The organism is Bradyrhizobium sp. NBAIM01, from assembly GCF_020194115.1.
GTDB classification, from domain to species: Bacteria; Pseudomonadota; Alphaproteobacteria; order Rhizobiales; family Xanthobacteraceae; genus Bradyrhizobium; species Bradyrhizobium yuanmingense.
The window spans coordinates 1-57,671 of the sequence record NZ_JADYVU010000017.1; the positions used below are offsets into that span (position 1 = coordinate 1).

Genomic DNA, 57,671 nt, shown 5'->3' on the forward strand with positions numbered 1-57,671 from the left:
ACGAGCCGCTCCTGCATTTCAGCATAGTCTTCGGGTGCGATGCGCCTCACCACGGTTTCCCATGGTTGCCAGCGCGTTGCCAGATAGTCCGGAAATTCCGCCGCTTCCCGGTTCCGCACCGATGCCTGGCCGCGCTTTTGATCTCGCTGGCTATCTCGTTGCGTATCTGGGCGCCGAGCACCCGCTCGGCATCCGCATCGCCTGTCAAACCATGCTCGGCCAGTCGCCCATCCAAGCGGGTTCGAAACTGTACGCCCATCGCCTCGACGAGCCGCTCCTGCATTTCAGCATAGTCTTCGGGTGCGATGCGCCTCACCACGGTTTCCCATGGTTGCCAGCGCGTTGCCAGATAGTCCGGAAATTCCGCCGCTTCCCGGTTCCGCACCGATGCCTCGGCCCTGGCCACATCGTACTCGGTCACGTGAGAGACGTTCATGAACCGCATGTCGGGAGCGATGTGCCACAGCTCGAGAGGGTCACGCAGCTGGGTCTGGTATGCAAGGTAGACCTCGATCTCATCGACGTCCGGCGTCCGGGTCGGCACGACGAAGCGAGTTGACCCTCTCGCACGCGATTCCGTCCAGCGCTTCCAAGCGAACAATGACACGGCGCGTGCCGGAGCAGTTCGCCCACTCGCCCGTCATAGACGCCGTCCTCGACATCAGCGTTCAGGCGTGCAGTCTGCATGCCGTTCCAGGCCAAGGTAATGCGATCTTCGCAGCTCGCGTTCGCTCCCGAAGCTAACTCGAAATACTGCTCGCGCAAACGTGGCCTGACGGCTGCCTGCCGCAAATCTTCGGCGACCACCTGGCGGAACGCCTCGTTACCGTAGTTCACGGTGCCCCGCAACCTGTCGAGGAAGCTTGCATAGTCCGCGGCCCCCGCTTCGTGGGCAAAGCGCTGCCAAGTGGCCACTGTCGTGGGTTCGCCCTCAAGCCAGTCCGCTGCAACATCTTGCACGGGCCGCGACTGAACTTCCAGCGGCCCATCCACGTTGGAGAGGAAAACCTGAGAGCCGGCATAGTGTCCGGCATGCATCGCTGTTGCCAGGCTGGCCTGCACCCAATCTGGGAGCGGATTATTCTCCAAATTAACGCTCGAGTCACGGCTCAGCTGCGTCAGCAGCGTCTCGGGCACGCTGGTCAGCTGATTGTTGCTGGCGCCGAGCCATAGCAGCTGGGGCGGGACCGTCTCTGGCAGGCTGGTCAGAAGGTTGTAGCTGGCGCTGAGCCATTCGAGCTCAACCGGGAGAGGCTCGGGCAGGTCCGTCAGCTGATTGTACTCGACGTTCAGACGCTGGAGCCCCGGCTGGAAGCCGAGGCAGTTGTGTAAGACGGTTACCGCTGGCGTCCAACTCCTGGAGCGTTTCTGGAAGGCGTTCGGTCAGGCTGACCAGTTGATTGTTGTAGACGGTCAGCCGGCGCAATCCCGGCGGCAGCTCCGCGGGCAGGCGCGTCAGCCCATTGCTGATGGCAGAGAGCCGCCGCAGGCCAGGTGGAAGCTCGGGTAGGCTGTTGAGCTGGTTGCCATCGACATTCAGGCGACGCACACCGGCCAGAATGGACGCAGACAGGTGGTCAAGGACAGAGACGACAGATCTAGCGGCTCATTAAGATCACCTGAGCCCCGCCAAGCCCTCGTTCGACTTACCGCCTCTTGCCGATCCTCCTGTTCCCCCCGCCCGTCTTCGGCAGACCAGTCGGTCAACACCTCCTCCTGCCAGGCAGGGGACGCCCGCAACTCCATCAAGGCCTCTCCCCACCGCGATGCGGCCGGAGAGCCTGGTTCGGAGCTTTCCGAATCGGAAGTTGCGGATGGACTACCAGCGCCGAGCTGCTCTGTATTCATCGATGTCGCCTCTTAGCTAGCAAAATGAAGCGAACGCGCCTCTGGCGGCGCATCTTGGAACGGGTTATCCCAACCATGGATGATGCTCCACCGACCAACTGCAATGAGGTGCGATCACACAGCCGGGCCGTCACGCACGACTGGCGCGAATAGGCTGCCGCAGCGGCACACGATGCAGCGAACGCAGCCAAAGTCTCGTCCTGGATCGGTTGATATTGGAGTTCATCCCGGTCTCGTCCGCAAGATCTGCGCCCATTGAGCCGATCCTGCACGCGACTTGCGAGGTTTATAATACGAGAGCTTGCTGTCCATAAGCTGACGGAGACCTCGGAGCGACGAAATGACGGGTGGGCTCCATCAATTTCTCGACCGTAAGGCTCGGCGCTTCGCAAATGAATTAGTTCGAGCTGGACGGACTGCTGCCGGCACGCCGGAAGCGACGCCCGGAATTTCTCCGATGGCGAGTTCCCAGCCTTTTTGACATGGGCCACGTGAACCGCCCCCTCGGCTCATCGCCGCAGATCTCGACGGGCAAGTGCGCATGAGGCGGCTCTCGACCGTACGCGTTCGACTGAATGATCGGACAGCTGCATCCGCACTGGTTCAACAGAGTTTCTACCTCGAGCTCAGTGCAGTTTAGTCGAGTCGCGCCGCGACCGATGAACTCGAGCATCGACTGCGCTTTGTTGATCTCGCGTGAAACACGTTCCGGAATCCGTATTGCTGTCTCCTGGGACCCAATCAGCCCACTCTCTCGCAGGCTAATCCAAAATGATGTATCACCTGCTTGGTCGGAGGGCGCGATACCATTCTGCAGCAAGCTGGGCGTCAATGACGATCGCACTTGCTCGATGAAGTCATTCTCCGCCTGGCCCAAGACCTCGTCCCTCTGACTTCTTGTGCAGTTCTGGGCATCGCGAGTGTCGCTGCGAAGGATAGTCGTCATGCCCGTCGAACGCTGCTAGCGAGGCATTTATTTACTCGTTTACTGACTGCTCGGCCCGCTTGTCCTCAGCACTTGCGCACGGCTTCAGGTGTGTGAGCTGCACGATTTACTAACTCCACAGGCAGCACTCCGCTCTTTGGAGTGCCGACCGAATGATGCTGCAAATGGCCATGATTCCGACCTTCCCAATCAGAACGTCCTCGAGCTGCTACAGCTCGCATATTCCGCTGCCATCGACCATGGGCACATGCGTTGTGCATTACCAGCTCCCGCTCGAGCTGCCTGCGTGTCGGACATGGATCTAACCGCTCTCCGGTGTTGGCGCACCAATCAATCCTGTGGAGCGCCGGAATTGTGCAAGGCACACGAGCGGGACGCCGTAAAAACGCGAGGATATGCCGCGATTTCTCGTCACACGCGCGGTGTCGGATGATATTGATCGACAAGAGTTGCATGGCAGAAGTGCGGAGCCAAGGAATGACGGTCGCCATGCTTGAGACTCGGGGACCAAGTGAACTGAATCTGTGATGACTTCGATTGACGATACACTGAGTGAGATTAGAGGGCTGCGGAACGAAATCTGGCGCTGCCGCCGATCACTTAAAACTGTCCTACCTGGCGCGGAGCGCAAGGCCGTTGAGAAGCGACTGCTTGAACAGCTTTCTGCCTTTGAACGGCTCTTGTCGACGGCGTTTCCTTTGAGCTTGAGCCCTAAAATGTATTCGGCCAAGAGCACCACGATCGGGCGAACCGACTTCTCTGAAGCGCGGATCGAGAACGCCACAACACCATCAAGCGGTTCCTTCGGGAAGTCGAACAGCGGCTAACAAAAGAGGTTTCCTAGCTCAAGCTCCACCTTGAGCCCGGCAGTCCAGTCGAAGGTAATCCGAAGCTGAGAAATTCAAGGAAGACCGCGATGAAGCAAACCACCACGCTGACATTCCGGCGCTGAAGCTTCGAGCCCGATCGACTTTCGGCCACAAGCCGGCCAAACCCCGGCGCCCGCCCGTCTGTTCGAGTTCTGAAACTACCGCTCGGACGACTCACTCTCGATGAAGGACGACCGGAAGCCTGTTGAGACGTCGTTTCGGTCCGCCATTTTTCTCAGCCGCGATTGGCATTATGCGTCGGCATTCGCCGCGCAAGTTTTTGAAATTGTCCCTAAGACAAAACATGACCACGTCCATATCGCTACGCCCTGCAAAGCGGTCACAGAAGCGGATCACGTCTGGTCCGCACGAGATCAAGGCTTCCTCGGCCCGCCGATCTCGCGCGCGAGCGTGTCCTGTGCACCACGTCGCTGCGATCGCAATCGCAGCAAGGGCGGCCGCACAGCGATGCGCATTGCAAGTCCAGCCCATTTGTCGCTCTTGATTCACCAAACCTCTCTTAAGCCGCATATCCTTCACTATTTTCCTTTGCCCAGCGGCGTGATCTACTTACCGGATTGCGCCACCTCGGCAGCCACTGTCTCGCTGTTGCGGGGCCGGTGCAATAATTGCGCCCCCCCAAGATCGGCCGTTTAGCCTTGTGTGGCCATGTTGGCTCCAAACTGGCGTTCTGCTTCGCAATGCCTACAACCTGACGTTACGGTCGATTCAAGAACTTTGAGAGCCTGGTAAATGCGTGCATACGCACTGAGACGGGCATACCCAGATTGGAAAGGAGAACGAATTCGCGACAACTGCACGGCTGAACAGCTGACTCGCGGGAGTCAAAGAGTTCGTTACGATAAATTTCGGAGAAGCACAGAGGTTTGGACCGATAGGCCGCCTGCCGTCTTCATGGTGGGCAATTGCTTGAAATCAGCTCGGCTTGAGGTTTGTGGAGTCGACGCAGGTGACAGTTGCGACAATCACCATCCAGCCACGGTATCCTGGTCTCCGCCAGCGGGGCTCAAGGTCGAAGCCGCTGAGGCGCGCCGGCTGCTACTAACATTGACCTGCGGAAGGACGCGGATCGTGCGCTACGTTCGCCCTCGCGCACCTGGCGTTGCAGCGGAGGGCGGGGCACGCTGAAATGCGCCCGCGACCGGTGCTGGCGAGCAAGACCCTCCCCCGTAGCTGGCGGGCACTACATATCATCTCACATCAGCCCTTCTCTCCAAGCGCCCCGCTGCCGGCTTTCTCCTCCGCGCAGATCGGAAGATGCGCCAAATCGGATGACATGGACTTGTGCATCATTGACAAGTTTTACGGCCGCATATTCGCCAGAGCACCGTCTCCAATGCCCGAGGTGATGGTATTGTCCTCGGCTGCCATCTCGTAGCTCCTGCATGTGCGCTTGGTGACGCGAGCGTCCGAAGCCCTACAAAAGATGCGGCGATTCAGGACCCGGGGGAGGCCGACACCAGGCTTCGTTGTCCCTAGCCGCGTAGAGATTCCTTGAAACGGCACGCGGATTGCTGGGTAAGGATCAGGCAGTTGCCGCGAAGGAAGCGGTTGCGGCGGAGCCGGAGTTGCAATGAGCTTTATCCGATTCATCCCGATCGATCCGGCTTTGATGCTGCTTGCATCCGAGAATGCAGACGCCACGACTCCAACCGGCGCCAACTTCAAATCGGCTCCCAAAGCACTGGGATCCTTGATGCGAACGTCCAGCGCCGAGCCAGTATTAAGCTCTGGTCTGAGCCGACATCCCTACCGCCAAACCTCCCAAGTCGGGCCATTTGAGCATTCAGCAGAAGCCCTCCCTCGGGCCCGCCAAGCAGGGGGAGAGCCTCACGGTGACGGAAAGGTGCTTTGCCTCTCATTGGCAAGCGCACGGGGCAGCATCTGATTGCCACGATTACCGCGGCGCGGAGATGCTTAACAAGCCTCGGGTCTTAACACCGATCTGCAGTCCGCCGTCGCACCTATGCCCTCACGCGAGCAGAGATGCCGTTCTGGAGCGGAACAGACTGGAGTTGTCTGAGGCATGGCCATCGTCTCCGTTTCCGCGATTGTGCTCGTGACTTGGATGGGAAGATGCAACACAGGCGCAAGTTTATGAGAGAAGCAAAAAAGGGCTATATTGAGGTTGCATTCAACGGCTCTCTCTCAGGCATTCCGCTAGATGCGCAATTTAGGCTGCCAGCCAAAGGCGTCACAGCGATTTTTGGTCCGCCCGGGTGCGGCAAAACCACACTCGCGCGCTGCATCGCTGGCGTGCAGTGTCTGCCGAACGGATTCTGTGCAATCGACGGAGAGATTTGGCAGGATGAGACGACGTTTCGACCACCTCTTCTGCGTCGCGCCGCATATGTATTCCAGCTCCCAATCCTTCCTTCTCATTTGTCTGTACGGCGCACCCTCTTATATAACGCGTCATCGGAGCCGACACTGATCGATTTTGATGGTGTGGTCGAATTGTTCGCCTTGGCGCCACTGCTCGAGCGTTCGCTATCACATCTTTCCGCGGCCGAGCGACAGCGACTTGCTCTTGGCAGCGCGCTGATGGGCCAGCCTCGGCTACTTTTGATGGACGATCCGCTTATTGTGCTCGATCGTTCCGCCAAATGCGAGATCCTGCCATTTCTAGAGCGCATGCGGGAAACGCTCCCATTGCCGATGATCTACATCAGCAATGACATCGCTGATATCGAACGCTTTGCCGATCATCTCGTCATGATGAAAGACGGCGTCGTGATTTCGGCCGGGCCGCTCAATCACGTTCAGAGCGATCCGCTGCTTGCCAGGCGGGGCGAAGCGGCCGTATGTCTCGATGCCGTGGTCGGCGGCTATGATGGACGGTATGGGCTAATCATGCTCCGCCTCAAGACTGCGCGCCTTCTGATACCTGGAGTGCCGCTTAGACCGGGCTCACAGCTGCGGCTGCGCATCGCAGCGGGCGACGTTAGCATTGCGAGCGAGCCCCCGCGCGCAAGCTCTATCCTCAATGTAATTCCGGCACGCATCAAGGCATCACTGCCGTACGACGAGGCTCAGGTCACCTTGGTTCTGGCTCTTGAAACTGGCTGTTCTGGCGTGCCGCTTTTGGCGCGCATCACGCGGCGCTCCTTTGATGCGCTACAGCTCAGCAATGGAGCGGATGTATTCGCGGAGGTCGCGCGCGCCGTTCCGCTCGGGACCGCCGAGCGGTTGCTTGCAAGGTCCCCCACATCAGCATGAGAACGCCCGAGAGCCGTGAAGCGGTTTGCTCTGAGGAACGCAGAACGCGTTTGGACCAGACGCTTGCACCCCGCACCTCAGTGCGGTCGCGCAAAGGTCGAGTGTTCTCAGAAACGGGTTGTATGTGCTCCAGACGATCGTCACGTGAGTGCTGATCGAGGCACCAAGCGCGCCAGTATGCCTGTAGCCAACCCGCTGGGCTGGTCTTGTTCCGACAATTCCAATCCGGAGAACGGATGGCATATAGCTTGCTTCACCAGTGAAGTTAAGATCTACAAGAAAGCAAGATTGTGAGGACAGCATGCTCGGAATTGGGAGTCAGTTGCCGCCGTTTGAAATCACAGGCGTGAAGCCCGGCTTTCAAGCCCAGGAAGAAGAAGGACAGAGTGCATTCGAGACGCTGACTGAAACTAGCTTCCGAAAAAAGTGGAAGATCTTCTTCTTCTATCCCAAGGATTTCACCTTCGTCTGCCCGACAGAGATCGCTGAGTTTGCCCGGCTTTCCAAGGAATTCGCCGACCGCGACGCGGTTGTACTGGGCGGTTCAACTGACAACGAGTTCTGCAAGCTCGCCTGGCGGCGCTCACATGTCGACCTGCACAATCTACCAATCTGGCAGTTTGCCGACACAAAGGGAACGCTCGTCGATGGCCTTGGCGTGCGTTCACCCGAGGGGGTTGCCTATCGTTACACCTATATTGTTGACCCCGAAAACACGATCCAGCACGTCTACGCGACCAACCTCAGTGTCGGGCGCAGTCCGAAGGACACGCTGCGCGTTCTTGACGCGCTGCAAACCGGCGAGCTCTGTCCCTGCAGCCGCGAAATTGGCGGCGAAACCCTGACGGTTTCTTGAGGCAGCATGTCGTCGATCGAACAATTGAGCGACAGAATTCCCGACTTCGCGAAGGATGTCAGGCTTAATTTATCCACGTTGATGGCCGATGAGACGTTCTCGCCGCAACGAAAATACGGACTGCTGCTGGCAAGCGCGATCGCCACCGGCAATGCAGCCCTGATTGATGCAGTGGAATCGGACGCATGCGCGGTGATGACATCTACGGCGATCGTAGCAGCGAAAGCCGGAGCCTCCGTAGTGGCAATGAACAACGTATACTACCGCTTCGCTCACCTCGTTTCCAACCCGCAATATAAGACGATGCCGCCACGGCTGCGTATGAACGTGATCGGCAATACCGGCATGGACAGGTCCGATTTTGAGCTGTGGTCGCTTGCGGTCTCCCCCATAAACGGCTGCGGTGCCTGCATCGATGCCCACGAGAAGACGCTGCGAGTGGAGGGCGTCAGCTCCGAAGCGATCCAGACCGCCGTGCGCTTTGCCGCGAGCGTTCAGTCAGTGGCGATCGCAATTGGGGCCGGCAGGCCCAACCCCTCTCAGGCCCGGGGCTGATCCTTCCTCTGCGAGCGCATTCTGGCGCCACTCAGTGGCGCCAGAACCAGTCCTTCTGGCTCCCGAAATGGCGTGACATCCGCAATGTCATGTTGCGCAGCGTTCCCCATGAAAAGTGTTTTGCTCCAGGTGCCGAGCAAGTGACTCGGATGGGCCACAGATACGGTGAGATCCTGGACATCGGTCGCAGCACGGCCCTTCGTTCCACCATCACCCAAACTTGAATAGCACTCCATATCCGCCGCGCGGATGGCTCCATTGGATGTCGCCGGTGGGCTCGGCGATCACGCGGCAGGTACCGCACTCGATGCAGCCGTCAACTGTTATCTCGACCTGGCCGTCGCCGTTCAGCTCGTAGCATCGCGCGGGGCAGGCTTTCAAAAGTGCAAGTAGCTGCGGCGATGGAGTCGTGTGCGCACGGATCTTGACGTGAGGGTGACCGACGTCGACAACATAGCGGTTGTAATACAGCTTGTCTTCGACGCGCACTGGGGCTTCGACATTCATGCTTTCGCTCTCCATTGTTGGATTTCACACTGCTGCGGTCAACGCCAGGCCCGGGCAAACCGACAAGCATCACCGAACAGACCTGTCCATGATCGCGCCTTGACAAAGGATTGCAGGGTCGCCTTCTCCTTCTCAGCCTTGGGCGTACCATCGATTCGCACAAAGTTTTGCATCGCCTTCGAGATGAGCTGCGGATAGGTGAGAAAGAAGTTTTGTGAGTGGGTATGCATCAGGGGCGGCAAATCCTTGTACTTCTTTAGATCTTTGATGACGAAGGAATCGTCCAACATCTTCTTGTAGATCGACAGATTTGTCGCGCTCATCGGCTCGCCGCGCGATTTCACCAGACTTATCGCTTCGGCGGCGATGCGGCCGGAAGTCATCGCGAGATTGGAGCCCTCACGATGAATGGCATTGTTGAGTTGGGCCGCATCGCCCACCACGACCCAGCCTTCCCCATAAAGCTGCGGGATGGACTTGTAACCGCCTTCAGGAATGAGATGCGCCGAGTACTCCTTGACTTCGGACCCTGCTATCAGGGGCGACACAGAAGGATGTCTCTTGAATTGATCGAGCAGGCCGTAGGGGGTCTGGCCCGTGCGATGGAAGTCGGCGACAAGACAACCGATGCCGAGCGAAATACACTCTTTGTTGGCGTAGATGAAACCCATTCCAGTCATGCCGCGGGAGATGGTACCGGCCGCCTCGATCACGACGCCTTCATCGCCCTTGAGATTGAACCGCGCCTCGATAGTTTCGCGAGGCAAGAAGTGCATTTCCTTCACCGCGAGCGCAACGTTATCGGGTGTCGGGCGGGCGCGCAGGCCCGCGCGCGTCCCGAGCAGGCCATTGACCCCTTCGGCCAGCACGACGACATCGGCATGTATTTCGCCGTCTCGGCGATCTGTACGAACACCGACGACCCGTTCACGGTCGTCCCGTGCGAGTTCTGTGACGTTCGTCTCGCACAGCACGGTCGCGCCAGCCTCCCGCACCTTGGAAGAGAACCATTTGTCAAACTGTGCGCGGATAATCGTGTAGCGGTTTGGCCGCTCCTCGTTGAAGTCCTCCGATCGGTAATGCATGCCGACGTGGGAGCGATCGTCCATCATCCAGAACCGCTGCTCGATAAGGTGACGTTCGAGCGGCGCCTCCTCTCGAAACTCCGGGACCAGCTTTTCCATCATGTCGGCATAAAGGATGGCGCCCTGCACATTCTTCGATCCGGGATATTCGCCCCGCTCGAGTTGCAGCACCTTCATGCCGCGTCTTGCCATGGTCAATGCCGCCGCGTTGCCGGCCATACCGGCTCCGACCACGATCGCATCGAATCTCTCTTCAATCATCATCATCTCCTCTAGACCGCGATCCGGGCGCGCGAATTCGGCAAAAGCCGGGCACGAAATGCGGCCGTCAGCGCCGGTAGCAATTGTATGGCATCACTGACGATCGCGAGATGGGCGAAGTCGAAGATCGGAGCGTTCTTGTCAGTATTAACGGCGACGATCAGATCCGCGCCCTCCACGCCAACCCGGTGCTGAATCGCTCCGGAAATGCCGGCGGCAATATAGAGCTTTGGCCGGATGGTTTTGCCCGTCTGGCCGATTTGCCGGTCAGACGTAACCCAGCCTTTTTGCACCAGAGGACGCGAGCAACCATATTCAGCGCCAAGCAGTGTTGCGAGCTCGCGCACCAATCGAAAGTTCTCAGGCGATCCCAATCCCAGACCGCCCGCAACCACGACATCGGCATAGGCCAGATTGGACGTTTCTGCATCGCGGTCGGGCAGGAACGACAGTATTTTTGTGACAATATCGTCTTCGATAAGGCCGAGCGGATGGACGATCATACGAGCGGCATCGCGTACCACGCGCTCAGGCATCGGCATGACCCGCGGGCGGACGGTTGCCATCTGCGGACGATAATTCAAGGTATAGATCGTGCAGAGCAGCGACCCGCCAAAGGTCGGGCGCGTTGCCGCAAGCGAACCATCGGCATCGACGTCCAGCGCGGTGCAGTCGGCAGTGAGCCCCGTCGACAGGGTGGTCGCCACGGAACCTGCGAGGTCCCGACCGAGCGTCGTCGCCCCCAATAGCAGGATCTCGGGCTTGTAGGTGTTGACGAGTTCAGTTAGCGCTTTGGTATAGGATTCGTTCCGGTAATCCGACAAAACATTGTCGCTCACGAGATAGGCCAGATCGGCGCCATAGCAAAAGGCATCAAGCGCAGCGTTACGTGTATGCTGCCCCTCCGGACCGATAACGACAGCCGCAAGGTTCACCTTTAGCCTGTCGGCAAGCCTGCGCCCCGCACCCATGAGCTCCCAGGAAACCGGATGCACCTTGCCGCGCTCCAGTTCAACGAAGACCCAAACGTGCTTGTACGCCTTAAAGTGCTCCGGCAGGTCTTTTTTCGCTGCTGCGCGGTTGGCCGCCGTCGGCATGGCCGCTCTGGTGACATTGTTCATACTCTAAATTCCCTCAAAGATAGGCGCGCCCGCGCCACAGGTTCGCTTTCTAGCTTCGTTAACTGAAGATCACCTTTGGTCAGCAAGTGGCCGGTTGCTCTGCCCCGTCAGCTTGGTCCGACCGGCTGCACAACAAGACCCATGGTGGCGATAGACGTACCGGTCAGGCCGGAGAGGTCTTCCACTCTGGAGCCTTGCGCGCGGGGTTCGACGAACGCGACCGCCGCCGCCAGGGCACCGCCGTGATTCTGACCGGTCGCTTCCATGCCTGAGTTGGCGAGTCCGTTCGCTGCGCAATACCTGCGCGTCACTTTCGGCCCAGCGGCTCCACATAGAATATGGCGACGAGGGCGATCCCGGCAACGCACCTGTCAGGCATTCCATCTCAAGCCTCCAGCGCCGACAACCCGTATGGGCCGACCTTGGCCCTCTTCCTGAGGTGCTATCCGCCATGAGATCGATACAAATCTGAGCGGAATTGAGGGCCGATCCGATGCGGAAGACGATGTGCATGCCCTCTCCAGCTGTAGCGCGAACCGACGACTTCGCTATTGACCACCATCTCACCGTCAGTTCGCTCGCGTCAAAGACCATCTCGAACGGACCTGCGCGATTGTAGGCCGTGAGATGATGCCGCAGCGCTCGCAGGCAGTGAAAGCAGCATCATGGTCTTCCTTCAATCTCATTTCGGACGATTACCATCTGTCGGCAGCGACGATCTGATCGTCAGGACAACAGCAAGTGTCGTACCAGTTGCAAAAACCATTGAAAGTCAGGCGAAAGTATTGGTTTGGCAGACACTTCAAATGGCCGCTGATACTCTGGACACGACCAGTCCAGACATGGGTCGGGAATACGACAGGCGCCGCTCGGGTCATGGCTGCAGAGAGTTGACCCGGATGAAGACGAAGGCCCCACATCGGGGTGCCACGGCGCCCGTCGGGTAAACCTTGCTTGCAGTGGAGCGCGAGATCACTTCAGCTCGCTCAAGGCGACAAAGGCCACGGCCTTCTTAGGGTCTGCGACGGCATCCTTCAAAACCTTGAACACTCGCTGGTCGATCGGTGTCGATGACACGAAATCGGCATAGGCCTGCTCCAGCATCGCCTTGCATCGAGCTCTGATTTCCGGCTCTTCGGCGCCAGTAAATTGCTCTTCGGCAAAATATTGTCCCATGCGCTTTAGGATGTGAAGGCGCGCGACATTTACGATTTTGGGGTCGTAATCGACGCCAAGCAGCGAGAAAAAATCCTCTGCCGACGAGGCCTTGCTGAGCCGATCCAGGATACCGGCTGGCGTGGATGAGCTGATCATCGAAAATTCTCCTTCGGATTAGCTCTGGACGGTCAATGAGACGGGGTGGCGCCTGTTGACTGCTGCCGTCCTGCCTCTCACAGCTGGAGCGCCATCGCCACAGCCCGACTCCGGAAAGCGGTGCTCTCAACTTCGCTGCCCAGATCGGCAGGTCCGCCGGTGACGAAGCAAGTCCCGATGAAGATCCGGGATCAATGGCCAATCCACGATCTAGGTTGACGCTCGTCAGGACGGTCGTCGGACCGGAAATCAGCCGCGCGAGAAGATGCCGATTGGCAGTCCGGGGACGGCTCGTCATTGGGTTGGAGATCACCGGAACGGGAAGTAAGATCTGGAGGTGAGGTCGCGCCAGGGGATCTGATGTGCGAAAGCTGGACGCCGCTCGCGCCATCAGCGACATCGGACACTGTCCTTGCGGCGCGTCGGTTTGCGAAGGGTCGACGCAAACGTTGCTGGACACGGCTTTTCACGCGGGGTGGGTTGCCAAGCATCCGCACACGTCGCGCCAGATCGCCGCCACGGTTTCGCGCTCGACCGGCAGCTTGTGCTCGATTGCATATTTGCGGACTTGCGACAGGATCTGCCTGGCTTGATCGTCGCTGGCGACGAGCTGCAGTTCATCGAGTAACGCGGTGATCGCCGCAAGTCCGGAATGCTTGCCGAACACAAAGCGGTTGTAGCGGCCAAGCAAAACGGGATCAAGCGATTGATAGGTGCGTTGATCCTTCAAAAGGCCAGCGACATGAATGCCGGATTCGTGCGTAAATACATGCTGTCCGACGATCGCCTTGTTCATAGGAATTGCACGTGCGGCCGCGGCTGCTACCACCGTAGCGACGTTCTCGAGCTCCGGGAGTATGATGCCGGTCTCGCGCCCGTAGAGCTGCTTGAGTGCGACCGCGATTTCCTCGAGCGGTGCATTTCCGGCCCGCTCGCCCAGCCCGATGACGGTCACTGAGGCGTGGCTCGCGCCAGCCCTGATGGCGGAGAGCGTGTTCGCAGTTGCGAGTCCTAGATCATCGTGACCGTGAAATTCGAGTTCGAGATCGGTAGTCGCGCGCAAATTTCCGACCAGCGCGCAGGTTGCGTCGGGATCGAGCACACTGAGCGTATCTGCAATACGAAAGCGACGCGCCCCCGCGGCTTTGGCAGTCGCCATCAGCCTGATGAGAAAATCAATGTCGGCGCGGGAGGAGTCCTCACCACCGACGGCGACCTCAAGTCCGCGCTCACAGGCATAGCCTACCACGCGCTTCACCCGTTCTAGCGCCAAGTCGCGATGACCACCTAGCTTGGCCGCGATCTGGACATCGGAGGTCGGGATCGACACATTGATCATGGACACCTTTGCTTCGATCGACGCGTCGACATCAGATTCCCGCATCCGGCACCAGCCTATGGTGGTCAGCGGAAGATCTGCTTCGACAATGGTGCGGATCGCGGCGATCTCCTCGTTGCCCATCGCCGGCGTTCCTGCCTCGATCTCCGTGACTCCGGCCCGCGCCAGCGCCTGCGCGATCGCCAGCTTTTCCTCTGCGGTGAACGCAACGCCAGGTGCCTGCTCGCCGTCGCGCAATGTCGTGTCGTTGAGCACGGTAGGCTTGGCGCGCACCTGGTCGGACCAAGACGACTTGGCGGCGGTGCTGGCGGCAATCACGCGAGAGCTCCTCATTGTTTGACCTACTTAGGCTTCAGCAACCAGCATGCCAGCCTGCCGTCCCGACCAACCCATTGACGACTCTCCCGCTTCTCTCCTCGACCTTCTTGAGCAAATGAATTGTCGCAAATGCGACAGGTCATGAAGCGGACGCCTTGCGTGTTGCTACGCCGAGTTCGAATGTTAGCAATTGCGGCTCGCCAGGATGTGAGAATTGTCGCGGAGCACTTGGGGGCCGCCGCGGCCTTGAACACATGGTCACTCGCTCGCATGGAAACGGCGTCAGCCGCGCCCTCAACGTCCCGCGCGGCTTACCAAATCCGGCGAGGCTTTCTCGGATGACTGGCCGATAGCGGACCTTTGTGACAGTTCAGATGGCGAGTCGCCGGCAACCACCGGCCGAGCCGCCTGCAACAGAACATCGCGCCGGGGCTCGGTCATCCGGCTCTCACCGCTTTCTTCGCCGAAGCAGAGGTTGAAGTCGTCACATTGCTTGCACACAGGTGTTTTGCACATCACGAGGCCTTCATTCTCGCAAAGCATGCGGTAGAAGAAGCGCTTCCAGCGCATATTGTTGACATTGCGCGTGGCGAGCGGCGCGAAATGGCGGCTCAGCAGCCGAGATAATTCGCCACGATTGCGCAAGCCGAGAGCTCCCCACAGATGGCCTGGCTCAATGGCGCGGCGCGCGATCATCGCAGCCAGCCAGCTGCCGATATCCCCCTCCGTCGAGCGTTGCTCGAGCAAGAGATCGCGCAGCATCACGATCTCGTCATCCTCTTCGCACTTGGGAGCCGAGAGCTGCTCGGCGAGCTTGACCTCAACCGAGGGAAAGTACTCCTCCAGCAGAGCCGCCAGTTCATCGCCGGACAGGCCTGCCTTCTCGGGGAGAGAGCCACCATCCATTGTGGCAGCCGCCAGGATAGACGCCAGGATATGGCGATCGAGATTGCTGTCGGTGGCAGTATCGCCATCTGCAGGAGGCACACCGGTGAGCAGGCGGTAGGTTGCAATTCCCCTGTGCATCTGGCTCTTGGCATCAACGGCAACCATCAACGAGAAGTGCGCTTCGGACATAATTTCGCAGGTTCCACAGTCGTCCGCTCTCCCCCGCCGCATCCTGGTTTTCGTCAGGGTCGATCGCCAGGATGCCGGCCTCCCGGGATGGGCGGTGAGGGAGACCGGCATCCGTTGCGGCCCTTCGCGAGGGCCGCGACTCGCGACCTTTACAAGGCCGCGAGTTCGGCGGCGGTCTTGCCGATGATGGATTCGTCCACCGGCTTGATAATGCCATGCTCCATCAGCATGTCCTCGAGCTCGTCCATGGAGATCGGGGTCGGAATAATGCCTTTGCCGCCATTGTTGTGAACCTTGGTCGCAAGATTGCGATAGTGATCGGCCTGCTTGGAATCAGGTGCATATTCCAGCACCGTCATGCGGCGCAACTCGGCATGCTGCACCACGTTGTCGCGCGGCACGAAGTAGATCAGCTGAGTGCCCAGCTTTTTGGCCAACGCTTCCGCCAACTCCAGCTCCTTATCGGTCTGCCGCTCGTTGCAGATCAGACCACCCAGCCGCACGCCACCAGAGTTCGCGTATTTCAGGATGCCCTTTGAAATGTTGTTTGCGGCATACATCGCCATCATTTCACCGGACATCACGATATAGATTTCCTGCGCCTTGTTCTCTCGTATTGGCATCGCAAAGCCACCGCAAACGACGTCGCCGAGCACGTCGTATGAGACATAGTCAATGTTCTCGTAGGCCCCGTTCTCCTCCAGGAAATTGATCGAGGTGATGACGCCGCGGCCGGCGCAGCCGACACCTGGCTCAGGACCACCGGACTCCACGCAGCGAATATCCTTATAGCCGACCTTCATTACGTCCTCGAGCTCGAGGTCCTCCACGCTGCCGGCGCTCGCTGCAAGACTCAGAATCGTGTCTTGCGCCTTGGCGTGCAGAATCAGGCGGGTCGAGTCCGCTTTCGGATCGCACCCGACAATAAGGATTTTCTGACCCATCTCAGCCAGCGCCGCCAGCGTGTTTTGCGAAGTGGTCGACTTGCCGATGCCGCCCTTCCCGTAGAACGCGATTTGTCTCAGTGAAGACATGTTGCTCTCCATCAACCGATTTACCAAAAGTTGCGCGGGTTCTTGCGCGCGAGCTTGTTTCTCTCTCAGAAACGGGGCACACGGGTTCGAGGGAAGGAGCGCATCGCTCGTCTTACGCGTCGGCGTGCACTCAGCCCTCAGTCAGTGTTGCTGCCGCTTATCAGCAACCGCCGTGCCAACGCTTGACCTCGCTCCTTAAGCTTCTGATTACGTTTATGGAAACCAACCAGCTGGTCAGTGATCCCGGCTTTTCGGGAGCTGACATGATCTGCGCGACTGTCTGAAAGCGAACAACGACCACGGCCATCAACGCGAAATGCCGATCTGACGGGACCTGTTCCGATGGCTCAGGTATGGAACGGCACTTGCTGCGGCGAACCAGGTAATTTGAGGAGAGTGAATATGCACGTCGGAGTCGAGAACTGGCGGACCAGAGGGCAGTGTTGCACATGCGGTACGGCGCTTGTTGCGCTGACACTGGAGATGATCGGCAGTAACTTCGAATGTGCTCTCGGAAGCAGCAGCGCCGTGCCAATCGTTCCGTTCAGCGCGCCCACATAGGTATGTCGTGGCGACAATCACCTTTTATCAAAAGCCCGGCTGCGCCACTAACGCGCGTCAAATTGAAGCGCTGAAGTTCGCCGGCCACCACGTAATCGCCCAGGACATCCGGAAGGAGCCATGGGATGAGGAGGAATTGCGCAGCTTCTTCCGCAATATGCCCGTCGACTCCTGGTTTAACCGAGCGGCGTCGCGTATCAAGTCAGGCGAAGTCAATCCCGGTACTATCGACGCGGCAAGCGCACTCACATTGATGATAGGACGAAGACCGCTGATCGACGTAGATGGGGCACGATGTGCCGGACTTGATCATGAGCTCGCTCTCTCGCTGCTTGGCGGCGAGACCCATATCGATGGATGCTGCACGAAGCAAACCGCACGCGTTATCCGCAGACGTGAAGAAAACGGCGGAACGTAACCCCCAAGGCCGGCATTCGAGCGCGATATGGGCGACGCCGCCACGGCGCAGCTACTCGCGCGGCACGTGTCAGCCAGCACCCGTCGGCCGTACACGTGAAGGAAACGCAAGTGGGAAACGGCGCTGAGGTTAGGGCACGCGCTCGATGAGATTGACTTGTCCGGGTTGATCAAATGGAGACCTCTTTCTGGTCCTATTCTCGCGTCAGAACTCGTAAGTGATGCCCCCGCTGGCGAGCCATGTGTCGATATGAGCCGCCCGCTTACGGCGATCGCATTACGGTCGCGGCGTACTCCGGCCAGCTCAGGCCCCGCGAGAGTAATGGGAGGCGACGTCTCACGAGGGAGTCGGGCGCGGCGACAACCTCCTGCCCCGGGCCGATGCCAAGCGGTCTTCAGCGCAGCCAGGAGCCGATGGGTACCACTCGAGACCGCAACAGCATAGGCGGCCAAGATAGACTGCGCGTACTCAAAGCCTTCAGTGATCTGCCTGTTGGAGATTTGCTGCGAACACGGCAGCGTTTCCACGGCCGGGATCTCCGCGGAGTCGGCATCGGACCGTGGATTGAGAAACGCATTTCTGTGCACTGTGTGCGTGCCGTCAAGCCGATGCTCGGCTAGCTCAGCGCACTCCGCTCAACATTCCTTCTAGCCAATACTATGCCGGTCGCTCGCGTCGGATCGGTCGTAATCTGCACGCAGTGATCCGATCCATCGAGCAGATGAAGGTCGAAACGCGCAAACTGTCGGAACGGCTGATCCGCTATATCCGACGCGTCACAGCACACGCACGCAAGCTGCGGAAAGTGGAGCCGAAGCTCGATCAACGGGCTCATCTCCACACCATCGTGTGAAAGCAGCCGCTCGATTTCGATCAATTCCTCCTCGATGAGCCCCATCGTGGCTCCTCTATGACTCGTTGAAGGTGGTTCGTCATTGCCAGAACAGACACTCCGGATCGGCATTCAATTCGTCGATTGCAGACGTCAAGCGGTGGTAAAGGCTATAAAATTCCCAGTTCCCTTGCGCGTGATTCTTGCGAAACACTTTCCAGATCCCGCTCACGGCATCATAACGAATCAGCGCGACATCGATGAGAGCGCCATCCTTGTCGATGTTGCGCGAGCAACAGGGGCTCTCAATGCGATAGCCGTCCCTCACCGGCGTCACGTGGGGCGTGACATAGAGATAGCGCTTGCGCGAGCTCAAGCTGCGCTCGATCCGCTTGCGATCGAGCTCGTTGGGGTGAGGCACCAGCCCGGCTTTTACGGTCCTCAGCAGCGCGGCATTCATGACGAAAGCCTCTCTTCAAAGCACTGTGATTTCTTCTTCAAGACAGCCGATGAGCAGCTGCTCGCCGAAATCGACGATATAGATCGGCACGTCCGCTTCGGTATGGATAGCGACCTTAATGATCTCGCCGATCGCTCCAGCGGCGAGCAGGACTCCGTCGGGCTCTCTATTGGGAAATGAGTGGTCGTTGATGAGGTCGACTGCGGTTTTGACCCGCTGACCGCGCCGATATTTCGGAAAACTGGGCTGAGTCATGATTCCTCCGGCAATGGCGGATCATCGATCTGTTCGCAGGCGTCTGCCGGCTCTAATTCCTTGCGCTTCATGCCAACGCGGTAGCCGCTTTCTAGAAACTCCACGCCGTAGATGTAGAATTGCTGCAGGAACGTGCCGATCGAGACGACGTAACCCACCTCTCCCTTTCTAACCAAGATCTCGCCAATCTCCTTGCCGCCATAGGTGCCATCATTGCGGATGTTGCGATTGGCGCGCAGCTTTTGGCCAAAGCTAAAGACCGGCGGATCGCTGAGCTCGACGACGTCGGTGTCTCGAACAATGCTGTTCATGTAGCGCTCCCCATAGATCGCTCCCTCGTAGCGATGCAGCAACGCACCCTGGTCCACCGCAGGCGAGATCCTCGCATCACTTGGTGCTCGCACGGCATCGTCGGTCACATCAGCGACGGCGGCGCTGCCTAGTAGACCGCTCTCATCGAGAAGCACCTTTAGACCGCAGCCCAGAATGAAATGCCGCCAGGGCCGTGCCGACGACTCGCAACAGCGCTATCGTAGCTCAATCCAGAGCACTCGCCCTCCGTGAGGGAAGACCGAACGTGGGCGCCGTGTTCAGAACCAGCTCTTGGCATGCCGTTCCTAGGTGCTCACGCTCTACGTTGGCGCTTGGTAGCGAGGCAAGGACGTGTCAATCACGCAGGTATTGTCGACCGGACAGACCGCGACACATTGCGGCTCGTCGAAATAGCCGACACATTCGGTGCATTTCGCCGCTTCAATGACGAAGTTTCCTCGCACCTCCGAGATGGCAACGTTCGGGCACAAGGGTTCGCAGGCTGAGCAACTCGTACACTGCGAGGCGATGATCTTGAAGGGCACATACTCCTCCTTACGCCACAGAGATCAGCGCTGCCTGCCGGATCGCGGCGTCGCCGCGCTGCGTGTGCTGGATCTCCCCCCGTTTCACCTTATCCAGATAGGATCTGAACCAGGCGATCGTCGACTTCTCAATGAACTCGTGGGCGTATTGATCGACGGGCTCGACCCCCGCCTTGATCAGATTGCTTTTCGGGCAGCCGCCGATCTTGGCCACGAAAACCGCATGGCAGTCATGGATGCCGCGCATGATGGCGGAAAGCCTGTCCTCCTCGCCATAACCGCCCTGGCAGTAAACGTCCACGCGGCGGTGGCCGACGAACTTGGCGCCGGATGTAGAAAGTTCGTATACTTGGAATTCCTTTGCATGCCCAAAGTGCTCGTTGATCAATCCCGAGCCCTTGGTTGCGACGGCCACCAGAAGAGTGATCGCGCTCATCTCTCCGGCAAATTCCGCAAGCTCCTTTTGGCCGGCCGCGACTTTGGCGGCACGCTCATCCTCTATCCTTTCCTGATAAGCCCTGCGCATTTCTAAGTCATATTGGACGTCCATTTTCATGACCTGATCGGTCGTGAACTCCGCCCTGCGATCCTCCCCGAGTAGACCGACCGCATCGGCGCGGCACTGGCGGCAATGCCGCATCATGTTTATCTCCCCTTCACAAGCATTTTGCAGCGCCCGCAATTCCTGCGCCGTCGGTCCGCGCTGACCATTGAGGCCAAATACCGTGCCATGCGCGGGCGCGGAGATCAGCGGCATGATGTTGTGAAGGAAGGCACCACGCGACTTCACCGCCTTGTTGACCTCGACGAGATGGTCATCGTTGATGTTTGGGATCATCACCGAGTTGACCTTGCACAGGATACCCCGTTCGCTCAGCATCTCGAGGCCTTGCAGCTGGCGATGAGTGAGTATCGTCGCCGCATCGATGCCGGTGTAGCGCTTGTGGTTGAAGAATATCCACGGATAGATCTCGGCGCCGATTTCAGGATCGACCATGTTTATGGTAATAGTGACGTGGTCAATATTTGCCGTAACGATGGTGTCAACATGGTCCGGCAAAGCCAGTCCGTTGGTTGACAGGCACAGCTTGATGTCGGGAGCCGCTTTGGCGACCAGCTCGAATGTTTTGAAGGTCTTTTCTGGGTTGGCCAGGGGATCGCCGGGACCAGCGATGCCAAGCACCGTCATCTGCGGAATGGTGGTCGCGACCGCAAGCACTTTTCTGACCGCCTGCTCAGGGGTGAGCTTCTCGCTCACCACACCCGGACGCGATTCGTTGGCGCAGTCGTATTTTCGGTTGCAGTAATTGCACTGGATGTTGCAGGCGGGCGCGACCGCTACATGCATTCGTGCGTAATGATGATGTGCTTCTTCGCTGTAGCAGGGATGGCTCTTGACCTTTTCCCAGATTTCGTTCGGCAAATCGCCTTGTCCTGCCCGCGAGCCGCAGCTCGCCTGGCCGGGCTTCGCTGAAGCGCTGCAGCCCTTATGTTCTCCGGCGGGCTGTATCAGATTGCCGCTATCCACCGCAGCTTTGACATATTCTCCGCGTCCGACCACCGCGTTCATTTTCTTTTTACCCTGCAGGCATCATCGGCCTCCCACGACCATCCGCGAGCGAGCCTCAACAAGCAGTAGCAACTTGCATGCCATAGCGGAGACAGTGAATTTCAGCCAAACGCCAGCGAGTTAGCGAAAGGATCGGCGCTGGGACATGTAAGAACAGAAATGACGCGCTTGTTGACAATGCGACAGATACAGTCGTCATGCTCACGCCCAGCTCCATGGCTTGCGCATTCATTCTCGCGCTAAGCTCGCGGGAAGCTGGCTTCATCTGAATGGGGTTTCCTTTCGTTAAGGCTCTCACAATATGCCGATATGAGCTGGCGGATTCGCTTCACAAGGCCACTACTAGGTAAGCAGTAGCTCAACCGCGCAAGCGAGCCCCAATCGGCAGCCGTGCAAGGCGTTGTTCGAGTAGAAAGCGGAGCTAGTTGCGAGAGAGCGCGTCCGGATCGGCGATCGCATGGTGGGTTGTCGCCCGAGCGCTTGACGATCTGCCGCGCATAGCTACGCAACAGCTGTTCGTGAAACGATAGCCCATGAAGAGACAGGACTGTCAGGGTTCGCCTTTCCGTGATGATGTCCGGATTTGGCGTTTGAATGTCGATTTCGGTCAACGCCTCGACGTAGTCAGCGTCGGAAATAACGAAGTTGTTGGCCCGCTGCACGCTGTTATGCGGCTTGTACAGCACCGCCGCCCAGCTGCCAGCCACGGCACTGTCGACCTCTTGGCAAGCCGAATCGTAACAGTGATACCAGCGATTCTCGCCAATGCCGCGCGGGTGATATTTTTCACTTCGGCCATCCATCGCGCTTACCCAGCGCCGCGCGCATTGTGCCATCATACCAAGTGTCTACTATGACGGGCAGCGACAGCGACGCAAGATGGTGGTGGAACCGCCTCGGCTCGACTGGCCGAGCGAAGGCCTGCGTGATCAATGCCATCACCGCGGATCGACTTTTGCTGACTCCATATGCTGCGCCGACGCCCACGCATTGACTATCGCGCCGACGCCGCAGCGCGACCTTGTTGGCGAAGAAGCCGGCCAACACCCCTGGTGTGGTCGGCACATCGGATCTACACAATCCGGCAAGACGAGGACCGACATAGGGAACAATGCTCCGGCCCTCAGCCGGCAGCGATGTCCACGAGAGTTACCTTTGTATCGGCCGTATCGACAAAGTCGATCTGCAGAGGCGCCTTCAGGGATCGTCCCCGTTCTCGCCTCGTTTTTTTGCGTTGATTGTGATCGGTAATCGTGTGTCGCTCGCCATCTCGGGCAAATCGAGCACCCAACCATTAGCTACTTTGATCCAGCCGCCCCATAGCGTCTCGTACTCGGAATCCACAATTGGCTCTTCGAGATCCTTTTTTGGCACGTAGATCGACAGGCCGGCGTCCGGAGAGCGGCGGATCATGATCTTCACGAGGTCAACTCCCTGACTGTGACGCGGGAGGTGGCGCGCAGGCGAGCTACGATGTCGGACACTGCGCAGACGACCTCATCGACGTCCGCGACGGAGGTTTCACGTGACAGAGAAAAGCGCACCGCGCCACGCATCCGCCACGCCGGCACCTGCATGGCCCGGAGAACATGCGATGGCTGCATTGAACCGGAGTTGCAGGCCGATCCGAGCGACACGGCGATCCCTGCCCGATTGAGATGGTGGGCGATGACTTCGCCTTCGAGATGGTCGAAGGCAATAGAGGCCGTGTTCGCTAACCGATTGCTGACATCGCCCAGCGCAACGCACTCGCCGTTATACAAAATTCCCTGCTCAAGGCGGTCGCGCAACGCGCCAATGCGAGCGCGCTCCGGTTCGAGCCGCTCCGCCGCGATCGCGGCAGCCTTTCCCAGGCCAACGATGCCGGGAATATTCTCAGTCCCGCCGCGGCGCCCTCGCTCCTGTGATCCGCCGCAGATCAGCGGCTGGAATTTTGTTCGTTTGCGCAAATATAGCGCGCCGATTCCCTTGGGCCCGTGCAATTTGTGCGCGGAAAGCGATAGCATGTCGATCGCACTGTCCTTCAGGTTTACGCGCACCTTACCGATAGCCTGGACAGCATCGGTGTGGAACAGCGCGCCCGCCTCACGGGTCAACCCGGCCAAAAACTCCACAGGAAACGTCGTTCCGGTCTCGTTGTTGGCCCACATAACTGAGGCAATCGCTGTGCGTGGCCCGAGCGCGCGGCGAAACGCCTCGATGTCAAGCCTGCCGCGGGAATCGACCGGTACGATGTGCGTCTTGACTCCTCTTGTCGCCAACCGCTTAGTTAGCGCAAGAACGGCGGCGTGCTCTACCGAGGTAGTGACGATCTCGTCGCGGTCTTCCTGCGTCGCAAGCGCAGAGAGGATCGCCGTATTATTGGCCTCGGTCCCTCCCGAAGTAAAAACGATTTCATGAGCGTATGCATTGCCTAGCAGGCCTCGCAAGCTATGCCGGGCGTCCCTCAGAGCGACTGCGACCTCCTCGCCAAAGGCATGCGTCGATGAGGGATTGCCGAATTGCTCGGTGAAGAACGGCAACATGGCTTGCACGACGGATGGATCGGCCCGGGTCGTTGCATTGTTATCGAGGTAAATCGGCACTCAATTCTCGCTCAATCCACTGACTCGCCTGCAGCAGAAACGGGGATCGGGCGGACCATTTCGCCGAATTTATAAGCCAGCCTCGTCTGAATGCCTTCCAGCGCAACCTTCGAAAGCCTATCCAGCGTGAAGGCACCGGTCCGCCTCCTGCTGCCATCGTTGCCGATCGGCTGATAGTCGCCACCATCGCATTCCGGATTGGGTCGGATGTCTTGGAGAGCTCCGAGAATGCGACGCTCTGGGTCTGTCGCAGTGCACGACGATTGCCTCAATTGTTCTGGTCCGGCCGGCATGCCTCGATATCTCCTCTTCGTCAGCTGAACGATTTGTTCTTCAGCTGAACGATTTTCCGCAGGAGCAGTTCGCGGTGGCGTTCGGGTTATGAAAGGTAAAGCCAGAGCTCTCTAGTGCCATCACGAAATCGATGGTCGTGCCGACCAGATGCTCACGGCTGTCGTTGTCGACAAACACCTTCAAACCGTCGCATTCGATCACGGTATCGTCAGGCTTCGGTTCCTCGGCCAGACCCATCTTGTATTTAAATCCATTGCAGCCGCCTGCTTCCACCATAACGCGCAGACCGCCGGTCGGGTGCGTCGACGATGAAATCGCGCTCTTGATTGCATTCACTGCGCTATCCGTCAGGTTGATCACTGCTTACCCCTCATCGCTTGGATCTAGCTGCCAAGAGCAAGTCACGTGCCAGCGTGCAGATTGTTGATGAGTGCTGACTTTTTCGGATCGCGCCTGTTGGGTTTGGCACCCGTGTCGGGTACCTGACAAGGCTACTTGAGGCGATCAAGCCCGCTGACGCGTTTTCTTTCTAAGTTGCGCCGAAGGCCGCTACGCGTCCGACGGCAAGCAATTTGCATCGCATCTGGGCACCGGGCCAAAGCGTCGGTAAAGAGCTTAGATCGAGGACGAATCTAATGACTGCAATCGAGAACACCGCACTCGGCAGACTAGAGAAGGAGGGCCGCCTGCTCAATGCCGTACTCAAGGGCGGGACTACCAAGCCGGGCCGGTTCGGCTTTCGCGGCGACATTGCGCTAAAATTCCAAACTCAAGTCGCGGACGAGAAACGGCCACCGGACTATTCGCTCGAGCAGGTTTTGACGATCGCGCAGGACGGAGAACGCACTATTCCCGTGTTGGCCGGCTATCTGCATTCTTTCGCGTATCTTTTAGACGTCGCGACTGTCCTTGACGGTGCCTTAAGCCCAGACGGCAGCTACTTCATGTTCTGCAACAATATAGATTTGCTAGCGAAATACCGAATCAAGCTCGGTGATATTAACTTCAAGGTTTTGCCGTGCGATGAATCCACCGTTTGGAAGGAGATGATGGAGCTGGTCGGGCTCAACAAGGACGACATCAAGAAGTTCGATCCGGCCGGCAAGCTTGATTACCTCCTCGATGCCACAAAGGATCTCGATCTGTCCTATGAGGAGATCTCGTACGACGACGGGCTAAAGAGGATGGAGCCGGTGAAAAACCGCAACGAGAACCGTCCGGTCTGAGCGCGGTCTTCAGTTGTTGGGCGATGCATCGTCTTCGACAAGACGCACGCCGAGGACACAGATATCACCATCCAAAACTGCCAACGCGATCGGCGTGAGCATTCTACCCTGACATGGACCTTCGACGCACCGGCCGGTGCCGAGTTCGAAGGTCGAACCGTGCTTGCCGCACATCAGTCGGATACCGTATGGATCGAGGAATTGGTTCCGCTCCCAGTCCAAATTGACACTGTTGTGGGGGCATTTGTTGACATAGCCCAGTACCTTTTTACCCCAGCGCACCACAATGACGGACCACGGGCGCTGATTGCCATCATCATCGACGACCATGAGATGGAATCCCGTGGCGTGGCGGCTCGGAATGTCGTTAACGTCGCAAATCGCATAGATCGCATCTGGCTGCATTCATCGCTCGTACATTGCAAGATTTTCTTTATTGTCGTCGCGCGATCAACCCTGCAAGAACCATACAAGTGCGGACCGCCCCCCCCTAGCCGACCCCGGTGGGGGAGCACGGGGCTGCGCAGCGCCAGCGCAGGCAGCTGAGGGCTAAGCCGCGCTGGCGGCGAGCGGCCCAGCACTGATCGGTGCAGCACTTCGGGCACGACCGCCGCCTAACGCCAGCTCGTTTTGAAGTGGCCATTCCAGCAGCAACATACTAGCTCGGTAGCCACCGCTTTAAGGTCCGGCCTCGTTCACAGTGACTATTCGGCAGCCGACCCCGGGCCTAGATTAAGGCGCTCGAAGTACCAAGACGTGTCATCGCCGGACGACTCTGTCTCATCACTCGCCTCGCTCGGAGCCCGCTCGATTCTTGCTTGAGCGCCACTACTCTCGGCGGCGAGATATCCTTCAGGTTTGCCTACCCGTTGCCATTTACCCTCAGCGTTATGCGTCCACTTGTCGGGATGCTGGTGGGGATCAAGCACCCAGTGATTCCTATCACTCACAGGAACAAAGCCCATCTGAGCCAGACGGGGCTCGATGCCTGGAAACGCAGGTTTTGACATAATCAATGCTTGCTCGCCGTCCTGCCGAAGCTGATGCTCCAGTAGAATATCGCCAGCGTTCTCGACGAGCGGATGAGTAACCCGAAGATCTACTTGGGATGTGACCGCGTTTCGACCGGGAAACTGGGCGCTGAATCGCCTTCCTCCTACCCGAAGTCCACCTTCTGTCCTCAGAAGCCCAACAGTTTTGTTACCCAAGCGATAGGCGTAATATCGCGCCACGTCCGTATCTTCGTCGGTGTGACCCTGGGTTCTAGCAACGTTTGCCGCGCGCTCAGCTTTTGTGGATATGAAATCCGAGTACTCCAGTGGATTATCGGCAATGTGCTTGATGTCGTCGCCATAGAAGGCCTTCACTTCTTCCCCGAACTCATCGATGTCGATCTCTTTAATCGGAGGTTGGGAACTTACGGAGTACGGCCGTGTCGCTGCCTGAGACGAACTTGGGCCAGCATCGGGTGCCATGCCTGCAAGCCTTTCCGCAAAGCCCTCGTCATCTGAATGCCTTGCTTCATCAGCCGGGGTGGCGCTTGTGGATTGGCTGGATGAGCCAACAATTCGGCCATACATCGGATCGTTCTCCTGTCGGTACGGTTTCGGGGTGCTGAGCTCGCCGAGCTCTACCGACGATGGTAAGAGGTGTAGCTGACTATGAGCTGACGCGCCGAAGTTGAGCATCTATCGTGCGCTCTTGTACCGGCGAAGACTTCTTCCAGCACGCGCACGAGCGCTCCGACCTGAGCCACTGGCGCAAGCGGCTAGGCAACAAGCTGGAGCTCTTGCTCGCCGAGAGCCTGCGGGTGGGCGCACGAGGCCGGCGTGTTACGCAATCATGACCTCAAGCGATCACGGTTGACACGACCGTGCAGAAGACCATCACCTCCCAACCGATGCCAAACTGCTGGACGGTACAATCAAGGGGCTCAACCGCCTGCGAGCAAGCACGGGCTTAAGCTGCGGCAGTCTTATCTTCGCATTGCCAAGCCTGCGGCAATGATGGCTTCCCACGACGCCCATTCCAAACAATTTAAGCGACATCAGCGGCACTTGCACACCCTGCGCAGCTGGGTCAGCGCGATCATCCGCGACATCCGCCGCAAGATGGAAGGTCAGTTGCGCTCGAGAACGCGTTCGCCCTCCTGCTTGGCCGGGCCGCGCAGATCCAATCGCAGGAGCAGCGCCAGCGCGGCTAAAAGCTGTATTCCTTCCGCGCGCGGGAGGTGAAGTGCATCGGGAAGGGAGAGGCCAGCGCACCTTACGAGTTCGGGGCACCCGCGTCGCGTCTTCATCTCCGGCCAAAGGCGCGCGGTCTTCGGCATCGAACCCGTCGTCGCACACCTAAAGGTCGACGGTCACCTCGGCCGCTGCTACCTCAAACGCCGCGCCGACGATGCCGCCAACGTCATCGTCTCCGTCGTCAGCCATAACTTCCGCCGCATCCTCGCCGGCCTGAGGACTCTTTGGCGTCTTCTCCTGACCACCATCATCGCTGCCCTCAGCGACCACTCACCGCCGAAATCGTTCTCAATGGGCGACTACTTCGTAGGCTTGTCGACCCGGTGCCACTCGTCGTTCTCGCTGTTCGTCCACACTTTTGGGTGCTGGATAGGGTCAAGCACCCGCCCAGTTGTTACGGACCACGTGAACAAAAGCCATTTCCGCGAGACGGGGCTCCATGCCTCTTGTGGCAGGACTTGACAAGACCAACGGATCATCGTCCTCTCGCAGTCGATGTTCCAGCAAGATATCGCCCGCGTTCTCGACCAGCGGATCATTGCGGCTAAACTGTTCCTGAAAATGCTCTCCTTTAATTCGTGCCAGGCCTCCTGCTCTTAGAAGCCCAGCAATTTCGTCGCCCAGCTTATAGCTGCAACATTTCGCCTGCTTATTGGATCATCGTAGGTGCTGGCGTAACTTCCAGCAACCGTTCCTGCGCGCTCAGCTTTCTTGGACACGAAATCCGAGTATTATTGTGGATTCTCGGCGATATGCCCGATGTCAACGCCCAACAATCTCTTTACCCCCGCCATGAAGTCATCTCGGTCCATCTCTTCAATGGGGGAGTTCGAAACGAGAGAGCATCGCGCCGTCGTTCCAGATGGCGAGCCACCCGGCTGCATGCCTGCAATTGTTTCCGCAAACCGGGGCTATCTCCCGCTTCTCCCGATTCATCAGCTTCGCGAGCGTTTGTGGACTGGCTGGATGAGCCAAGCATTCTGTTATACCTTAGATCGCTCTCGTCTCAGCAAGATTGCACCCGATTGAGCTCGTGCGCGCGCGAGCTCGTGAGAATATGCAAACTAACTGACCACAACCTGACCGCAGCATCTGCGCGGCACTCCGACGCGGCGGCTGCACAATCCGCACGCGAGTGACGCACACCCGCGGATCACCAATCGTAGGCTGACGCCGAGTGATATTGCCAGCGCTCGATCCATCAATAATGTAACGCCAACGACGTAGATCTGCACCACGCCATTTCCTCTCCCGCCGCCGGCATTGAGAGACCATTTGACCAGGCACATTGACCATTGCAGCCGTGTGTTGAGGATCGGCGGCTTGCGAGCGGAATTACCGCTCGGTCCTTTTGTCGCGGCGTCCACGAATACACTATTGCACCGTCCACCAATTCCGGGCAGTGCCATCCGCCTCCCCAGGGGAAAATTGCGGAGGACACAGGTGCCGCCCTCACATGCACTTAGACGCGATCGGCCATGATCAGGCAGACAACTGTCCACGCCCGGCGCACCGCGGCCGACTTACGCTCCTGCCGAGCGAACCCGGCACGCTACAGGAGAAGATCGGCACCATTGGTTCCGCAGAAACGTCCCCTGTTTTGGAAACCAGCAATTCACAATCTATGAAGACTAGGAAGGCAACTTGACCACCCGCCTCGCGTAGCCCGCGGCCGCGTCTCCGTTGCAGGTTCACCTGATCACCAACAGCTCCTTGCTCCATATCCCGCCTGCTGCTGCACCCGCCCGAGCGCGAGAGAGATAGCCGCCTTCGCTCATGCAGCTTCCGCTGCGGCCGAAACGTGGGTCTGGCAATCCGCCGGGCAAACCCTGGAGCATGCACCGCAGCCGATGCACGCACCCTGATCGTTCAGAACCATGATCTTCTTTTCGATCTCATCGTCCTCGTCATTGTCGAGGTCGACAAGTTCGCCTTCCTCGTTGGTTCCTTTCAAGGTCATGACATCTCGACCGCACACCTTGAAACAGCGGCCGCAGCCGATGCACTTCTTGCTATTGATCGAGATCAGATATTCTGGCGTCCAGTCGCGTCCATCTCGCGTTGCAAATGACATGGGTCGGACCTCCTTTAGGTATTTTCCATCGCCTTCAGATCACGGCTCTTGCGCTCCAGTTCGGCATAGGCGTCGTGCGCCTTCTGCGCCACCACCATGATCGAGGTCCAGTTGAGGGGCAATTCTTCCGAAAGGTCGTGCAGATCCATCTTGGCCTGTACCGCCTTCACCGAGATTTTTTTTAGTTCTGCCTTCAGTGTTTCACGATCGCTCATGAATATCCTCAATAGTTCGCCACGTCCGGAAATTTCCGAATCAGCTCGATTCCCTCGTCGACATATTTGTCGCCTTCTTGCGCGAGCTTTACCAAATTCTCGAAGCCGAAGCGGTGCACATCGCGCAGCTGCTTGTTCACGGCGATGAGGCGGCCCCCGATCAACACCACGCGGCCGAAGCCTTCATGATGCAGCTTTAGAATCGGCTGGATCATCACGCCGGTCACCCTCTCGATCGAGAGCGCGACCGCACCGAAGAACAGCTCAAGCCGGCACAGCGTATCGGGATCAGGATCACCGATAATCGGCAATGCGCGCCGCTTCTCCTTCTCCAGAATGTAGGGTTCGAGCAGGTCGAGATCGCTCTTCGCCTCCCAGGCTCCGTTGGTGTCCTGAGCACGCCAGATCTTGATCAACTCCACGAGGAACGGCGCGTCGATGGCGCTCTGATGCTCTACGCTCATATCACCTCATTCGTCGAACTCGAACGTACGCCGCCGGTCCTTTGCCATGGCCTTGCGTAGCCAGGGAGGTGGCGTGCCCTTCAGTACGCCCTCGAGTTTTTCGAGCAGCTCCAGAATGCTTTCTGGCTTGTTCACCTTGATAGGATGAATCTTGTTGGCCACCACTCGTGCAGCCGCGGCACCGCCAATGGCGGCGACGTAAAGGATTTCGCAATCCTTGATTGCATTGATCTTCGGCGCCAGCTTGTCGTCGTTGCCGTCTTCCTTAAGATCGCCATCAAACTCAATCGCTTTGAGAAACACGTGCCCGCCAGGCGTAACATCGTATATCGCGATATTCCTTGCCCAACCAAAATGGGCATCGACGTATCGCAGGTCTTGAGTGGCAAACGCGACCTTCATGCACTCGACCTCTCAGCTGCGCCGGCGAAGCGACGATATCCCGAGCATTGTGGCGATCTGGCCCCAGTCCGCCACCTATCGGGCGTCGGCCGATCGTTCTCCTCGCGGTGCGCGATCACGAGATTGGCGATATCGAATATCAGATTGCGGGTACCACGATAGCCCACGGATAATTGGTGTCCCGCGCCAAGCCGATCGAACATCGGAAAACCCGCGCGATAGAACGGGATTTTCAGTCTCGCCGCCGCTTGCCTGCCATGCGAATGCGTGATCAGCAGGTCGCAATGCCTTGTTTTGGCAAGCTCTTCCAAATCCCCGAGATCGCCAATGAGCACCTCGTTGGTCTTGATCCGCTCGATCACCCCCGACTGAGTGGTGGTCGCGGCCGCGGTCACCTGTGCCCCCATGTCGTGCAGCATGCCGGACAGATCGAACAGGAGGTCTGGCTCAGCGCCGATCGCAACTTTGCGACCGCCAATATGGAAGTGCGCGTCCAGCATTGCATCGGCGAGTTGGCCGCGCTGGCGCCGATATTTCAATGGTATCGGGCGGCCGCTGATCTCGCTCAAAAACGTCATGAACTCATCATTCGGACAGAGACCACACAGCCGCTCGAAGACACGAAAAGGCACGCCGGTCTTGACCTGCATGACCTCTGCCGCTCGTTGCATCTGCGCGCCGATTGCAATCGTCCACCCGGCGCGGCCCATACTCACAATCTCATCGACGCCGATGCCGCCGATGGTAGTTGGCGTAAACTCATCGGGGATATGCCCATCGAGCGATCCCGCCACGTCAGGGAGGAAGGACGGGGACAACCCGAAATCCTCCATTATGACACGGAGTTCATCAAGGTCGCCGGGCGTGAGGTGACATCCTGGCAGAACATTCACCTTCGATGGATCCCGCAGGCCGTTGGCGTTGGGCCGTTCCACCAGCACCTCCACAATGCGCACGACAGCTTTCTCCCAGCCGTCCTGGAACGCGCCCTTGAAATCAGGCGTCGAGACATACACCAGTGGCAACTTTGCCAGTTGCGGATGCTTGCTCCGAATTAGCTTGAGGTAGGCATCCACATCGTCGCCGTTGGTCTCGGTGACACCGGTCGAGCAGATTCCGATGATCTTCGGCTTGGTACGGTTGTAGATGTTCAGTATCGCCTGCTCGAGATTCTCATAACCGCCGAGTACGGTCGCGACCTCGCTCATCGCGGTGGTTTGCAGCGGTACTGCCTCTTTGAAATGCCGGACAAAGAGCGTGAGCCCGAAGGACGTGCACCCCTGGGAGCCGTGCAGAAGCGGCATTGCCCCCCGCAGCCCCATAAAGGCGAATGCGCCGCCGATCGGCTGGCTCATCTTCAGCGGGTTGATAGCGCAGGCTTTTGTCGGCGCCGTGACGATGGCCATAACGCCTCGCTATTCTGCCGCGTGTCGCATGGCGGATGGCTCGGACATCAAGATATCTTCGATACGTCCTTGGCAGCAGCCACCGACCGCATTGGTATGCTCTCTGACCGCCGCGACGCTCCTTAAGCCGTGCGCGTAGATTGCATCCTCGATCGTGCCCAGATCGACCGTGTTACACACGCAGATCTCCCTCGCGCGCCGCGCGGTTTCGGCGATCGCCGGGTCACAGGCGATCGCCGCCACCGGCGATTGCACCTGCTCCATCGCCTTTGCCAATGCCTCCCATGGTGCCGGTCGACGTAGCTGCACCCACATCGGACTGGAGAGCGACTTATCGATCTCCTCCACCAGCTTGACCATTCCGACATAGCCCATATAGGCGTGGCAACGCTCCTGGTTGATATCGAGCCAGGGCATCGCCGCTTTCAGCGCGACGAATTGCGACTTGCCTCCCGATAGCATGATGTCGGCTTTTGCGTCCTTCAACATCTCGTACATTTCGCGCGTCGTCATATTCTCGATCATGTGGGCATCATTCCCCATGAGCTCCTTAACGCGCTCCTTATCTTCGGTGGTCGATTTTTTCACGCTGGTACCAACTAACTCAAGCCCGACTTCCTGGAGTGCCGCAACAACCGACCATGACTTGACGCCACCGGTCATTAACAAGGCCTTTTTGCCTTCGAACCGTGGCTTATACGGCTCGATCGCAGCCCAGGCCCGCGCTTCCTCGCGCGCGATCACCGCTTCGGTGCGTCCGAGCAGATCTGTCGGCGCACCGCGTTCAACCAATAAGCGGGCAAGCTGACGCAGCGCTTCGCTCGAATCTTGGATACCGTAGAACGACCCCTCGAAGAACGGGATGCCGTAGCGTTGCTGCATCTTCCGTGCGACATTGATCATGGACTTTGAGCACACCAACATCGCCGCTCGCGCGCGATGAGATGAAGCGACTTCGCGATATTTGCCATCGCCTGAGATGCAGGAGAGAATCCGTACTCCAAGCTCGTCTAGCAATGGCTTCACTTGCCAGAGCTCCCCCGAAATGTTGTATTCCCCGATCAGATTGATATCGTACGGCGTGGTGTAGTCTGGTTCTTGCGTCCCGATCACATAGTCGAGCAAGGCCTCGCCGGCGAGCTTGTTCCCGAGGTTCTTCGAGCCGACGAAGCCCGGGGAATTAATCGGGATCACCGGCCTTGCGAACCTTTGAGATGCTGCCTTACAAACTGCGTTGATGTCGTCGCCAATCATCGCCGGGATGCACGTTTGATAGACGAAGATGGCAGACGGGTCGCACTTGTCCATGATCTCCTTGATCGCTTTGCAGAGTCGCTTCTCGCCTCCGAATACAATATCGGTTTCGCTCAAATCGGTTGTGAATGCGGTGCGCCACAGATTCGAGCCGGACGACGCCGCGCTACGATTGTCCCACGAATTACCTTCGCACGCGATCGGACCATGCACCAAGTGAGCGACGTCGGTGAACGGCTGCAGCGCAACCTTGGCGCCGTCGAAAGCACATCCGCCCGCAGCGCTACCCGGCTGCAGTTGTTTGGTGCATCCCTTCTTGCGTTCAGCCTCCGACTTACTGCCATTCTTGGCGCAGCCCGGCTCGTCGAAAATATTCTGGACCGTGGCCGCTGGTGAACTCATCCCTTTTTCCCCTCAGCGCAAGTCAATTGCAAGGTCAGGCGTCGTGTGCTTGCGCCGTTGTCGAGTGTTTGGGTGACGACACGCGCATAGTCGCTCATCAACGAATGATGTCGAAGCTGTAGTCAGTTTTGCCAAGAACGTTGGTCTTCTTGTCGATCTCATCGAAGATCTTGTCCAGGATCTTCACCAGTACATTCAGGCCGCCCTGATAGCCCCATAGGGGGGAGCGGTGATGGTGATGCCGATCAAAAATCGGAAAGCCAATGCGGATCAGTGGTGTCCCAGTATCCCGCTCCAGGTACTTGCCGTAGGTGTTGCCAATCAGAAAATCGACCGGCTCGGTGAACAAGAGTGAGCGCATGTGCCAGAGGTCTCGGCCCGGATAGGCTTGGCAGCCCTTCCCAAATGGCGAGTTCGCAAGCAGCACCTGCATTTTATCGCGCCAGGCCTTGTTGCCGTTGGTGGACAGCACATGGGTTGGTTCGGCGCCGAGTTCGAGCAGGAATGCAGCCAACCCATAGCAAAGATCCGGATCGCCATAGATCGCGAACTTCTTGCCATGGATATGGGCGCTGGAGTCAGCGATCGCGTCGACCAGGCGGCCACGTTCTCGCGTGAGTTGCTCGGGAATCTCCCTGCCGCTGATGTGTGACAGCGCCATAATAAAGTCATCCGTTGCGGACAGGCCAACCGGATAGTTGAAGGATAAGACGTCCTGGCCATGCTCAGCCAGGAATGGCAGCGTTTTTTCAGTGCACCACTGCTGCATGGAGATTGTCGCCTTGGCGTGAACCGCGTTGGCCGCATCTTCCAGCGTCGTGCCACCGTCATACATCCGGAATTCGCCGTCTGTCGGAGTATCGAAGACCTCTGAATTATCGGCGAGAATCGTGTGCTGGATGCCCATTAAGGCCAAGATGCGCTTGACCTCGCGAAGATTTCCGACAGTGTAGCCATCGAACCCACCAATGATGTTGATCGCCCCGTTAGGCTTGCGCTCCAGCTTCGGTGCCGTTCCGGCCTTGCCGTCCCAAAAATGCTCCAGAATGCCCTTGAGCGCATTGTCATAACCGGTGACGTGGCTGCCGACGAAGGCCGGCGTGTGGGCGAACGGCACGTCGAAGTCCGCCGGAACCGAGCCTTTTTCTTTCGACGTCTTGATGAAGGCGTTGAGGTCATCGCCGATCACCTCGGCCATGCAGGTCGTGGAGACCGCGATCATCTTGGGTTTGTACATGTTGTAGCTATTCGCGAGCCCGTCGATCATGTTGTTCAGGCCGCCGAATACGGCGGCGTCTTCCGTCATTGACGAAGAGACGCAGGAGCTAGGTTCCTTGAAGTGCCGCGACAGATGGCTGCGATAATAGGCCACGCAGCCTTGCGAGCCGTGGACGAACGGTAGCGTGCCCTCAAAGCCAACAGAGGCGAATACGGCACCAAGCGGCTGGCAGGCCTTGGCCGGATTTACCGTTAGCGCCTCCCGCCCAAAGTTCTTTTCGCGATATTCGGCCGTTTTCGTCCATTCCTTGATACGTTCGACCTCGACCGGATCGCGAGGATTCTCGAATACCTTTTTCTTGGCCAGCATCTGCTGGTATTCTGGACCGCGGAACAGTTCGAGATGATCGAGCACGTGTTCGGCACTCTGCGCCATTGTTAAAATCCTTCACTATCGAGATCGGTATCGCCCCGGCTTTCCCACAGGGCGAGATGAGTTGCTTTATTCCGCGGCGAGGAGCTTGGCCCTCGACGCTTCCTTCCAGGGCGCCTTCGTTTTCTTCCAGACCGGCGAGTTGACGGCCATGTCCATGTCGCGCGCAAAGATCGCAAAGCCGTCATAGCCGTGATATGGGCCCGAATAGTCCCAGGAGTGCATCTGCCGGAACGGCACACCCATCTTTTGGAAAACGTATTTTTCCTTGATGCCCGATCCGACAAGGTCAGGCTGGAGTTTTTCGACGAAGCGCTCGAACTCATAGCCATTGACGTCATCGTAGATCAGCGTGCTGTCCTTTACGTAATGCTGAGCTGTGCGCTGATAGTCATCGTTGTGACCGAACTCGTACCCGGTGCCAATGACTTCCATTCCAAGGTCCTCGTATGCGCCAATTACATGACGCGGACGGAGCCCGCCGACGTACAGCATCACCGTCTTACCCTCCAGGCGCGGGCGATATTTGGCGATCACGTCGTTTACCAGCGGCTGGTACTTTTGAATCACCCGCTCGGCCCCTTCCTTAATTTCGTCGTCGAAGTAGCCGGCAATTTTGCGCAGCGATTCCGCGATCTTTGAAGGTCCGAAGAAGTTGTACTCGCACCACGGGATACCGAACTTCTCTTCCATGTGGCGTGAGATGTAGTTCATGGAACGGTAGCAATGCAGAATGTTGAGCTTTGCCTTCGGCGTCGCCTCGAGCTCAGCCAGTGAACCGTCGCCAGACCACTGCGCGATCACCCGTAGGCCCATCTCTTCGAGCAGAATTCGTGATGACCAGGCGTCGCCGCCGATATTGTAGTCTCCAATGATGGCGACATCGTAAGGCGTCGGCTCGAACTTTGGTTTGCCGTCGGACTCGATCTTATCAAAAATCCAATCGCGCACTGCGTCATTGGCAATGTGGTGGCCTAGTGACTGCGACACGCCGCGAAAGCCCTCACAACGGACCGGCACGATGGTCTTGCCGCCATATTCCTTGGATTTCGCTCTTGATACGGCTTCGATGTCGTCCCCAATCAGTCCGATGGGGCATTCCGATTGGACCGTGATGCCGTTGTTGAGCGGAAACAGCTCCTGGATTTCGTCAAGAATTTTGCCCAGCTTTTTGTCGCCACCGAATACAATATCCTTTTCCTGGAAGTCGGAAGTAAACTGCAGCGTCACGAAGCTATCGACTCCCGTCGTGCCAACGTAATAGTTGCGTCGCGATCCCCACGAATACTGACCGCAGCCGACCGGGCCATGGCTGATATGGACCATGTCCTTAATCGGTCCCCAGACCACCCCCTTTGACCCTGCATAGGCACAGCCTCTGATCGTCATCACGCCAGGTATGGATTTGATGTTGGACTTCACCCCGCAGTCTGACTTGCCGGCTTGGTGAACGTTGAGGTGCTTGGCACGCCGTTTCGCGGTTTTCTCCGGATAGACCTTCAGCACCTCCTCGATCAGCTCTTTGTTGCGAGCCCTGATTTCTGCGATGCTCTGGGTCGTGGCGAGACTCATCTGATGTCCTTCAAAGATTAGCTGTTGCAAAGGCGACTTCTTGACCAACACTTTTGCAACCTGCATGCCAGCGACTGGTGAACACAGAAAACATAGCAATCAAAATCGTTTAGCGTGCGTTGCCCAGCGACAGGGGGTGTTGTTGCGAACCCGACATCACGGTTTGGGCAGAAAATTCTTGGTCTACTCTGTTCAAAATGGAACAAGGGCTGACTATGCTGAATCGCCTGCTCATTCTCGTGCGTGTCCGCGGACGCGGTACTCTGCGGTCGCGCTCGCCGCCGGAGAAGCCGACGTTGACTCTGCGCTCGAGCATGTCCTGTGAAATGTTGAGCGACGGCCACCTCGCGGACTCTTTTCAGAGATTCGGGGGTGGAGAATTCCTATTGGTGGCGTGCCTTGTCCTGAGGGTTCGTTGCCGCGCGCAGGAAGTTCATGTTGGTCACCCTGGGCCTCTCGACCGCATATTGGAATGCCAGGAACACGGCCTTGGCGGCGCGTTCATTGGGCTACATCCGCAAGAGGTTCTCGCCCCGGAACAGGATCTGTCCACCGGCGATCTCATAACTCGGCTTTCTGGCGATGAAGCGCAAGACCGCCGATTTGCCGGAGCCGTTCGGAATCATGGTCGCGTGTACCTCACCGCATTGACCTTAAGATCGAGGGCGCGAATGATTTCGCGGTCTTCGGCACCAAAAATGCAAATCTCGGATTTCGAGTAGCGCCATTCTGATCTGATTCCTGAAATGCATCATCCGACGAGCGCGCCGCATTCGAGAGAGCTCGCGGGAGGTTTGGCCATCCGACAAATCTCCCGAGCGAGATCGAGATTAGTTTCTGCGCCTCGATTGCGAACTCCATCGGCATTTTTTTGCAGAAAGTCGCTCGCCAAGTCGTTGACGACGAGGTCGATGACCTCTTGATCTGTTACGCCTCTTTGGACGCGGTAAAGCAGCACGTCCTCGGAGACTTTCGACGTCTTCGCCTCGTGCTCGAATAGCGCGGATGAGTTCTTTGCCTCGATGTACGGCACGGTTTACGCGCCGCATTTGTCACCGATCAACAGCGAGTCGGAGGCTGTGAAGTTGCGCGCGCCGATCGCTTTCCGGTGCGCGGTGACGAGGGACCGCGATAGGTGTTATGTTCTGCACCGTGGATGTTTGATCTCGCATCTTCAGCGCAACGAGCTCGACCACGACGGCATGCAGCTGGTTCTCGTCCGGCGCGGTGCAGCCTTAGAAAAGGAGACGTAGGAGCCCTTGTCCGCGATGATCACCGTGCGCTCGAACTGGCCGGTGTTGCGCTCGTTGATGCGGAAATAGGTCGGCAGCTCCATCGGGCAGCGCCTGCCCGGCGGCACGTAGACGAACGACGGTCGGAGAACACCGCCAAGCAGCGCGGGGTAGAAATTGTCCGAGTCGGACCATCGAGCCAGGACATTTCTGCGCCAGCTGCGGATGCTCGCGGATCGCCTGCGAGATAGGCATGAAGATGAGGCCGGCCTTCTTCTGCTCCGCCTTTGAACCTGGTCGCAACCGAGACCGAGTGGAACAGAGCAGTGACCGCGGTCTTGCGCCGCGACCGGGTCTCCCTCACCCCCTCGGCTCGACGCCTTCGAGCATGGCGACTTCCCGCAACGGGATGCCGAGTTTCTCGACGAGCTTCAGTATCTCCGGATCGATCTCATCCAGTGACCAAATCGCATTCTACGGCTTCGGCGCCGCACAGTAATAGAGATCCTGGAAGTTGATCTCGGGATAGTCGACGCGCGCCTAGGTGGGCTGGTCATAGTCATCCAGCGCCGATTGGTATCAAGGGCGCATTCCAGCTTCCAGAACGGTTCACTCTTCTTTGCGGAGATGAAGCGGACTGTATCTTGCCATAGCCCCTTGGGAGCTTTGTCGGACTCGATCAGCGTCTCAAACCCGTATCGATACTGGTCGACGTCGATGCGTTTCACGCGCTCGACCGTTCTTGTACAGCGACCATTGTCCGGTCCGCTCGCGTTAGGATCATTCCCGCCGGTGTGGATTGCGCCTCAATCTCTCCGAGCGCATCGCGCAAGTCACGGCCAACTCGGGGCCAGCGAGGAGAGAAACAGGAATCCAAAAGGCGGCGACTGTCGATAGCGTCTTCATCATATTTCGCACCGGAGCTCCTGTCATCGGTTACTCCGTCTAGGCCGGCACGCAGGTATCGGGCACCGGGCATACGACGGCGCATTGCGGCGCGTCAAAATGCCCCTCACATTGGGTGCACTGGGTTGGATTGATCACATATATGTCGTTCTTCAAGCTGATCGCGGCGTTGGGACATTCGAACTCGCACGCACCGCAGACAGTACACTGGGATGCGATTATCTTGTAGGCCATTACTGCGATTCCATGAGCAAAATGTGCGGGACAGTTTCTTGTCTTCAAGTCTTGTGCCAGACAGGTTTACCTTGATTTGTGTGCGCTCATTTCAATAGCAAGCCGCCGCCTCGACACGGGTGTCGCAAATCCTACAATGGGCCCGACAGCAGCCTGATCTCGATGTCCTGGCTTGCGCATTGTCGATCTCACGGCAGTCAGCCGATCAGGTCAACCGCGTTCGCCAGCCGCAGGGAACGATCTGCGATCGTTCGCACTGCCGCCGCCGCGGCTACGATCGAGGCGCCGCGGCACTCCACAAAGTTCTCCGCCGGAGTGTCAGGTGGACCCCAGCCGCATCTTGTTTGTTCCACTCACCGGGACAGCGGCGACTTCGGCGAAAGCACCAGGATCAAACCGGCGCCGTCATCACCGCTCTGGTCCGCGTCTCCACAACCAGTCAGAAAAGCTTGCTTCGATTGCGCCAGACAGGGTTTCCGGCGATCGCGGGTCCCAAGGGGACCTGCGGGACGCATTCTCAATGACCTTGGATTAGCTGGAAAATCAGCATTGATATGCACTCTGTGAGCCTCAAGTACATTGTCTCGCATCCTGCGGGCGTTCGTCTGGCGATCCTCCGCTTCGCTCCCCGTTCCAAATGAATTCCGACGGCGGTCAGCAGATCGATCGAGCCGAGAAATGGCCACCCCGAACGGTGGCGCAAGTCAGGGAGGAAACGCCCATCAGGGACCTCGGGATCAGGCCGCGGCCTGTTCGATCGGTGAGAAGGGCAACCCGAGGCTTTCGGCCACTGCCCTGTAAGTTAGCCTGCCCCGATGGACGTTGAGGCCTGCACGCAAATGCGGATTTTCGAGCACGGCGGAAAAACCATTGTTGGCCAGAGCCAACCCAAACGGCAGCGTCGCGTTATTCAGCGCCTGACTGGAGGTCAGCGGCACGGCGCCGGGCATATTGGCAACGCAATAATGAATGATGCCATCCACTTCGTAAGTTGGATCAGCGTGAGTGGTTGGGTGCGATGTCTCAAAGCAGCCGCCCTGATCGATAGCGACGTCCACGAGCACCCCCCTCTTGCGCATCGAGCTCAGCATGCTCCGGCGGACCAGCTTCGGCGCGCTCGCACCTGGAACGAGCACCGCGCCAATTACCACATCCGCCGCAAATACCTCTTCCTCCACAGAGTCGATGGTCGAAAACCTGGTGCGAACGCGTCCTGCAAATAGCTCGTCCAACTCCCGGAGCCGGAGTATCGAACGATCGATGATGGTCACCTCCGCGCCCAGGCCGACCGCCATGCGCGCCGCGTGCGTACCGACGACGCCGCCTCCGATCACCACGATTCGGGCCGGCTGGACACCGGGCACCCCACCGATCAATAGCCCTCGTCCACCTGCACTTCGCTTGAGGGCGCTACCCGCCGCCTCGATCGCCAGCCTACCCGCGACCTCGCTCATCGGCGCCAGCAGTGGAAGACCACCATGGGCATTAGTTACGGTCTCGTAGGCGATCGCGGTGCATCCAGATTTCAGGAGGCCATTGGCCTGATCCGGGTCGGGAGCCAGATGCAGATAAGTGAACAGGATCTGATTTTCTCGCAGCTGACACCATTCGGACGGCTGAGGCTCCTTGACCTTTACGATCATCTCGCCCGATGCGAATACTTCAGCTGCGGAAGTCAGAATCGTTGCGCCAGCGTTGCGATAATTGTCATCGGTTGCGCCAATGCCAGCGCCAGCATTCGTCTCGATCATCACGTGGTGGCCCGCCGCCACGTATTCGCGGACAGCGCCAGGGGTAAGGCCCACGCGATATTCGTGCGCCTTGATTTCCTTGGGGACTCCGACCTTCATTTGAAAACTCCCTGCCTAGAGCGCCTTTCTAATCGGAAGCGCCCATCGATACTGCGACCCAGCCAACCGATTAGCGCAGGAATTCAGCGATATTTGACACACTTCGCAGGATTTCAAACCCACCAATGCCCGGCGGATCGTGTGACCCTGCTCCCTGAGCTTAGCCGTCGAAACTGCCCGATGCCGATAGCTCCTTTCGAATTGCGCTCTCGGAAGTAAGATCGCAGTCTGCCAGTTGGGCAGGATTGCCGTAGAAGCCATCGTTTCTAAAACTCGAAGATGCAAAGCGTGTTCAACGGATCCGAGGCAATTGTTCGCCCCACAACCAATCGACGATTCGTCGGTCGCCGAAACCGGTTGCCATCTTCGCAAATTTCTGGTCTTCAGCCACAGCCTCGCCGATATCGACTGCATCGGACCTGAGCGGGTGCGCCTTCATGCCTGCAAGCACGGCATCGGCCAATCAGGCGCGACGATCGCAACGAGCTCACCCTCTTGGCGACATGGATCGCATCGAGCCCAGGGAATTCGCAGCTAGCTGCAACCGCGGGCTTCATTCGAACGTTGCTTCCTGCAGACGAAAAGCGAGCTCGGATTGATGTGCAATCTCGTTGAGGGGCCGCGGCAACCCCGCCGCACGTAGGGTCGCGCATCACCCGAATGCCTCACGACAACCGTGACGGCTACAAGGTTATGCAACGCCCCGAAATCCCAGACGATCTCGGCTTATTCTGACGTTTGAGATGATCGCCACCCCATGATCGCCGAGGCTGTCTGACACCAGCACACGATCCCCAGCCCCTTGGCTTGTCGGCGGAGAGATCGAGCCCATCCGCCAAAATCCCGATCCCGGTCGTGGAGATGAACAGAGCTCGGCCTTGCCGCGCGACGACCTTGGTGACCCTGGCAATGATGTAAACGCCGGCCAGGCGCGCTGCCACGCCCCATCGTATCCGCGACCGCCTTCAGATCCGAAGCCGGGAAACCCTCATCGATGATAAGGCTGGCCGACAGATAGAGGGGACGCGCGCGGGACGTCGCGAGATCGCTGATCGTGCCGTGCGAGCGCCCGATATCGCCGCCGGGAGAGAACAGCGGCGAAACCACAGAGTTTCCGGCATGCAGACGATCCGAAGCAGCTTGCATTCGACCGGCCGCTCGGTGCCGCGCAGATCGCGCAGCACTTGCACGCCGGATTGTCTGCGACACGCAGGTCAGGGATCGCAAAACGCGTCTCCACGTCGAATTGCGCGGCGCGTCAGCTTGATTCCGCGGTTGTGTACGAGTCCGAGCCCACGTCGTTCAAACTGCTCACGGGGTTCGGATTGTGATGCCTCGTCCTTGGCGCGCCGATTGCCTTCGCGCGTCACCACACGGCTGTATTGGTTCTCCACCTCGTGGGGGTCTTTGTTAGCCTGCCGCACCAGAACCAGTTCGCCTGCATCACGTCGAGCCGTCCCAATCCCGCGATCACGATCGGCTTATCGAGGTGTTCCGCTAACGGTGCACAAGGCTGCTTTCCGATAAGGATACTGACATGTGCAGGCCCGATGAAGCCGTCAATTGCGACCCCGCCGGTGTTGCGGATCTTCGGGTTCTCGCGATCGCCAGACGATTCGAGAGTCGCAGTCCGCCGCACCAGCGCCTCAGCTCGCGGTCATTTGCTTCCGCAAACCGGTAGAAGCCATATCGGGATCAGATCATGGGCCAGACGACGGGCTCCACGACAACGCTCGATCTTGCACGGCCTCACGCATGCGCCACGCGCATCCGTCTTCGCTCAGGTGATTGCGGCGCTCATCGCCTGGTGCCTCTACGGCGGACCTCCGATACCCCGCCTGTCTATTGATCGAGGCGTGGAGCGCGCCAAGACCCTCGCCGTGCGAGCCGAAACTACCAGAACGTCGGTCGTTTGGGTTGACGCGGCTGGCGCTCAACTATCTTGCTATCTATACCGATTGGGCAAGACCATCGAATACGGGCTTCTTCGCTCATGTTGATCAACAAGATTGATCTGGCGCCGCTGCTTGAGTTCGAAGCCAACCGCGGCGGCTTCCATAAACTCCAGTCGCGCCAGCGGCGCGCCGAGGGCATAGAACGGTGAAACGCGCCCTGTAGTTTCCAACGGGCGATCGCCTTGCGCAACAAAGGCGCTACGGATCGGCTGCACCATCAATGGCAGCACCCGAGAGGACCGACTCGACCACGATTCCTGCGAAGGTAAAAGCGAGGGGGCGCTCACCCGAGAAAGAGGCGAGAACGCCACCACTGAGGTCGAGCAACACGATTACGCAAAAGCCTAGAGACATTGACGGTAGCACCGGCGGGAGGGCGATCATCGTCGCCACCGCCTCGCTCGAAGGAGTTTGTGAGCGCGCATTAGCCACAGAGCGAGAGGCACACCAATCACGAGGAGGATCACGGTCGCCACACTGGCGAGCTCGATCGTGAGCGCAACTGATCGCAAAATTTAGGCCAAAAAGACATCCATGTGCGTCAGCCCAACAGTGAGACCAAGTCGGCGTATCGGCATTGTGACCTCCTGTACCTCCGGCTCCCCCAGCGATGTGGCGCCGGATCGCCCTTTGGTCGCGCGGCACAGCGTGGCCGCCAATTCACGCGGGTCGTTTCTGCGAGCAAGAGCAGCATCGCAGGCCTCATCGGCAAGTCCTGTAACAGGACCGCTTCGATCCATCTAACGGCGGCAGCCGCTCGTCTGTCGTTGGCAATTCCTGTGCCGCGTGCGAACTGTGGCGCGCTCTATGCTCAACGTAAGAGAAATCCGCATAGAAGACGACGTCACGGTGGAGTGGATCTAACGCTCTGTCAGATTTCTGGCATCTTTGTCCCCGAGCATACAGCGACAGTCGCGTAACGAACGGCAGAATTTGAGGCTCCGAGAGACGCCTATTTGGTTTGTCGATGGCTCAAAGGCCGCACTGGCCGGCCGGTAAATGGGACGGATGGTACGAGCCCTGCCGTTTGGCGACAACGCGAACGAACTAGCTGAGAAATCATCGTGGGGCTGGTTCTGCGACTCGGCAAAAGGCGCCAGGGGCCGAGAGCGAAAAGCCGCCTCTCGACCAACCTGCCCTTACGCATCGTTAGCACACGCCTGGAGACAAATGCCGCTTCCACGACCGAGTTGCGCCGCTCGCAACCACGCAGTGCATCCGAGGGGATCGTTTCCGCGCAATCGCATTCCTAAACCAGGCTTCCATCGCATGGATTCCTACAATCCAAACTATTGATTTTACCAATGCCACGTACTGTTGCATCCATCTCAGCAATCAGCGTATCGCTCAGGCTAGGGCTTCGAGGCCGAGAGTGACTGCGCTAATGCTGCTTGCCGCTCAAGAGACGAGTGCCGCTGCAACTTCTTGTTCGACTTTGCGAACGCCGTTCGAGCGCTCAAGCCGATGGTCCCCGGAGGCAGACGGTTTGTCCGCAGCTGCTTGATCGGGCGCAGTTTGGGCATCTGGTGCATATCTTGCTTAACGAGAAAGGATAACGTAACTGAACGCCTGCCCTTGGACGACGCGCCGACTCTCGGAACCGTCTTCAATCGGTACACGGCTAAAAAGATGAGTCTCGTCTGACGCTGTCGCCCCTCAAAGACGCGGCGGCTCGCATTCGAGTATGTTCGGGAAGGAAGCGTCATGACCACCATGGCAACTGCGGCGCCCGCGCGTGCGTCGCAAAGTTGGTATAGGATTCTCTACGTCCAGGTGCTGATCGCGATTTTGATTGGCGCCATGGTTGGGTGCCTATGGCCGTCCGTCGCAACCAGCGACTGGGTCAAGGCGCTCGGTGACGGGTTCATCAAGCTGATCAAGATGGTGATCGCGCCGATTATTTTCTGCACCGTCACATCTGGTATCGCGCATATTCAGGATGCGAAGAAAGTCGGGCGCGTCGGCGTCAAGGCGCTGGTCTATTTCGAGATCGTCTCCAGCTTTGCCTTGCTGTTGGGCCTCGTTATGGGCAATCTGGTCCAAATCGGGCATGGCCTTGCGGTCAAGCCCGATGCTGCAGCGGTCGCCAATTACGTCAAGCAGGCGGAAGCCTCGAAGAGCGTCGATTTCTTTCTCAACATCATTCCCGATACCGTAGTCGGCGCCTTCGCTCGCGGCGATGTTCTGCAGGTTCTCCTATTCGCAATCCTATTTGGCTTTTCGTTGATGGCGCTGGGAGAGCGCGGGGAGCGCCTGCGCAGCATGATTGACGACGTCGCGCACGCGGTATTCGGCGTAATCGCAATCATAATGAAAGCGGCCCCGATCGGCGCCTTCGGCGCCATGGCCTTTACGATCGGCAAGTTCGGGCCGGCAGCACTCGGCAATCTGATCGGTCTGATCGCGCTGTTTTACGCGACGGCGGCGCTATTTGTGGTGGTGGTGCTCGGCTTGATCGCGCGCCTCGTCGGCTTCTCGATATTCAAGTTCATTGTCTATATCAAAGACGAGATTCTGATCGTGCTCGGCACTTCGTCCTCTGAAAGCGCGCTGCCGCAATTGATGGAGAAGCTCGAACGGCTGGGCTGCTCCAAGCCCGTTGTCGGCCTAGTGGTGCCAACCGGCTACTCCTTCAATCTAGACGGCACCAACATCTATATGACACTTGCGACATTGTTCATTGCCCAGGCACTCGGGGTCGATCTCACCTTTGGCCAGCAGCTCACGATCCTGCTCGTGGCAATGCTAACGTCGAAGGGAGCAAGCGGCGTCACCGGCGCGGGCTTTATCACGCTCGCTGCGACGCTGTCGGTGGTTAACCCCGCCCTGGTGCCGGGCATGGCGATCGTGTTTTCGATCGACAAGTTCATGAGCGAGGTGCGCGCCCTTACCAACATCACCGGCAATGGCATTGCCGCCGTGTTTGTATCCTGGTGGGAAAACGAGCTCGAGCACAAGACGCTGCAGGCTGGTCTCAACCAGCCCAACGTTTCCACTTCTATCGACGGTAGAAGCACAATGAGGTAAGTTTCGGACCTTAACCGCCTCCATTCACAGAGGTGTCGAATTCAAGCGCAGCCACAATTCTCGCAATTTGGTCCGCACCGCGGACTTGAACGAGCCGGAACTTCTCGTGCGATCTCCACTGCCCAGCCCTTGCTCGGCGTCGCAGCCCGGGCAGCCGCGCCTGAAAAGATGAAGAGCGCGAGCAAGAGTAGGAGCTTTTCTGATAGTAATCTTTAAGCGCGTCTTTCGCCACCGAGGCACCCGGCTGTCTGAGCGCTTGTGCAACGTTTTGCCGAGCTAGATAACAGGGTTGCGACAGACCGTGTCCAGCCTGGCGGACCTAGGTGGTCCGCCTACAAATGCCCATGTGCGCGGTCACTATACTTGCCTCGCCCGACTAACGATGCGGTAGCCACCTTGCTGACGCAACTCGTGATCCGTTGTTACGGTCCGCGCTGCGGCATCAGATTGTGATGGGTGTGATCAGTATGGATTAGATGGCACCCCGACGGAGCCCTGGCGGCTCGCACACGGCTAGTGTCGGTTCGGCATCGCTTTGCCTGCTCGATTCGGCTAATCACATGAAGACAAGTCCTCCGCGGGTAGTCGTGATGGGCCTAGGGCCTACGATGCGGTCCTCGTAACTTCGCCTTCGTGTCTTGGCACATGAACCTGGCGCTGTCTTCCGCATGACGGATCGTGCCGGCGAGATGAATGCTCCGGCAGCTTGTCCTGTTCTTTCCGGATTGGGTGAGCGCGCCTGGTTGTTCCGCCTGAAAGTCGTGGGTGAACTGCAGCCGCTGGCCTCGTGCGCTGCATAAGGGGGTTGTCATCGGCCGCAGCCCTCGAGGCGCCTGGCCGAGGGGCGAGGAAAGCAGACATCTCAGCTTCGATTGGAGGGGCGTCGGCGCGCTATATTGAAACGTTTAGGACAACTATACCTATGTCTGTAATGCGTTTTTTCTCGGCCCGTGCGATCTCAGAACCGCTCAGCGGCCTGGTGCCGAGGATTGCCCCATTTTTGCCTTAAATGTTATAGCTCACCCGCCGGACAACAGGCGGGACGGTATCAAGATGCGTAGCCACATCAGCAGTTTTAGACGTTCAGCCCCTCAGTTTACATTCGGCAGCATAATGCTAGCCATGGTAACACTGCCTTGCTTGTACCTTCAGGCGCATTTCGCCGCGACGGCGTTCGTCTACTTGTTAGTCATCTTGCTGTTCTCGTTGATGGGCAGCTTCATCGCCTCATCTGCGCTTTGCGTCGTAGCTATCGCTGCTCTCGCCTACTACTTCGCGCCACCGGCCTTCGCTCTGCGAATCGATGACCCCCAAGATCTTCCGGTGGTCGTTGCATTTTTTATTGTCTCGATTGTGGGAACGCACCTGATCGGAAAGCTCCGCCAGGAAAGAGAGGCTGCGCACGAGGCTGCGGCCAAGCTCCAGCAGAGTGCGGCGGATTTAGAGGATCGCGAAAAACGCTGGCGCGCAATTTTCGAGCACAATCCGGCCATGTACTTCATGGTCGACGAAGCCGGCGCTGTCCTGAACGTCAATACGTTCGGCGCAACACAGCTTGGTTTTGCTCGTGCTGAACTGACTGGTCAATCCGTGCTGCGCGTATTTTTAGAGGAGGATCGCGCGTTTGTTCGCAAATGCATTCGGACGTGCCTTGAGGATATCGGTCAATCGCACACGTGGGACGTCCAGAAAGTCAGGAAGGACGGCTCGGTTCTGTGGGTACGTGAAAACGCCAAAGCCATGCTCTGGGCCGATAACCAGCCCATTGTCCTTATAGCCTGCGAAGATATCACGGAGCGAAAGCGGACCGAACTTGCCCTGCAGCGGAGCGAGGCACATTTGGCCCAGGCGCAGGAGTTGAGTCATACGGGGAGCTTCAGCTGGAACGCCAGTACGGGCGAGGCCTTCTGGTCGAAGGAAACATTTCGGATTTTCCAATTAGACCCTGAGACGGTCCCGGCGCCGCAGCTCGTCGTTGAGCGCACTCATCCAGATGATAGGGCTTCGGTTCAAGATACTATCGATCGAGCGATGCGGGACCTGAGCGATTTCGAACACGAATACCGGCTGCTGCTACCGGATGGCTCGGTGAAGCACATCCATGCGCGGGCACGAATGACGAGAACTGCCTCTGGTGAGATCGAGTTTGTTGGGGCAGCTACGGATATCTCGGCGACTAAACGAGCAGAACAGCAGCTACGCCGGAGCGAGGCTTATCTAGCGGAAGCCCAGCACCTCACTCACACCGGCAGTTGGTCCTGGGACGTCTACGGTCTAGATTTCGTGTATCGATCCGCCGAAGTCGATCGTCTGTTTGGCTTTAGCCCACAAGAACCGGTGTCGATAGAGACCATTCGAGCGCGCATCCACCCGGACGACTTGCCGCGCCTACAGGAGGTGCAGCGCCAGGCGATTGAACACGAGGAGACGCGGTTCGAATACGATTTCCGTATCCTTCTGCCAGATGGCGGGATAAGGCGCATACACTCCGTTGCGCATGTGGTGGTCGGCAGCGATGGTAACGTCAGCGAGCTGATCGGAACACATATGGATGTCACCGAACAACACGCAGCTAGGGAACGCCTGGAGAACACATTGGCTGCGCTGCGTGAAAGCGAACAGCGCTTTCGCGACTACGCCGAAACAGCTTCCGACTGGCTCTGGGAGACGGGGCCAGATCATCAGGTCACTCACTTGTCCGAGCACACCAGCACTGCAGGAATTTTGGCGGCAGGATTGACGGGTCTGGTTCGCTGGGACATCGCCTGTGACGTCGAAGAGGAACCAGAGAAGTGGCGCCAGCATCGGGCGATGTTGGAGGCCCATCTGCCGTTTCGGGATCTGGTTTACCGCACCTTGAATCGGACAGGATCTCCGATCTACGTCCGCACAAGTGGCAAGCCTTTTTTCGACGGAAAGGGCAATTTTCTCGGCTACCGTGGCGTCAGCACTGACATCACCGCTACCATTCGTGCCGATCAAGCCGAACAGGAACTTCGAAAGGCACAGGCGGAGCTGGCGCATGTGACGCGAGTAACGACGTTAGGAGAGCTAACAACCTCCATCGCACACGAAATTAACCAGCCACTCGCCGCTATTATCAGCAACGCCGATGCGTGCCTGGGTTGGATGGGTCGCGAAGCTCCTGATCTTTCCGCCGCGCGCTCTTCGGTGGAGTGGATCATCGAAGACGCAATCCGGGCAAGCGAGGTGATCCGTCGCGTTCGCGCACTCGCGAAGAAAGGCCAGATCGAGATGGTGCCACTCGACATCAATGAGGTGGCTAAGGACGTCATTGCGCTGGTAACACGAGAGCTGGCGAGCCACCGAGTGACGTTGCGAACTGAGTTGACGGCGGCGCTGCCTGTGATCCTCGGCGACCGGATTCAGCTACAGCAGGTGATCATCAATCTGGTGATGAACGGAATCGAAGCCATGGACGCGGTTACAGACCGGTCGCGCGAACTGCTGATTCAATCATCAAAGGACGATCTGGGGCACGTACAACTTGCCGTCAGCGATTGCGGCACCGGGGTCGCCGACGGCGACGCGGACCGGGTCTTAGATCCCTTCTTCACCACCAAGGCGAGTGGTCTTGGGATGGGCCTTTCGATCTGCCGATCGATCGTGGAAGCTCACGGAGGCCGGCTGTCAATCGTCCACAAGGATGGACCGGGCGCGACCTTCCAGTTTGCCCTGCCGTTGCATAAGGAGGTTGTCTGGTGACAGGAGGATTTGACTCGCTAGGTGAAGGCAGCAATGCCAAGGCCTCGACCAAGGCGATAGTCTTCATCGTCGAGGATGACATTTCCATGCGTCGCTCGCTTACGAACCTTTTTCGATCGGTAGGGTTGGACGTCACTGCATTCGGATCGGCCCGCGAAATGCTGCAGAGCACAATTCCGGACGTTGTTAGCTGTCTCGTTCTTGATGTCCGGCTGCCAGGCTTGAGCGGCCTTGAATTCCAAACCGAGCTGGCGAGGTTAAACATACATATTCCGATCATTTTCATTACCGGCCATGGCGACATTCCCATGACCGTGAGGGCCATGAAGGAAGGAGCGGTCGATTTTCTCAGCAAACCGTTCCGCGACCAGGAACTGCTTGATGCTGTGGTTGCGGCGACCGAACGCGATCGCAAAAGACGGGAGGCTCAGCAGACCCTCGCGAACTTGCAGTCTTTATTTCAGACCTTGAGCCCACGCGAGCAGTCGGTGATGAAACTGGTCTCTGCTGGCCTGATGAACAAGCAGGTAGCCGCCGAGCTTGGGCTCGCCGAGATTACAGTCAAGATCTACCGCGGACACGTCATGAAAAAGATGCGTGCCAGGTCGCTAGCCGAGTTGATCAGAATGACTGAGACGCTGGGAATTCGCGCCGATCGCCCTGAACAAACTCATGTATGATTTTACAATTTCGTCACTCAAGCCCAACTCTTCGCCGAAGGTGGCTAATGCTTTGGCAGCCACTATACCCGCGTCAGGAGGGCTCGTCTTGTCCACGCCTTTGATTTCCGTCGTTGACGACGACGCCTCAGTCCGTGCGGCGACAGAGAACCTTTTGAAATCGCGTGGCTACATAGTCCAAATATTTGCGTCTGCCGAGGAACTCTTGCGGTCGCCGCATTTGGACGAGACATCCTGCGTCATTACCGATGTGCAGATGTCGACCATGAGCGGCCTGGATCTGTTGGCAGAGATGCGGACGCGCGGTTACGACGTACCATTCATTTTCATTACTGCTTTCCCCAACGACCGCGTGCGGGCGTCAGCCATAGTCGCCGGAGCGATCGGCTTCCTCGCCAAGCCCTTTGGCGCGAAAGCGCTAATCGAGCACCTCAACACCGCACTGAAGGCGTATGGTGGCCGAGGCGGGATCTGATATGCATTCAACCTGCAGCACTTGAGTTCATGTTCATCTAAACGCTCCATGCGACCACGATCTCGCCGCCGATCAACCTCTTCGGGATCAGGCAGGCTACTAGCTCTGCAGGCGAGCGAAGCGTAAGTTCTTGCCCTATCGATGCTTTATCCCGTGCGGCTACATTGGTGCAGAACAACCTTGTCGCTTGCGGGCGTGGAGGGCACGTCCGCTCGACGCATTCTGTAGGTCGACGTTCAAGTTAATGCTGCCCCAAAGCAATCGACGGCGTTACGCACTTCTTAAGTCCGTCTGGATCGGGGCTATATATTCCATTGAACAGCGGAAACTGGCCGAGAGCGCTCGACAAAGCAAGAGATTGGCTATGCTCAGTCCGACAGAGACGATAAACAAACGGGCTTCGCCCAGGACAATCTGCGTGTTCCGGCAGAAGCCCGTCTTCTGCGTGTTCCGGCAGAAGCCCGTCACTGATTGAACGAACCCGCTACGCGAGAGTAGGGCAGGCCTGCTGAACTGAGATGTCCCATCTGAGAGGATGTTGATCTTCGCACCACCTCTTGAGACAGGAGACCCAAATGGCTACGATGAGCCACTGTTCGGCAGATCATGATCGAGGACATCAGGGTCCTCATCTGCCGCCGTCGTCTCAACAATCCTATATCTATGCGATTGCAATGTTTAGCCGCCATTTCGGCTACCCCGCCGACCGGTGTGGGTTTTGTGCAGGTCCGCGCCTACCAACTGCATCTCGTCGCCGTTGGTGGTCCCACATCAATCAGGTTGCCTGCGCGGTGTGGTTCTTCTACGTCGTCACACTAGGGAAGACCGAGGCAGCCGGCGAGGAAGCGAGCACGGCGGCCGTTGCCCCGCACGAGGGCGAGCGCCTCGAACAGCCGCGGCAGCCGCTGATAGAGGACAGAGCGGTTATCCCGGCAGGCCTTTTGGCTGACCGCGCAAGCAATCCAGCTCTTTCCGACGCCGGTCGTATTAACGATGAGCAGGTTCTGATGCCTGTCGATCCACCCGCCGGCAGCGAGCCTGTGGAACAGCAACCTGTCGGAGCCCGCGCGGCCCACCAAGCATGAGCTTGTCGGCCTTATAGCCACGTTGATCCACTTCGCCCGGAATCCTACGCCGACTTCGTCGGAAAATGCGCAGATAACCGCCTCACATCTCGTGTTGAGCTTTTCTGGTGAATGAGCTCGGCACGATCCTCGTGCTCACGGTGTCGTTATGTCCGTGACTCATGCGGGCCGGTCTTGTCGTTCGGGCCGCCGCTTTCTGTGCGTTTCCCTTGCCCACCGACCCACTTCAGGCGCCCGCGCCCTTCCTGCTACGTAGGCATCATCCTGTAGAGACTTTTGCCTCCAAGCACGTCCAGGCGCCGAACACGCCCGGCCCCCTCGGCCGGGCGGGCGGATGCAGGTCTGGCGCAGCGAGCATGGTCTGCAATTGCAGTGTGCCCCTACTCCCAGGGCGCGAACAACACAGCAACCGCTCAGCCAAGGTGCACTCTGGGGACAGTGCTCTGAGCCGCCCCAGAGGAACTCTCAGCGCAACGGCGATAGACACGGGGAGCCCAGAGAAGACCCGATAGATCTACTCCATGAGTTCCCGGTAATCCCATGTCACATAAAATCGTCCTCATAATCGTACGTTGAGGAGGTCGCTGGGATCTCGGTATTACTAGGCTTGCTGTCGTCCACTTTCGAAAGATACCGCGCAGCAGTGCCTTCTCGCTGCCATTTGCCGTGGCTATTCCTTACCCACTTGTCTGAGGTCTCTGGATCGAGAACCATGTTATCGGCGTCGATCTCGACGAACCCCATCTTTGCCGCACGGGCTCTTGCTTCTGGATTAGCTGGACGCAAATTGAGCAGCGGCCGTTCGTCGCCATTTTGAAGTTGATGCTCGAGCAGAATATCGCCGGCGTTCTCGACGAGCGGATGAACGACCTGAAGATCTACTGTGGAGGTAGTCCCAGTTCGCCCAGGAAACAGCTCCCGCCATTTCTCGACGTCGAATATCGTCATGCTGTCGCCGCCTTCCATTCGTAGAAGTCCGACACTCTTGTTTCCTAGTTGGTAGCTGAAGTATCGGGCATTAGCAGAATCTGTAGTATTTCCATATTGCTCAGCGAGTTCTGCAGTTCGCTCAGCTTTTCCAGAGACGAAATCCGAATACTCTTGTGGGTTTTGGGCGATGTACTTGATTTCAGGGCCGTAATAGTCTTCCGCTGCCTTTCTGAATTCCTTCTTCTTGATCTCTAGCACAGGAGGACTCGAAACGAGCGAATACGGTCGTGATGCGGCTAAGCGCATATTGGCGAACGCATCTGCGAAGCTATCTTCGTCTGTTTGCTCATTGGTTTCGGCAAAGGGAGAGGATTGGAGGTAGGACGAGCCATTGATCCGATTATACATGGCGATTGGTGCTCCCGTCGGACATCTTTTCCGCATCTAGTTCAGGCTTGCTAGGCCATACGGCGCTGATAGGCAGCCTGCCTTACGAAAACCTGACGTGGTCCTGCTAGTTGCCCTCACGCTGGCTTGTCACAGGGCTCCCTTCTGAGCGACACGGCGGCAGGCTCGTGCCATTGGCCTTCATCAAGTTGATGAGAGGCCGCGAGCACGTCAAGAATGCTCTTCCATTGGAAATCGGCTCACTCGACGATGGGCCTGCTGACGCCGGAGTTCCGCCGTGCCGCCTCATATCTCAAACGCTCGGCCAGATCGTACAGTGCTGGATCGCCTCGTCGCAATCTGCCGCCGAGTGCGGATACATCCTCGAGACCGTCTTGGAGACCAATCAAAGACGGCCAGCAGGCTCGCGCTCGCTGATCGGATCGATCCGGGATGCGCGCCGGCTCGCCAAGCTCTGCGCGGCCAGGTCTTGAGCTTAGCGATGCCCCGTCCGCCAGCCCGGCGAAGCCTCGCGGATCGGCTCAGTCGCAGTTCCGAAGTTGGGCACGAGACCAGATCAGGCTGAGAAGCCCTCACCTTCTTCATTGGCGAAGAGGCTTGGCGACGATCGGTGGTCGTTCTCCGAGAATCGTGCTTCCCATCCAGCTCCAATAGGGTGCGTTCGCCTTGGGGAGGAGCAGCAGCAAGTCCATGCGTTGGAAGAGGGAGGGGAAGTACGTGGCAAAGAGCTTGCACTCGGGGTCTGACAGAGGGATTTCTGTAGGCGCTCGCCAAGATGTGCTGCGTTTGCCCTTGGGGTGACGTCGCTCCACCAGGTGGCGAGCTCGGACCAGATCAGGTTGATACTCCGGGTGCGTGGAATTGAGAACGCATGCATAGGCAGCCATCGTGCCGATACCCTCGCGACGGCCATCTTCATCAGCCAAGACGTCGTAGTCGTATCCCTCGTGCTCATGCCATTGCCAAGATCGAGGGATCCGCTGGGAGATTAAAAGCCAGATCGACATCGCAGATCCAATATTTGCGTCGCATGTTCACCATCGGGCAATGATAGCTCGAGTAGCAGATGCCGGCGCCCATCCGCGTGCGAGTCGTAACAGCCTTCCCCCGAACTGCGGATTTTCGTAGATTTCAATCGACCTTGGAGATCGTGGGTGGCTAGCCGGCCATTCGCTACATGATCTTGCCGTCGGTTGCGAAGCGCCCACTGGCGTACGCGACACGCGTGGCCGAACGAAGAGAACGATGTATTCTTCAGCCAATCCCTGGCCGTCGCCACCGCGTACTCGCCTAGCGTAGGCGCCGCTGTGCAAGGCTCGGGCAGCTCAAGACTATTGGTGACTTCCAACTGGTGGCGATCATTGCGTCCGCGGGGATTCGATGCCGCCGTATTCATGCGGGGGCAAATGGAAGCAGTCCTGCGGCGGCAGCTCCGCCCGCAGATAGTCGATCTCGTTCCCGTTCCCAACTGAGAACTCCAGCCTGGCGCTCGGAATAATTCGCAGGCCGTAGCCGTGATTCTTGTCATTGTCTCAGCCGCCGAGCAGACATTGGCGATGCCCGACATAGGGCCATGTTGGCCAGATGAGAGCCCAAAGCGTGATGCTGTCGTCCAGCGCGAGTTTGTGGTCGGGATCGGCGGCTTGCAGGAAGGATCCGACCCAGGCGCCGGCCGCGTCCGAGGCACCGAAGGCAGCCTCCATGGCACCACACCGGACGGCGGCATCGGTGCGACGGCCGCTTTCCAGATCAGTGAAAATGTAGGGCGGCAGAGGTGAGAGTAGAATCTGCACGCATCGACAGAGGCGCGGCGGCAGCGCCGCCCCGAGAGATTCGGTTATGACAGGATTTCTCGGGAGAGCAGGAACAGGTCGAACCGCGCGTCGCTCTCCTTGAGACCACGGCGCTTCAAACAGTCCGCGTCTGCCTGACGCCGGGCGCTGCCTAAGAAAGCGTGTCCGGGGCCAGCTTCGTCGTCCGATCCAGTGAGGGCGCGGGCGCCGAAGCGACGTACCGTCACTACGACATGGGCAAGGGCAGCGATCTCTGATCGTCCCACGTCGTGTTCGCGTCGAGCGACATGGTCAGCCCGGCAGCGGGGCCCACTATCAAGCGGCCGGACGAAGACACCTATTGCATCTTGGTGGTTGACAGCCTTCTGTTAGATCGGCTTCATGCGGCTTGTCGCAGGGATTGCCTATGATTGCGGGTCTCGCCTCTCGCCGCCACAACGCCCCGCCATCCGCTCGCGAACCCCGTCCTGCATGCGATTTGGATTATCGCCATCTTTCTACTTCTGACCTGCACGCCCTACACAGCGTATTTTTCCGGTGCGCAATTCGTGCATTTTCTGCTCGGGCCAGCAACTGTTGCGCTCGCGGTGCCACTCTATGAGAATCGCAAGCTGGTCACTGCTGCGATCCTGCCCATGCTGGTCGCTCTGCTTGCTGGCTCGATCACCGCCGTCATGTCTGTGATCATGCTTACCAGGGCTGCCGGCCTGCCCGGCGAGGTGATCCTGTCCCTGGCGCCGAAATCGGTCACGGCCGGCGTTGCCATGGGCATCAGCGAAACCCTGCATGCGGCCCCCTCGCTGACGGCAGTGGCGGTCATTCTCACCGGTATCATGGGCGCGATCGTCGTGACCCCGCTCATGAACCGCACCGGGATCACCGATTTTCGAGCGCGCGGCTTCGCCGCAGGTATTGCGGCGCACGGCATCGGTACGGCGCGCGCCTTCCAGGTTGACGAGATCGCCGGCGTGTTTTCGGGTCTCGGCATGAGCCTGAATGCCCTTGTGACCTCGTTTCTGGCGCCACTCGCGGTCTCGGCATTGATGCGGTGAGTCTGCGCAGCTGGCTTCATCGTCGCCCAAGTATGGTCCCTGAACCATCAAGCTTGATCCAGCTTGCACTGTAGTTTCAAGTGCGTAACCAGAGGCCGGCAGTTCACGGTTGCTGCAACCATTTCATTCCCGTTGTGCAGTGAGGTCGTCAGGAATGATGGGTAGCGTGAGTCGCCCAAACAGCACTAGACTCGCGTGCGCCGGGCGCGCTGATGAGTCATCGCGTCTTGTGGATTGTCCTCTCGCTAGTAGAGCCCTTCAGAGGACCGGCATTCGCATTGTCCGAACAGGCGGTTGGGTTTCAGCCAGCGGGTGCTGCATGACGCGGCCCGACGTAGCCGCCCTCCACAGCTCCTGGCCCACACGCTCAGCCTCACACTTAGCCGACGAGGGAGCGGCTGGCCTTGAGGACTTTACGCCGCCTGGAAGTGCAATTGTGGAACGGCCGCAACCAGCTTCCTCGTATAGGGTTGCCGAGGCCGTAAAAATACGTCGTCTGCTCCGCCAGCTTCGACGGCCACTCCATGATGCATGACAAGAACACGGTCGCTGAGGTGGTGCACGACGCCGAGATCATGCGAAATGAATAAATAGCTGACGCGTAAGTGAGACTTGAGATCGCCAAGCAGATCGAGAATTTGCGCCTGGATGGACACATCAAGTGCCGCGACCGGCTCGTCACACACGATGACCCTGGGGCGCGGAGCAATCGCGCGGGCGATCGCAACCCGCTGACGTTGGCCGCCCGACACTTCGAGTGGGCGTCTGGTCCTGAAGCTTGGTAACAGCCCCACAAGATCGAGCAGCTCGCTGACATCGGATCGCCGACTGGCTCCGTCGAGCGGAGAGTCTCCGCTGCGTCGTGACAAGGCATCATCAATGATGCGCTCGATGGTCCAGCGCGGATCGAATGAACTTAGTGGGTCCTGGTAGATTGCGGTGATATCCGATCGCCGGTGGCGGCGCTCTTTCTCAGTCGCTGCAGTCCACGGCGCTCCCTCGAGCGTCACCTCGCCTTCATCAGGCATTTCGAGTGCGAGCGCCATGCGTGCCACGGTCGTTTTCCCAGACCCTGACTCGCCGACGATACCAAGCGTCTCTCCATGGCCGAGGCTAAACGAGACATCATTGACGACGGTACGCAGCTTGCCATCCGGTCCGCGAAAGCGCTTGACGAGCCGTTCCGCCTCAAGCAGCGGCCTAC

52 protein-coding genes and 4 pseudogenes (1 of these 56 running past the window's edge) are annotated in these 57,671 nt (G+C 58.5%); 13 read left to right on the forward strand and 43 right to left on the reverse strand.

Annotated features, from left to right (window positions below; genetic code table 11):
* Window positions 1-46: 46 nt before the first annotated feature.
* Window positions 47-544, reverse strand: a complete 498-nt coding sequence (locus I6F31_RS36575; RefSeq protein WP_346656507.1) for an NEL-type E3 ubiquitin ligase domain-containing protein — start codon at window positions 542-544, stop codon at window positions 47-49.
* Window positions 433-1,038, reverse strand: coding sequence for an NEL-type E3 ubiquitin ligase domain-containing protein (locus I6F31_RS36580; RefSeq protein ID WP_276573224.1), 606 nt, complete (start codon window positions 1,036-1,038; stop codon window positions 433-435). Before I6F31_RS36580 ends, I6F31_RS36575 begins: the two co-directional genes overlap by 112 nt.
* 2,283 nt (window positions 1,039-3,321) lie before the next feature.
* Here I6F31_RS36580 and I6F31_RS31920 point away from each other — a divergent pair.
* The 4 genes from I6F31_RS31920 to I6F31_RS31935 all read left to right on the forward strand — a co-directional run bounded on the left by I6F31_RS31920 (window position 3,322) and on the right by I6F31_RS31935 (window position 8,314).
* Complete coding sequence (locus I6F31_RS31920) at window positions 3,322-3,621, forward strand: hypothetical protein (RefSeq protein ID WP_225186675.1); 300 nt, start codon at window positions 3,322-3,324, stop codon at window positions 3,619-3,621.
* Between the two features lie 2,139 nt (window positions 3,622-5,760).
* Entirely contained in the window at window positions 5,761-6,903 is a 1,143-nt protein-coding gene (gene modC, locus I6F31_RS31925) for a molybdenum ABC transporter ATP-binding protein (protein ID WP_225186676.1), read from the forward strand.
* Between the two features lie 301 nt (window positions 6,904-7,204).
* On the forward strand, window positions 7,205-7,759 hold the full coding sequence (locus I6F31_RS31930) for a peroxiredoxin (RefSeq protein WP_225186677.1): 555 nt from the start codon (window positions 7,205-7,207) through the stop codon (window positions 7,757-7,759).
* Window positions 7,760-7,765: 6 nt separating this feature from the next.
* Window positions 7,766-8,314: a carboxymuconolactone decarboxylase family protein gene (locus I6F31_RS31935; protein ID WP_225186678.1), complete on the forward strand. Its 549-nt coding sequence runs from the start codon at window positions 7,766-7,768 to the stop codon at window positions 8,312-8,314.
* Between the two features lie 210 nt (window positions 8,315-8,524).
* On the opposite strand, the gene I6F31_RS31940 is transcribed toward I6F31_RS31935, so the two are convergent.
* The 7 genes from I6F31_RS31940 to nifH all read right to left on the reverse strand — a co-directional run bounded on the left by I6F31_RS31940 (window position 8,525) and on the right by nifH (window position 16,370).
* A complete protein-coding gene (locus I6F31_RS31940) occupies window positions 8,525-8,821 on the reverse strand; it encodes a ferredoxin family protein (protein ID WP_225186679.1) in 297 nt (98 codons plus the stop codon).
* 38 nt (window positions 8,822-8,859) lie between these two features.
* Window positions 8,860-10,167 carry an FAD-dependent oxidoreductase gene (locus tag I6F31_RS31945; protein WP_225186765.1) on the reverse strand — a complete coding sequence of 436 codons (1,308 nt, stop codon included), beginning with the start codon at window positions 10,165-10,167 and terminating at the stop codon, window positions 8,860-8,862.
* 11 nt (window positions 10,168-10,178) lie between these two features.
* Window positions 10,179-11,288, reverse strand: coding sequence for an electron transfer flavoprotein subunit alpha/FixB family protein (locus tag I6F31_RS31950; protein WP_225186680.1), 1,110 nt, complete (start codon window positions 11,286-11,288; stop codon window positions 10,179-10,181).
* 972 nt (window positions 11,289-12,260) lie between these two features.
* Window positions 12,261-12,602 carry a nitrogenase stabilizing/protective protein NifW gene (gene nifW, locus I6F31_RS31955; protein ID WP_128956174.1) on the reverse strand — a complete coding sequence of 114 codons (342 nt, stop codon included), beginning with the start codon at window positions 12,600-12,602 and terminating at the stop codon, window positions 12,261-12,263.
* Window positions 12,603-13,068: 466 nt separating this feature from the next.
* Window positions 13,069-14,256, reverse strand: coding sequence for a homocitrate synthase (gene nifV, locus I6F31_RS31960; protein ID WP_225186766.1), 1,188 nt, complete (start codon window positions 14,254-14,256; stop codon window positions 13,069-13,071).
* Between the two features lie 297 nt (window positions 14,257-14,553).
* The gene (locus I6F31_RS31965; protein ID WP_225186681.1) at window positions 14,554-15,336 is read right to left on the reverse strand and encodes a nitrogen fixation protein NifQ; all 783 of its coding nucleotides are present in this window, start codon (window positions 15,334-15,336) and stop codon (window positions 14,554-14,556) included.
* A 149-nt stretch (window positions 15,337-15,485) separates the two neighbouring features.
* Window positions 15,486-16,370, reverse strand: a complete 885-nt coding sequence (gene nifH / locus I6F31_RS31970; protein WP_225186682.1) for a nitrogenase iron protein — start codon at window positions 16,368-16,370, stop codon at window positions 15,486-15,488.
* Between the two features lie 568 nt (window positions 16,371-16,938).
* Between nifH and I6F31_RS31975 the strand changes: the two genes are divergently transcribed.
* Window positions 16,939-17,349 carry an arsenate reductase family protein gene (locus tag I6F31_RS31975; protein ID WP_225186683.1) on the forward strand — a complete coding sequence of 137 codons (411 nt, stop codon included), beginning with the start codon at window positions 16,939-16,941 and terminating at the stop codon, window positions 17,347-17,349.
* A 616-nt stretch (window positions 17,350-17,965) separates the two neighbouring features.
* On the opposite strand, the gene I6F31_RS31980 is transcribed toward I6F31_RS31975, so the two are convergent.
* From I6F31_RS31980 to I6F31_RS32030, 11 genes are all read right to left on the reverse strand, one after another.
* Window positions 17,966-18,247: a hypothetical protein gene (locus tag I6F31_RS31980; RefSeq protein WP_225186684.1), complete on the reverse strand. Its 282-nt coding sequence runs from the start codon at window positions 18,245-18,247 to the stop codon at window positions 17,966-17,968.
* 34 nt (window positions 18,248-18,281) lie between these two features.
* A complete protein-coding gene (locus I6F31_RS31985) occupies window positions 18,282-18,641 on the reverse strand; it encodes a DUF3024 domain-containing protein (RefSeq protein ID WP_225186685.1) in 360 nt (119 codons plus the stop codon).
* 15 nt (window positions 18,642-18,656) lie between these two features.
* The gene (locus tag I6F31_RS31990) at window positions 18,657-18,896 is read right to left on the reverse strand and encodes a nitrogen fixation protein NifZ (protein ID WP_225186686.1); all 240 of its coding nucleotides are present in this window, start codon (window positions 18,894-18,896) and stop codon (window positions 18,657-18,659) included.
* Window positions 18,893-19,207 (reverse strand): nitrogen fixation protein NifZ, encoded by a 315-nt coding sequence (locus I6F31_RS31995; protein WP_225186767.1) that lies wholly within the window; start codon window positions 19,205-19,207, stop codon window positions 18,893-18,895. Before I6F31_RS31995 ends, I6F31_RS31990 begins: the two co-directional genes overlap by 4 nt.
* Window positions 19,208-19,528: 321 nt before the next feature.
* The gene (locus I6F31_RS32000; protein ID WP_225186687.1) at window positions 19,529-19,753 is read right to left on the reverse strand and encodes a 4Fe-4S binding protein; all 225 of its coding nucleotides are present in this window, start codon (window positions 19,751-19,753) and stop codon (window positions 19,529-19,531) included.
* A gap of 10 nt (window positions 19,754-19,763) precedes the next feature.
* Window positions 19,764-21,323, reverse strand: a complete 1,560-nt coding sequence (gene nifB / locus I6F31_RS32005) for a nitrogenase cofactor biosynthesis protein NifB (protein ID WP_225186688.1) — start codon at window positions 21,321-21,323, stop codon at window positions 19,764-19,766.
* Between the two features lie 239 nt (window positions 21,324-21,562).
* Window positions 21,563-22,126: an SIR2 family protein gene (locus I6F31_RS32010; RefSeq protein WP_225186689.1), complete on the reverse strand. Its 564-nt coding sequence runs from the start codon at window positions 22,124-22,126 to the stop codon at window positions 21,563-21,565.
* Window positions 22,127-22,520: 394 nt separating this feature from the next.
* A complete protein-coding gene (nifT, locus tag I6F31_RS32015) occupies window positions 22,521-22,745 on the reverse strand; it encodes a putative nitrogen fixation protein NifT (protein ID WP_225186690.1) in 225 nt (74 codons plus the stop codon).
* Complete coding sequence (gene nifS / locus I6F31_RS32020) at window positions 22,742-23,908, reverse strand: cysteine desulfurase NifS (protein ID WP_225186691.1); 1,167 nt, start codon at window positions 23,906-23,908, stop codon at window positions 22,742-22,744. Before nifS ends, nifT begins: the two co-directional genes overlap by 4 nt.
* A gap of 11 nt (window positions 23,909-23,919) precedes the next feature.
* Window positions 23,920-24,201: a hypothetical protein gene (locus I6F31_RS32025; RefSeq protein ID WP_225186692.1), complete on the reverse strand. Its 282-nt coding sequence runs from the start codon at window positions 24,199-24,201 to the stop codon at window positions 23,920-23,922.
* Between the two features lie 40 nt (window positions 24,202-24,241).
* Window positions 24,242-24,562: an iron-sulfur cluster assembly accessory protein gene (locus I6F31_RS32030; RefSeq protein ID WP_225186693.1), complete on the reverse strand. Its 321-nt coding sequence runs from the start codon at window positions 24,560-24,562 to the stop codon at window positions 24,242-24,244.
* 275 nt (window positions 24,563-24,837) lie between these two features.
* Here I6F31_RS32030 and I6F31_RS32035 point away from each other — a divergent pair, with 275 nt between their 5' ends.
* Window positions 24,838-25,428: a hypothetical protein gene (locus tag I6F31_RS32035; RefSeq protein ID WP_225186694.1), complete on the forward strand. Its 591-nt coding sequence runs from the start codon at window positions 24,838-24,840 to the stop codon at window positions 25,426-25,428.
* Window positions 25,429-25,437: 9 nt separating this feature from the next.
* On the opposite strand, the gene I6F31_RS32040 is transcribed toward I6F31_RS32035, so the two are convergent.
* The gene (locus tag I6F31_RS32040) at window positions 25,438-25,833 is read right to left on the reverse strand and encodes a Rieske 2Fe-2S domain-containing protein (protein ID WP_225186695.1); all 396 of its coding nucleotides are present in this window, start codon (window positions 25,831-25,833) and stop codon (window positions 25,438-25,440) included.
* A gap of 299 nt (window positions 25,834-26,132) precedes the next feature.
* Entirely contained in the window at window positions 26,133-27,008 is an 876-nt protein-coding gene (locus I6F31_RS32045; RefSeq protein WP_225186696.1) for a host specificity protein, read from the reverse strand.
* 125 nt (window positions 27,009-27,133) lie between these two features.
* Between I6F31_RS32045 and I6F31_RS32050 the strand changes: the two are divergent.
* Window positions 27,134-27,899 (forward strand): annotated as a pseudogene (locus tag I6F31_RS32050) (hypothetical protein); the annotation flags it as partial.
* A 1,549-nt stretch (window positions 27,900-29,448) separates the two neighbouring features.
* Here I6F31_RS32050 and fdxB read toward each other — a convergent pair.
* The 16 genes and pseudogenes from fdxB to I6F31_RS32125 all read right to left on the reverse strand — a co-directional run bounded on the left by fdxB (window position 29,449) and on the right by I6F31_RS32125 (window position 43,509).
* Complete coding sequence (gene fdxB, locus I6F31_RS32055) at window positions 29,449-29,748, reverse strand: ferredoxin III, nif-specific (protein ID WP_225186697.1); 300 nt, start codon at window positions 29,746-29,748, stop codon at window positions 29,449-29,451.
* Between the two features lie 14 nt (window positions 29,749-29,762).
* The gene (locus I6F31_RS32060; RefSeq protein ID WP_225186698.1) at window positions 29,763-29,963 is read right to left on the reverse strand and encodes a CCE_0567 family metalloprotein; all 201 of its coding nucleotides are present in this window, start codon (window positions 29,961-29,963) and stop codon (window positions 29,763-29,765) included.
* 8 nt (window positions 29,964-29,971) lie between these two features.
* The gene (locus tag I6F31_RS32065; RefSeq protein ID WP_225186699.1) at window positions 29,972-30,427 is read right to left on the reverse strand and encodes a NifX-associated nitrogen fixation protein; all 456 of its coding nucleotides are present in this window, start codon (window positions 30,425-30,427) and stop codon (window positions 29,972-29,974) included.
* A 6-nt stretch (window positions 30,428-30,433) separates the two neighbouring features.
* The gene (gene nifX / locus I6F31_RS32070; RefSeq protein ID WP_225186700.1) at window positions 30,434-30,829 is read right to left on the reverse strand and encodes a nitrogen fixation protein NifX; all 396 of its coding nucleotides are present in this window, start codon (window positions 30,827-30,829) and stop codon (window positions 30,434-30,436) included.
* A complete protein-coding gene (gene nifN / locus I6F31_RS32075; RefSeq protein WP_225186701.1) occupies window positions 30,826-32,235 on the reverse strand; it encodes a nitrogenase iron-molybdenum cofactor biosynthesis protein NifN in 1,410 nt (469 codons plus the stop codon). The genes nifX and nifN overlap by 4 nt, the downstream gene beginning before the upstream one ends.
* Before the next feature lie 9 nt (window positions 32,236-32,244).
* Window positions 32,245-33,891, reverse strand: a complete 1,647-nt coding sequence (gene nifE / locus I6F31_RS32080) for a nitrogenase iron-molybdenum cofactor biosynthesis protein NifE (protein ID WP_225186702.1) — start codon at window positions 33,889-33,891, stop codon at window positions 32,245-32,247.
* A 97-nt stretch (window positions 33,892-33,988) separates the two neighbouring features.
* A complete protein-coding gene (gene nifK, locus I6F31_RS32085) occupies window positions 33,989-35,545 on the reverse strand; it encodes a nitrogenase molybdenum-iron protein subunit beta (protein WP_225186703.1) in 1,557 nt (518 codons plus the stop codon).
* 66 nt (window positions 35,546-35,611) lie between these two features.
* The gene (nifD, locus tag I6F31_RS32090; protein ID WP_225186768.1) at window positions 35,612-37,114 is read right to left on the reverse strand and encodes a nitrogenase molybdenum-iron protein alpha chain; all 1,503 of its coding nucleotides are present in this window, start codon (window positions 37,112-37,114) and stop codon (window positions 35,612-35,614) included.
* A gap of 265 nt (window positions 37,115-37,379) precedes the next feature.
* Window positions 37,380-37,842, reverse strand: a pseudogene (locus I6F31_RS32095) (ATP-binding cassette domain-containing protein); the annotation flags it as partial.
* A gap of 73 nt (window positions 37,843-37,915) precedes the next feature.
* A pseudogene (locus tag I6F31_RS32100) lies at window positions 37,916-39,146 on the reverse strand (SufD family Fe-S cluster assembly protein); the annotation flags it as partial.
* Between the two features lie 145 nt (window positions 39,147-39,291).
* Window positions 39,292-39,486 carry a 4Fe-4S binding protein gene (locus I6F31_RS32105; protein WP_035730311.1) on the reverse strand — a complete coding sequence of 65 codons (195 nt, stop codon included), beginning with the start codon at window positions 39,484-39,486 and terminating at the stop codon, window positions 39,292-39,294.
* A 737-nt stretch (window positions 39,487-40,223) separates the two neighbouring features.
* Window positions 40,224-41,336 (reverse strand): alanine dehydrogenase, encoded by a 1,113-nt coding sequence (ald, locus tag I6F31_RS32110; RefSeq protein ID WP_225186704.1) that lies wholly within the window; start codon window positions 41,334-41,336, stop codon window positions 40,224-40,226.
* Window positions 41,337-41,628: 292 nt separating this feature from the next.
* Window positions 41,629-41,799: a hypothetical protein gene (locus I6F31_RS32115; protein WP_225186705.1), complete on the reverse strand. Its 171-nt coding sequence runs from the start codon at window positions 41,797-41,799 to the stop codon at window positions 41,629-41,631.
* A 751-nt stretch (window positions 41,800-42,550) separates the two neighbouring features.
* Window positions 42,551-42,760 (reverse strand): hypothetical protein, encoded by a 210-nt coding sequence (locus I6F31_RS36395; protein ID WP_346656508.1) that lies wholly within the window; start codon window positions 42,758-42,760, stop codon window positions 42,551-42,553.
* Window positions 42,703-42,975, reverse strand: coding sequence for a hypothetical protein (locus I6F31_RS36400; RefSeq protein WP_346656509.1), 273 nt, complete (start codon window positions 42,973-42,975; stop codon window positions 42,703-42,705). The genes I6F31_RS36395 and I6F31_RS36400 overlap by 58 nt, the downstream gene beginning before the upstream one ends.
* Window positions 42,976-43,281: 306 nt before the next feature.
* Window positions 43,282-43,509, reverse strand: a complete 228-nt coding sequence (locus I6F31_RS32125) for a hypothetical protein (protein WP_225186706.1) — start codon at window positions 43,507-43,509, stop codon at window positions 43,282-43,284.
* 1,486 nt (window positions 43,510-44,995) lie between these two features.
* On the opposite strand from I6F31_RS32125, the gene I6F31_RS32130 reads away from it, so the two are divergent.
* The 4 genes from I6F31_RS32130 (at window position 44,996) to I6F31_RS32145 (ending at window position 51,199) form a co-directional block, all read left to right on the forward strand.
* Window positions 44,996-46,318, forward strand: a complete 1,323-nt coding sequence (locus tag I6F31_RS32130; protein WP_225186707.1) for a dicarboxylate/amino acid:cation symporter — start codon at window positions 44,996-44,998, stop codon at window positions 46,316-46,318.
* A 1,053-nt stretch (window positions 46,319-47,371) separates the two neighbouring features.
* The gene (locus I6F31_RS32135; RefSeq protein ID WP_225186708.1) at window positions 47,372-50,044 is read left to right on the forward strand and encodes a PAS domain S-box protein; all 2,673 of its coding nucleotides are present in this window, start codon (window positions 47,372-47,374) and stop codon (window positions 50,042-50,044) included.
* Window positions 50,041-50,724 (forward strand): response regulator transcription factor, encoded by a 684-nt coding sequence (locus tag I6F31_RS32140; protein WP_225186709.1) that lies wholly within the window; start codon window positions 50,041-50,043, stop codon window positions 50,722-50,724. The genes I6F31_RS32135 and I6F31_RS32140 overlap by 4 nt, the downstream gene beginning before the upstream one ends.
* 88 nt (window positions 50,725-50,812) lie before the next feature.
* A complete protein-coding gene (locus I6F31_RS32145) occupies window positions 50,813-51,199 on the forward strand; it encodes a response regulator (RefSeq protein ID WP_225186710.1) in 387 nt (128 codons plus the stop codon).
* Window positions 51,200-52,044: 845 nt separating this feature from the next.
* Here I6F31_RS32145 and I6F31_RS32150 read toward each other — a convergent pair.
* Together I6F31_RS32150 and I6F31_RS32155 are read right to left on the reverse strand one after the other, a co-directional pair.
* Window positions 52,045-52,263, reverse strand: a pseudogene (locus tag I6F31_RS32150) (ATP-binding protein); the annotation flags it as partial.
* A 564-nt stretch (window positions 52,264-52,827) separates the two neighbouring features.
* Window positions 52,828-53,622 (reverse strand): Effector protein NopP, encoded by a 795-nt coding sequence (locus tag I6F31_RS32155; protein WP_225186711.1) that lies wholly within the window; start codon window positions 53,620-53,622, stop codon window positions 52,828-52,830.
* Between the two features lie 173 nt (window positions 53,623-53,795).
* On the opposite strand from I6F31_RS32155, the gene I6F31_RS32160 reads away from it, so the two are divergent.
* Window positions 53,796-54,095 (forward strand): hypothetical protein, encoded by a 300-nt coding sequence (locus I6F31_RS32160; RefSeq protein WP_225186712.1) that lies wholly within the window; start codon window positions 53,796-53,798, stop codon window positions 54,093-54,095.
* A gap of 108 nt (window positions 54,096-54,203) precedes the next feature.
* Here I6F31_RS32160 and I6F31_RS32165 read toward each other — a convergent pair whose 3' ends face one another.
* The gene (locus I6F31_RS32165; RefSeq protein ID WP_225186713.1) at window positions 54,204-54,629 is read right to left on the reverse strand and encodes a N,N-dimethylformamidase beta subunit family domain-containing protein; all 426 of its coding nucleotides are present in this window, start codon (window positions 54,627-54,629) and stop codon (window positions 54,204-54,206) included.
* 525 nt (window positions 54,630-55,154) lie between these two features.
* Window positions 55,155-55,325 carry a hypothetical protein gene (locus tag I6F31_RS32170; RefSeq protein WP_225186714.1) on the reverse strand — a complete coding sequence of 57 codons (171 nt, stop codon included), beginning with the start codon at window positions 55,323-55,325 and terminating at the stop codon, window positions 55,155-55,157.
* Window positions 55,326-55,825: 500 nt separating this feature from the next.
* Between I6F31_RS32170 and I6F31_RS32175 the strand changes: the two genes are divergently transcribed.
* Window positions 55,826-56,467 (forward strand): LrgB family protein, encoded by a 642-nt coding sequence (locus I6F31_RS32175; RefSeq protein ID WP_225186715.1) that lies wholly within the window; start codon window positions 55,826-55,828, stop codon window positions 56,465-56,467.
* 413 nt (window positions 56,468-56,880) lie between these two features.
* On the opposite strand, the gene I6F31_RS32180 is transcribed toward I6F31_RS32175, so the two are convergent.
* Window positions 56,881-57,671, reverse strand: partial view of an ABC transporter ATP-binding protein gene (locus I6F31_RS32180; RefSeq protein ID WP_225186716.1) — the end only. Its footprint extends 943 nt past the window's final position; only the last 791 of its 1,734 coding nucleotides appear in the window; the start codon falls outside the window, past its right edge — the gene reads right to left on this strand; it ends in the stop codon at window positions 56,881-56,883.

Bases quoted from the DNA above. Each gene is read 5' to 3' on its own strand.
- I6F31_RS32065 (WP_225186699.1), bottom strand. From the start codon at position 30,427: ATGAGCGTAGAGCATCAGAGCGCCATCGACGCGCCGTTCCTCGTGGAG.
- nifN (WP_225186701.1), bottom strand. From the start codon at position 32,235: ATGGCCATCGTCACGGCGCCGACAAAAGCCTGCGCTATCAACCCGCTG.
- I6F31_RS31985 (WP_225186685.1), bottom strand. From the start codon at position 18,641: ATGAATGCCGCGCTGCTGAGGACCGTAAAAGCCGGGCTGGTGCCTCAC.
- I6F31_RS31940 (WP_225186679.1), bottom strand. From the start codon at position 8,821: ATGAATGTCGAAGCCCCAGTGCGCGTCGAAGACAAGCTGTATTACAAC.
- nifK (WP_225186703.1), bottom strand. From the start codon at position 35,545: ATGGCGCAGAGTGCCGAACACGTGCTCGATCATCTCGAACTGTTCCGC.
- nifE (WP_225186702.1), bottom strand. From the start codon at position 33,891: ATGAGTTCACCAGCGGCCACGGTCCAGAATATTTTCGACGAGCCGGGC.
- ald (WP_225186704.1), bottom strand. From the start codon at position 41,336: ATGAAGGTCGGAGTCCCCAAGGAAATCAAGGCGCACGAATATCGCGTG.
- I6F31_RS31965 (WP_225186681.1), bottom strand. From the start codon at position 15,336: ATGTCCGAAGCGCACTTCTCGTTGATGGTTGCCGTTGATGCCAAGAGC.
- I6F31_RS32155 (WP_225186711.1), bottom strand. From the start codon at position 53,622: ATGTATAATCGGATCAATGGCTCGTCCTACCTCCAATCCTCTCCCTTT.
- nifX (WP_225186700.1), bottom strand. From the start codon at position 30,829: ATGAAGGTCGCGTTTGCCACTCAAGACCTGCGATACGTCGATGCCCAT.
- I6F31_RS32125 (WP_225186706.1), bottom strand. From the start codon at position 43,509: ATGGTGCAGCCGATCCGTAGCGCCTTTGTTGCGCAAGGCGATCGCCCG.
- I6F31_RS32170 (WP_225186714.1), bottom strand. From the start codon at position 55,325: ATGGAGGCTGCCTTCGGTGCCTCGGACGCGGCCGGCGCCTGGGTCGGA.
- I6F31_RS31980 (WP_225186684.1), bottom strand. From the start codon at position 18,247: ATGGGGCTCATCGAGGAGGAATTGATCGAAATCGAGCGGCTGCTTTCA.
- fdxB (WP_225186697.1), bottom strand. From the start codon at position 29,748: ATGTCATTTGCAACGCGAGATGGACGCGACTGGACGCCAGAATATCTG.
- nifW (WP_128956174.1), bottom strand. From the start codon at position 12,602: ATGATCAGCTCATCCACGCCAGCCGGTATCCTGGATCGGCTCAGCAAG.
- I6F31_RS31920 (WP_225186675.1), top strand. From the start codon at position 3,322: ATGACTTCGATTGACGATACACTGAGTGAGATTAGAGGGCTGCGGAAC.
- I6F31_RS32165 (WP_225186713.1), bottom strand. From the start codon at position 54,629: ATGTCGATCTGGCTTTTAATCTCCCAGCGGATCCCTCGATCTTGGCAA.
- I6F31_RS32135 (WP_225186708.1), top strand. From the start codon at position 47,372: ATGCGTAGCCACATCAGCAGTTTTAGACGTTCAGCCCCTCAGTTTACA.
- I6F31_RS32105 (WP_035730311.1), bottom strand. From the start codon at position 39,486: ATGGCCTACAAGATAATCGCATCCCAGTGTACTGTCTGCGGTGCGTGC.
- I6F31_RS32010 (WP_225186689.1), bottom strand. From the start codon at position 22,126: ATGGATGGCCGAAGTGAAAAATATCACCCGCGCGGCATTGGCGAGAAT.
- I6F31_RS31990 (WP_225186686.1), bottom strand. From the start codon at position 18,896: ATGACTCAGCCCAGTTTTCCGAAATATCGGCGCGGTCAGCGGGTCAAA.
- I6F31_RS31930 (WP_225186677.1), top strand. From the start codon at position 7,205: ATGCTCGGAATTGGGAGTCAGTTGCCGCCGTTTGAAATCACAGGCGTG.
- nifB (WP_225186688.1), bottom strand. From the start codon at position 21,323: ATGAACGCGGTGGTCGGACGCGGAGAATATGTCAAAGCTGCGGTGGAT.
- I6F31_RS32130 (WP_225186707.1), top strand. From the start codon at position 44,996: ATGACCACCATGGCAACTGCGGCGCCCGCGCGTGCGTCGCAAAGTTGG.
- I6F31_RS32025 (WP_225186692.1), bottom strand. From the start codon at position 24,201: ATGCCGGCCGGACCAGAACAATTGAGGCAATCGTCGTGCACTGCGACA.
- I6F31_RS31995 (WP_225186767.1), bottom strand. From the start codon at position 19,207: ATGAACAGCATTGTTCGAGACACCGACGTCGTCGAGCTCAGCGATCCG.
- I6F31_RS31935 (WP_225186678.1), top strand. From the start codon at position 7,766: ATGTCGTCGATCGAACAATTGAGCGACAGAATTCCCGACTTCGCGAAG.
- nifD (WP_225186768.1), bottom strand. From the start codon at position 37,114: ATGAGTCTCGCCACGACCCAGAGCATCGCAGAAATCAGGGCTCGCAAC.
- I6F31_RS32040 (WP_225186695.1), bottom strand. From the start codon at position 25,833: ATGCAGCCAGATGCGATCTATGCGATTTGCGACGTTAACGACATTCCG.
- I6F31_RS31950 (WP_225186680.1), bottom strand. From the start codon at position 11,288: ATGAACAATGTCACCAGAGCGGCCATGCCGACGGCGGCCAACCGCGCA.
- I6F31_RS32060 (WP_225186698.1), bottom strand. From the start codon at position 29,963: ATGAGCGATCGTGAAACACTGAAGGCAGAACTAAAAAAAATCTCGGTG.
- I6F31_RS32035 (WP_225186694.1), top strand. From the start codon at position 24,838: ATGACTGCAATCGAGAACACCGCACTCGGCAGACTAGAGAAGGAGGGC.
- I6F31_RS36580 (WP_276573224.1), bottom strand. From the start codon at position 1,038: ATGCATGCCGGACACTATGCCGGCTCTCAGGTTTTCCTCTCCAACGTG.
- modC (WP_225186676.1), top strand. From the start codon at position 5,761: ATGCAACACAGGCGCAAGTTTATGAGAGAAGCAAAAAAGGGCTATATT.
- I6F31_RS32045 (WP_225186696.1), bottom strand. From the start codon at position 27,008: ATGTATGGCCGAATTGTTGGCTCATCCAGCCAATCCACAAGCGCCACC.
- I6F31_RS31945 (WP_225186765.1), bottom strand. From the start codon at position 10,167: ATGATTGAAGAGAGATTCGATGCGATCGTGGTCGGAGCCGGTATGGCC.
- nifH (WP_225186682.1), bottom strand. From the start codon at position 16,370: ATGTCTTCACTGAGACAAATCGCGTTCTACGGGAAGGGCGGCATCGGC.